The organism is Saccharothrix sp. NRRL B-16314, assembly GCF_000716595.1.
GTDB lineage: Bacteria > Actinomycetota > Actinomycetes > Mycobacteriales > Pseudonocardiaceae > Actinosynnema.
In genome coordinates, this window is sequence record NZ_JNXC01000006.1 from 1 (window position 1) to 57,671 (window position 57,671).

The following is a 57,671-nucleotide window of genomic DNA, read 5'->3' on the forward strand; positions in this document are numbered from 1 at the left end:
GCCTTGGGAAACGCTCCCGAGGAAACTCGGGTGGCGCGCCCAAGGTCGACCCATCTGTTCCCGACCGCCGAAATGGTGCGACGCGCACCACGTCACATTTTGGGCGGACGGCGGCACCACGGATCTGGACAACCTCGTACTGCTGTGCCGCACGCATCATTCCCTGGTGCACCACTCGCGCTGGCGCATCACCATGACCGGCGGAATTCCGGCCTTCATCCCGCCGCGTCACGTGGACCCCATCCAGAGGCCGCGACAGAACTTCCTCCACCGACCACCGATGCCCATCGCCGCCTGAATACCACGACCGGACCGGACCACTCACCTCCTGGTCGGCCGTTCGTGGGGGCACGCCCACGGATGAGCGCCACCGGAGGGGACGCCGAGAGCGTCCCCTCCGGTGGCAAGCGGTCACTCCCCCGTGCTGAAGGCGGCGTCGAAGGAAGCGGCCGGCGGGTCGAACAGGTGCCGCCGGATGAAACCGACCGCCTCCTCCGCGCCCCGCAACCGGTCCATGCCGGCGTCCTCCCACTCCACCGAGATCGGCCCGCGGTAGCCGATCGCGTTCAACGCCCGGAACGACTCCTCCCACGGCACGTCGCCGTGCCCGGTCGACACGAAGTCCCAGCCCCGCCGGGGATCGGCCCACGCCAGGTGCGAGCCGAGCCGCCCGTTGCGGCCGTCGAACCGCTTCTTCGTGTCCTTGCAGTCCACGTGGTAGATCCGGTCGGCGAAGTCGAGGATGAACCCGACCGGGTCGAGGTCCTGCCAGATGAAGTGCGACGGGTCCCAGTTCAGCCCGAACGCCGGCCGGTTGCCGACCGCGTCCAATGCCTTCCGAGTCGTCCAGTAGTCGTACGCGATCTCCGACGGGTGCACCTCGTGCGCGAACCGCACGCCGACCTCGTCGAACACGTCCAGGATCGGGTTCCAGCGCCGGGCGAAGTCCTCGTACCCGGCGTCGATCACGGCCTGCGAGACCGGCGGGAACATCGCCACGTACTTCCAGGTCGAGGACCCGGTGAAGCCGACGACGGTGTCCACGCCGAGCTTCGCCGCCGCGCGAGCCGTGTCGGCCATCTCCGCGGCGGCACGCCGGCGCACCGACTCGGGCTCGCCGTCACCCCAGATCCGGGACGGGAGGATGGCCTGGTGGCGGAAGTCGATCGGGTCGTCGCACACGGCCTGCCCGACGAGGTGGTTGGAGATGGCGAAGACCTCCAACCCGTACTGCTTGAGCATCGCGCGCTTCGCGGGCACGTACTCGTCGTCCGCCAACGCCTTGTCCACCTCGAAGTGGTCACCCGAGCAGGCGATCTCCAGGCCGTCGTAACCCCATCCCGACGCCAGCCGGCACACCTCCTCGAACGGCAGGTCGGCCCACTGGCCGGTGAACAAGGTGACCGGTCGGCTCATCGGGGTTCTCCAATCGTGGTCCACGCGGACTGCTGTCCGGCGCTCTCCTCCACGGCCGCCAGGACCCGCTGCACGCGCAGGCCGTCGGCGAAGCTGGGCGCGGGGTCCTGCCCGCCGCCGATGGCGGTCAGGAAGTCCGCCACCTCGTGCGTGAACGTGTGCTCGTAGCCGATCAGGTGACCGGGCGGCCACCAGGCGCCGAAGTACGGGTGGTCCGGCTCGGTGACCAGGATCCGCCGGAAGCCGGCCGCCTGCCCGTCGTCCTCGAAGTACACGGACAGCTCGTTCATCGCCTCGAAGTCGAACGCCAGGCTGCCGCGCGTGCCGTTGACCTCCAGCCGCATGGCGTTCTTGCGCCCCAACGCGTACCGGGTCGCCTCGAAGGTGCCCAGCGCGCCGGACGAGAAGCGGGCCATGAACACGGCCGCGTCGTCCACCGTCACCTCGCCACGCCCGTCGCCGTCGGGCCGCGAGCGCACGAACGTCTCGGTCGTGCCGCTGACCCCGGTGATCAGGTCGCCGGTGACGAACTGGGCGGCGTCCACGATGTGCGCGCCGAGGTCGCCCAACGCGCCGGAACCGGCGAGTTCACGCCGCAGCCGCCACGTCATCGGCGACTCCGGGTCGGACAGCCAGTCCTGGAGGTACACGGCACGGACGTGCCGGACGTCCCCGATCCTGCCTTCACCGACCAGCTTGCGGGCCAGCGCGATCGCGGGCACCCGGCGGTAGTTGAACGCGACCATCGACCGGACGCCCCGCGTCGCCGCCTCCTCGGCCGCGGCGGTCATCGCCTCGGCTTCGGCGACCGTGTTGGCCAGCGGCTTCTCGCACAGCACGTGCTTGCCGGCGGCGAGGGCGGCGAGGGCGATCTCGGCGTGGGTGTCGCCGGGCGTGCAGATGTCGACGAGCTGCACGTCGTCCCGGGCGACGAGCGCGCGCCAGTCGGTCTCGACGGCGGCCCAGCCGTACTTGGTCGCGGCTTGCCCGGTGCGCGCCGCGTCACGTCCACCGAGGACGGCCAACCGTGGCGTCAGCGGCACGTCGAAGAACCGGTGGACGTTGCGCCACGCGTGCGAGTGCACCGCGCCCATGAACGCGTGGCCGACCATGCCCACGCCGATCTCGTCTGTCATCAGCAACCTTTCACTGCAGCGGTGTCCGAACGGCCCGGTGATCCGGGTCAGGAGTCGAAGCCGACGTCGAGGTACTGGTCGACGTTCTCCTTGGTCACCACGGCGGAGTAGGTGGTGATGGACGCCGGTACGTCGTGCTCGGCCAGGTCGCCGATGCCCTTGGCCTGGCCCAGCAGCCTGGCCAGCGCGATCGCCGAGGACGCCATCGACGGGCTGTAGAGGACGGTCGCCTTGACCACGCCGCTGTCGGCCTTGATCAGGTCCATCATGTTGCGCGACCCGGCGCCGCCGACCATGACGAATTCCTTGCGGCCCGCGCTGTCGATGGCCGCCATCACGCCGATGCCCTGGTCGTCGTCGTGGTTCCACAGCGCGTCCAGCTTGGCTGCCGACTGGAGCAGGTTCGCGGTCTGCTGCTCGCCCGACTCGGACGTGAACGACGCCGAGACGCGCGGTCCGACGGAGAAGCCGGCGCGCGCCAACGCGTCCCGGAAGCCCTTGCTGCGCTCCTGGGTGAGCGGCAGCGAGTCGATGCCCGCGACCTCGCCGATGATCGGGTTGCCGATGTTCTTGGCCTTCATCTGCTCGACGATGTACTCGCCCGCGTTGACGCCCATCCGGTAGTTGTCGCCGCCGATCCACAGCCGGTAGGCGAGCGGGGTGTCGAAGACCCGGTCGACGTTGACGACGGGGATGCCCGCGTCCATGGCCTGCCGGCCGACCTCGGTCAGCGCCTTGCCGTCGAACGGCAGCACCACCAGCACGTCGACCTTGTCGTTGATCAGCGTCTCGACCTGGCCGATCTGCTGGTTGACGTCGTTGGTGCCCTCGGTGGCCTTGAACGTGACGTCGGAGAACCGGTCGGCCTGCGCCTTCGCGTTCTTGGTCATGGCCGCCATCCAGCCGTGGTCGGCGGCGGGCGCGGAGAAGCCGATGGTGACCTGCTTGCCCGGCTGGCTGTTCTGGCCCGAGCCGCCCGCGACGGCGTTCGGCGCGGTGTTCGCGGACTCGTTGGACGTGCAGCCGGCGAGGAGGGCGGCGGTGCCGACGGCGGTGGTTCCCCAGAGGAACCGGCGGCGGTCGAGTGAGGACATGGCTGACTCCCGGGCGTGGGTCGGAGTGGCGGTTGTGCCGTGCGTCAGGTGGTTCGTGCTCCGCGGTGGCGGGCTGTCGTGCGTTGGAGGAGCACCGCGGCGACGATGATCACGCCCTTCGCGATGTTCTGGATGTCGGTGTCGAGGTTGTTCTGGGTGAAGATGTTGCCCACCACGGTGAAGATCAGGACCCCGATCAGCGTGCCGATCAGCGAGCCGCGACCGCCGCTGAGCAGCGTGCCGCCGATGACGACTGCGGCGATCGCGTCCAGCTCGTAGAACATGCCGTTGGTGGACGCGCCCGAGGTGGTGCGGGCGACGACCATGAGCGCCGCGATGCCGCAGCACAGCCCGGCGATGCCGTAGACGAGGGCGGTGTGCCGCCGGACGTCGATACCGGCCAGGCGGGCGGCTTCGGCGTTGCCGCCGACGGCGAACGTGCGGCGGCCGAACGTGGTGCGGTTGAGCAGCACCCAGCCGACCGCGAACACCGCGGCCAGCATCCAGATCAGCACCGGGACGCCGAGGATGTCACCGCGGAAGAACGTGGTGAACCCGGTCTCGGTGACGACCTGCGTGCGGCGGCCGGACAGCCGTTCGGCCAGGCCCTTCGCCGACGCGTACATGGCGAGAGTGGCGATGAACGGCACTATCCGCCCGTACGAGATCAGCAGGCCGTTGACCAGGCCGCAGCCCAGGCCGACGAGCAAGGCGCACAGCACCATCACCACCGGCCCGTACGACTGGGTGGCGACCGTCGTCATCCACACGCCCGACAGCGCCACGATGGAGCCGACGGACAGGTCGATGCCGCCGCTGATGATCACGAACGTCATGCCGACGCTGACCACGCCGATGGCCGCGGCCAGGCGCAGCATCGTGGAGATGTTGGCCTCGGTGAGGAAGCTGTCCGGTCGGGTGGCGTAGCCGACCGCGCACAGCACCACCAGCACGCCCAGCAGGCCGGTGAGCCTCAGGTCGAGGTGGCGCCGGTGCTTCCGCGGCGCCTCGGGCGGCGCCGATTTCGGGTCGAGCACCCGGGCTTCGGTCACTGGACCTCCTCCTCCGTCACAGCCGCTGTGTTCTCGGTGATGGCGCTCTCGGTGATCGCGCTCTCGGTGATGGCGCTGCCGCTCATCACGATGTCCAGCACGGCGGCCTCGGTCAGCTCGTCGGCCCGCCGGTCCTCGACCACCTCGCCGTCGCGCAGCACCAGCACCCGGTCGGCCAGGCCCAGTACCTCGGCGACCTCGCTGGACACCAGCACCACGGCCACGCCGGCCGCCGCCAGTTCGTGGATCACCCGGTACAGCTCGGCCCGCGCGCCGACGTCCACCCCGCGCGTCGGCTCGTCCAGCAGGAGCACCTTGCAGCCCCGGACCAGCCAGCGCGCCACGACGGCCTTCTGCTGGTTGCCGCCGGAGAACTCGGCGACCAGCCGGCCGGGGTCGGCGGGGCGCAGGTCCAGCCGTTCCAGGGTGGCCTTCGAGTCCTTCAGCTCCCGGGCACGGTCCATGAAACCGGCGCGGCTGTACGCCGGAAGGCTGGACAGCGTCACGTTGTGCGCCACCGACAGGTCCAGCAGCAGGCCCTGCGCCTTGCGCTCTTCCGGCGCGAGGCCGATGCCCGCCTTGACGGCCGCGACGACGCTGCCCGGTCGGACCGGTCTGCCGTCGACCGCGACGTGCCCGGAGTCCGGCTTCCGTGCGCCGAACACCGTTTCCAGGATCTCGCTGCGCCCCGCGCCGACCAGGCCCGCGATGCCCAGCACCTCTCCCGCGTGCACGTGGAAGGTGACGTCCTTGAACTCGCCCTCGCGGGTGAGGTCCGTGACGGTCAGCACCTCGCGGCTGGTGTCGACGGTGGAGGTGTCGCGGTGCGGGAAGACGGTCTCGACCTTGCGGCCGGACATGAGGTCGACCAGGTCGGCCGTCGGGGTGTGCGCGGGGAGGTTCGCGGCGACCGTGCGGCCGTCCTTGAGCACGGTGACCCTGGTGCCGATGCGGCGGATCTCGTCCAGGCGGTGCGAGATGTAGAGGACGGAGACGCCGGCGCCGGTGAGCTCGCCGACGATGCGGAACAGGTTGTCGACCTCGTCGGCGGCCAAGGCGGCGGTCGGCTCGTCCATCACGATGAGCCGGGCGTCGTGGGCCAGCGCGCGGGCCATCGAGACCAGCTGCATGCCGGCCGCGGACAGCCTGCCCACTTCGCGGTCAGGGTCGATCTCCGGGTGGCCGAGACGGGTCATGAGCCTTTGGGTCCGGTCACGGGCCGCCGCGCGCCGGGTGAAGCCGAACCTGGTGGGCTCGTGGCCGAGGAAGACGTTCTCCGCGACGCTGATGTCCGGCACGAGGTCCAGTTCCTGGTACATCGTGGCGATGCCCAGCCGCAGTGCGGCCACCGGTGACGGGAGGGTGGTCGGGGCGCCACGCCAGGTGATCTCGCCGTCGTCCGGCTGGTGCGCGCCCGAGAGGACCTTGATCAGGGTGGACTTGCCCGCGCCGTTCTGGCCGAGCAGGCAGTGCACCTCGCCTTCGGCCACGTCCAGGTCGACCTGGTCCAGGGCGCGCACGCCGGGGAAGGTCTTGCCGATGCCCGCCATCCTGAGCAGGTTCGACTCGCGTCGGCCTTCCTTCTGCGCCTGCATCGTCTCTCCGGCTTCGTCGGGGGGCGTCGATCGTGGTCCAGCTCACGTTCCGGGTCGGGTTCTGCCCGATCCTGACAGTTCCCCGCGCAGAGTGACAACGTTTCGGCCCGACTTTTGCCACACCGTTGCGAAAGTCTGTTCGGTTTTGCCGGAAGGTCTGTGCTTTTGCGAATTCTGTGGCGACTCTGCTGTCACGGTGACGCCGCGGTGAGGTCGATCAGCCCGCCGGGGAGAACGCCCGGTCGGTCGCGGACCAGGCGGCGCCGGTCACGCCGGCCAGGTCGCCCAGCTCGGACAGCACGATGGGCAGGTTGCCGGTGGCCAACGGCAGGGACCGGCGGTAGACGGCGCTGCGCACCTCGGCCAGCAGGGAGTGGCCCAGCCGGGACACGCCGCCGCCGATGACGACCATGCCCGGGTTGAGGAAGCTGACCAGCGACGCGACGGCCTGCCCGAGTCGCCGCCCACCCTCGCGCACCAGGTTGGCCGCGGCGAAGTCGCCCGCCGCGGCAGCCGCGCCGACGTCCTCGGCGGTGAGGACGCCCTTGTCGCGCAGGGCGGTGGCGAGGGCGACGGAACGTCCGCTGCGGGCGAGGGCGGTGGCGTCACGGGCGAGCGCCGCACCGCCGAAGCACGCCTCCAGGCACCCGACCTCGCCGCACGCGCAGGCCGGGCCGTAGTCGTCCAGCCTGATGTGCCCGATGTCGCCGGCCGTCCCGGCCACGCCCCGGTAGACCCGTCCACCGAGGACGATCCCGCAGCCGATGCCGGTGCCGACCTTGACGAAGATCAGGTCTTCGAGCGACCGGGCGACACCCGCGTGGCGTTCGCCGAGCGCCATGACGTTCACGTCGTTGTCCACGGTGACCGGGCAGCCCCACCGGCCGGCGAGTTCGTCGCGCACGGGATAGCGGTCCCAGCCGGGCATGATCGGCGGCGCGACCGGCATGCCGTCGCGGAAGCTCACCGGACCCGGCAGCCCGATGCCGGCGCCGATCAGCCGGCCGGGCGCCTTGGCGTAGACGGTGTCGGCCAGCTCGACGACCCGGCCGAGCACCTGCGCGGGGCCGTTGCGGACGTCGCAGTCCTCGCTGTGGCTCTCCAGCACCTCGCAGCGGCCGTCCGTGACGGCGACCGTCACCGAGGTCGCGCCGACGTCGACACCGAGGACGCGCAGGTCGTCGGCCAGGTGGACGAGCGTGGAACGCCGCCCGCCCCGGCTCGCCGCCGGCCCGCCGACCTGCACGAGCCCGACGTCCACCAGCCTGGCCAGCTCGGCGGCCAGCTTGGCGCGCGGCAGTTCGAGCCGCTCACCCAGGGCCACCCGGGACATCGCACCCTCGTCGCGGAGCAGCCCGAGCAACTGCGACTGCCTGCCGGAGACGACATGCGGCTGCTGACCGCTGCCCTTCGCGCTGCCCATGACGTCAATTTACGGCGAGACGCGATCACCAGGTGATCGCGTCTCGCGGACGACAAGTCGAACGGGCGCGCGCGGACGTGACGGGACAGCGGAGGTTGCGTTGATGCCCCGACTCACTCGTTCGTGACCGTGTTGCCGCATCGGTGACGATTAAGACGACACAGAGTAGTCACAGTCGGCAGCAAACGTGACCCGTGTCACCCATTAATGCCGTTTGCTTGCCACTTCAAATCACCAACGGTTACGTTCTCGGCCGCAGATCACGGTTCCATCACCGAACGGACACGGGCCACTCATCCCCCGAAACGGCCCGCGACCACCTGGATCCCCCGCCGGGGTTCGGTGACGGAGTTCCCCGACCGCAGGAGGCTGCACCCTTGGCTCGGCATGTCCGTCACAAGAACAAACGCGAGCAGACCACGTTCCAGGTCCCAGCGCCACCACCCGGCTACAAGGGCGCGCACCGGGCCGAGTCCGAGCGGGTCCTCCCGCGCCGCATCGCGGGTGTGGCGGTGGCCGTCGGCATCGTCGGCGCCGCCGGAGCCGCGGCCCACGCGATGACCGGGACGTTCAGCCCCGTCGCCGGTGGCGCGGACTTCGGTGGCGTGCCGGACCAGTCGGCACCCATCGGCAAGGTCGAGACCGTGCACGCGGTCGACCTCGGCTCGGAGACCGCCCGGATCATCCGCCAGGAGCAGCTGGCCGCGATGCAGGCGTTCAACCAGGCCAGCGGCGTGGCGCAGGACGGCTACGCGGCGCGCAAGGCGGCCGAGGAGAAGGCCGCGCGTGAGGCGTGGGAGGCAGCGGAGGCGCGCAAGCCGCCGAAGCAGCGTCAGATCGAGGGCTGGATCCGCGAGGCGATCGCCGTCCTGGCGGCCAACGGCACCCCGATCACCGAAGCCAGCATGGACGAGATCTACACGATCATCATCAAGGAGTCGAACGGCAACCCCAACGCCGTCAACACCTGGGACTCCAACGCCGCCCGCGGCACACCGTCCAAGGGCCTGATGCAGTGCATCGACCCGACGTTCCGGACACACATGCTGCCCGGCTACGGCGACATCTACGCCCCGGTCGACAACATCATCGCCGGCGTCCGCTACACCTACGCCCGCTACGGCGGCTTCGACAACCACCCTGGCCTCGTGGGCATCAACCAGGGCAGCGGTTACGTCGGCTACTGAGCCGGAGATGATCCCCATCCCGCCGGGACGGGTCACGCTCTCCCACCGCGGTGCGCAGCGCACCTGGTCGGTCGACGTCGCGCCGTTCGGGATCGCCGCCCACCCCGTGACCCAGGCGCGGTACGCGCAGGTCACCGGTGAACGGCCGAGCACCGCCCACGGCGACCGGTTGCCCGTCGAGGGCGTGTCGTGGTTCGACGCGGTCCGGTTCTGCAACGCCCTGTCACGCCTTGAAGGCCTGACGCCCGCGTACGGCATCGATGCCGACGACGTCGAGTGGGACGTGTCCGCCGACGGGTACCGGCTGCCGACCGAGGCCGAGTGGGAGCACGCGTGCCGTGCCGGCACGACCGACCCGCGCTACGGCCCGTTGGACGACATCGGCTGGTACCGCGCCAACTCGGACGAGCGCGTCCACGAGGTCGGCGGGAAGCAGCCCAACGCGTGGGGCCTGCACGACATGCTCGGCAACGTCTGGGAGTGGTGCTGGGACATGCACGACTTCGAGGTCAAGGGCGTCTACCGGGTGCTGCGCGGCGGCGGCTGGTTCGACGAGCACTGGAGCTGCCGGGCGTCCGTCCGCCGCCGCAGCCACCCGACGTTCAGGATCGACGATGTGGGGTTCCGCATCGCGCGCACCGCATGAGCGGGGTGACCGTTCCGGCGGCGTTCGCCGAGGCGACGATCAGCCGTGAGGGTGCGGCGGGCCGGCAGTGGATCGAGTCGCTGCCCGCGTTGGCCGCGGAGTTCCTGGACCGCTGGTCGTGCACCGTGTCCGGGCCGACGATGCACGGGTTCGTCGGCGTGGTGATCCCGGTCGTCCGCGCGGACGGGTCCGAGGCGGTGCTGAAGCTCGGTTTCCCGCGGTCGCACAACGCGGCGGAACCGGTGGTGCTGGCGGCGTGGGACGGCAACGGCGCGGTGCGACTGCTGGAGCGTGACGACAGCCGGCCCGCGATGCTGCTGGAGCGGTTGCGCCCCTTGGCGAAGCCCGAGCCCGAGCCGTTCACCGCGGTCGGCCGGCTCGCCCGCCGACTGGCGATCGCCGCGCCGCCCGGTGTGCCGTCGCTGGCCGACAAGGCCCTCGGCTGGGTGGTGGACGTGCCCGCGCACGCCGCGCGCCTGGGGTCTCCGCTGCCGGCGCGAGTGGTCGACGCCGCCGTCGCCAACGCGCGGGACCTGGCCGGCGACCAGGGCGTCCTGGTGCACGGCGACCTGCACTTCGGCAACATCATGTGCGACGACGACGGGCTGCGCGCCGTCGACCCGACCGGGTTGGTCGGTGACCCGGCGTTCGAACTGCTCCCCGTGCTGCGCGGCGACTGGCTCGCCGTTTCGGGTGAGTCGGACCCGGGGAAGGCCGTGGAACGGCGGATCGCGGAGTTCGCCGAAGCCGCCGAGGTGGACCGCGAACGGGTGCGCCGGTGGACGCAGGCCAGGGCGGCGGAGTCCGCGCTGTGGTCGCGCAGCCTGGGCGAGCCGGCCCTGATCACCGAGGTGGTCGACACCCTGGCCGCGCTGCTGGCGTGAACCGGCGGGGCGGATCGCTAGGGTGACGCGATGCGCGTGCTGCTGACGTTCGCCGGTGGGCTGGGCCACTTCCAGCCGCTGATCCCGCTCGCGTCGGCCGTGGCCGCCGCCGGTCACGTGGTCGCGTTCGCGGCCGGTCCGGCTCAGCGGCAGGCGATCGAGGCGGCCGGGTTCACGGCGTTCGCGGTGGGCGGTGGAGGCGACGACGTCCCGGAACGCCGGCCGCTGCTCGTGCCCGACCGGGAGCGGGAGGAACGCGACCTGCGCGAGGGCTTCGTCCGGCACGGTGCGGCCCACCGACTGCCGCTCTACCTCGACCTGTTCGGCGAGTGGCGGCCGGACGTCGTGGTGTGCGAGGAAACGGACTTCGGCAGCGTGCTCGCCGCCGAGAAGCTGGGACTCCCCTACGCGAACGCGCAGGTGACCGCGTCCGGTTCGTTCGTGCGGCCGGCGGTGATCGGCGAGGCGATCGCCGAGTTGCGCGCCGAGCACGGACTGTCGCCCGATCCGAACCTCGTCATGCTGCACCGGCACCTGGTGCTCTCGCCGTTCCCGCCCAGCTTCCGCGACCCGGCCAGCCCGTTGCCGCACACCGCTTTCCCGATCCGTCCCCCGGTCGGACCGCAGGCCCGGTCGGACACGCCGACGGTCTACTTCACGCTGGGGACGGTGTTCAACACCGAGTCCGGCGACCTGTTCGCGCGCGTGCTGGCCGGGTTGAGCGACCTGCCGGTCGACGTGGTCGCCACGGTCGGCAGGCACGTCGACCCGGCCGAGTTCGGCGACCAGCGGGCCGGGGTGCGCATCGCCCGCTACCTCCCGCAGTCCGAGGTGCTGCCGCGCTGCGACCTGGTGATCTCGCACGGCGGGTCGGGCAGCGTCATCGGCGCGTTGGCGCACGGTCTGCCCACGGTGCTGCTGCCGATCGGTGCGGACCAGCCGCACAACGCCGAGCAGTGCGTGCGGCTCGGCGTGGGGAAGGAACTGGATCCGGTCACCGTCACGCCGCAGGGGCTGCGGGCGGCGGTGACGGAGGTGTTGGCCGATCCGGGTTACCGGCGTGCGGCCGAACGGGTTCGGGAGGAGATGCTCCGACTGCCCGAACCCACCGGGGCGGTGCCGCTGTTGGAGCGCCTCGTCGCGGACGAATTGTCGGACCCCGTCGGTAGGATCAAGAACAGGGGTCCCCTTGCGCGGGGACCCCTGTGAAGCATTCGCCGGGACGGTCGGTCGGGTGCCGAGGCAGGGCGAGGCGAGGCGCGCTGAGCACGCGGTGAGACCGGGACGCGGCGAAGCGGGCAGGCAGCCCAACCCGCACAGCGGACCGCGGACCGCACGACGCCCGCACACAGCGAGCCCCAACGGGCGGTAATGCCGGCACACGACGGGCCGTGCCGGCCGCACGACCGCACACACCAAGCCAAACGGGCAAGTGCGACCAGCACAGCGAGCCGCGCGGCGGTGGGCCAGGACAGAGCGAGCCGTGCGGACGGCACGGTGGGCTCAGTGCCGTGCACCGTCCAGCCGCCCGCCCCCAGCCCGTCAACCGAGGCGGAAGTCGGCTACTCGGATCGGTGACGGGGTGGTGCCGCTGGAGCGTTGTTGGTACTGCACCGACAACACCCCGTCCGCCGCCAACCTGGACACGTCGACGTTGACCTCGCCGAACGCGTTCATCGACGACCGGTCGAAGACCAGGCTCCAGTCGGTCCACCCGCTCGCCTTGCTCGCGGACACGATCCGACCGCGCGGCATCACCAGGTAGGCGTTGTCGGAGCGGTCGAAGACGAGTTTCGTACGTTGGGTGCTGCCGGGCGCCACGGGCACCTCGCGCTTGGTCCACGTGCCGTTCGAGTTCCGCACGACGTGGAACGTCCGGCCGTACTGCGTGCGCTGCTGCGAGTAGTTCGACACGCACTGCGTGAACCGGCCGGGCACGTAGCTGATCACCACGTGCGGCGTGCCGGTGGAGTCGGCGGCCTGCCCCTCCTGGTTCATCAGACCGTGGTTCGGGTCCAGCGGGTCCGCCACCAGTCCCGGCGAGTTCACCGACACCCTCGTGCCGCCGGTGTTGCCGACGACGCTGCCGGCCCCGTTCCGCCAGGTCCGCCCTCGATCATCGCTGTAGACGTAACCGGTGTCGTGGTTGGTCAGGCCACCGGAGTTGCACAGCACGCCCGCGTTGCCCTCCCGCCACGTGAACGCGGCGTGCAGCCGACCGCGCCGGTCGTAGGTGAGCCCGTGCAGGTACATGTTGCGTGTCGTCGACACGACCCCGTTCGGCCCCCGGTAGTCGCCCGTCGCGGACGACCACGCGCCCAGCCGCCGCCACGCGCCACCGGTGTACTCGGCCAGCTCGTTCACCCCGTTCCCCGACCCGCCGGTCCGGTAGCTGAACTGCAAGGCGCCCTCGGGCGTGACGACGAACTGCGGGTACGTCATGTTGCCCAGCTCGACCCCGCCCAGGGTCCGCTGCACGGACCCGAAAACCGACGACGACCAGCCGTGCGAACCCGGCTGCGACGCGAGCCCGGCAACGGACTTCGAGTAGTACAACCGGGTGTTGTGCGTGTCCATCGCGACGTGCAGGGTGCCGTCCTGCGGCGAGATCCCCAGCGAGATCACGTTGTGCGAGTCGTTCGCGCTCAACTGGTGCGGCAGGACGGCCTTCTCCCAGCTCCCGCCCAACGCCCGCCGGGCCACCACCGCGTTCCGGCTGGAGGTGTACCAGGCCGCGTACTGGTAACCGTTGTGCGTCACCATCGCGTCCTGGAACGCGTTGTTGTTGACCAGCCCGTCGTACGACACGAAGTACAGCGCCGACTGGTCCAGCGCCGTGTCGGACAGCAGCGTGACGCCCGGCCCGGCGCTCGCCACACCGGGCTGCACCAGGGACGCGGCGAGCACGACCACCGCCACCGCCCACGCCCTCATCGGACCACCCCGTCGACCTGGACGGTCTGCACCGCACCCGACGCGAACGGCACTCGAACCAGTTTTCCCGCCGTCCGCAGGTCCTGGCGCCGCGTGTACCGGTCCCCCGAACCGGACGTGAGGGTCGACCACCGGGTGACCACGCCGTCCGGCACCTGGCCGAACCGGGACAGGTCGAACGTCAGCGTCTGCGCCGCACCGGGGTTGGCCGCCACGATCACGAGCCGGCGGGCGGCGGGGTCGTGCGCCGCGACCGCGTAGTCGACACCGGTGTCGATGATCCGCATCCCGGGCCGGATGTGCCGGGTGAACTGTGCCAGCACGTACAGCTTCGTCTCAACTGCACCCGCCCGCAGGGTTCCGCCGTCGTACTGGACGAGGCCCCAGCCGGCGGTGGGGTCCATCACCTGCCAGTAGCACCACGCCGTCGGCTTGAGCCAGCGGAAGTCCATCAGCAGGCAGCGGGCCGTGTTCATACCGGAACCGTCGCCGTCGCCGTGCTCGGAGTTCCAGAGGATCTTGCCCGCCGCCCGGACGTCGTTGCCCAGCAGGTCGCGCCGCCCGCCGAGCCCCTGGTAGCCGTGCACGTTCACCTGGCGCACCAACGCCTTGGTGCCCGAGTCGAAGCTGTTCCAGGTGGTGCGGGCGAGGTCGTAGCTGGTCTCGTCGGACGCCGAGACCATGACGCCGCCCAGCCCCTGCCGGTCCAACTCGGTGCGCATGTGGGCGAGAACGCTGCGTTGCGTGGTCGCGTCGATGCCGCAGCCCTCCTGCCTGCCCTCGGCGTTCCAGTACGGCGAGGACGGCTCGTTGAACGGGTCGACGGTCCGGAAGTTCACGCCCCAGTGGTCACGGGCGCGGCGCGCGGTGGCGGCGAGGTGCAGGGCGTGCTGGCGGTGGTTCCACGGCTGGAGGTTGTTGCCCGCGTCCGCCGCGCCGGACGGGTTGTGGTTCAGGCACATCCACCACATCGGGGAGTTCGCGAACAGCTCGCTCATCGCACCGCGCTGGGTCGCCTTCACCAGCGCCGCGCGCTGCTTGACGTCGACGTTCCAGTTCCACGCCGAGGACGCCGGGTCCTCGTTGCGCCAGTCCAGCCAGAAGCCCTCGATCTGCTTGAACCGCGGGATGTTCGGCGAGGCGACCATGCGCGCGCCGTCCACGTCGTTCCAGCTGCACGCGCCCAGGTTGTAGCGGGCGATGTTCATGCCGAGGCCGGGCAGCGCGGCGCCGTTGTAGGTCACCGTCTTGGTGGTGAAGAACAGGTCGGCGAAGTCGTCCCGGTCCCCGAACACGTTGGCCCACCACGCGAGCGAGGTGCCCCAGCCCTCCCACGCGCCCTGGTCGGCGTTCGGGTCGACGCCCACCGTCGCGTCGGCCCCCGCGACACCGGTGCCGAGGGCGCCGGCCGCGACCACGACCCCGGCCGCGGTGAACAGCGATCTGCGGGTGACCGTTCCCTGTGGGTCCACGGAGTTCTCCTCGTCCGACTGCGGCCTCATCGCCTTGTCCCTCCACTGGAGTGGTGAAGACCACCCCAGTCCGTGGCATAGTTCCGGGTCAACGAAACAAACAGAATCGATCAAAGTCGATCGGAACCGAAAATGCGACTGGCGGCGCAACGACGTGAACTGATCCTGGCGGCGGTGAGGGCGCACGGGGTGGTCCGTTTGGCGGATCTCGTGGACCGGTTGGGCGTGACGGCGGTGACGGTCCGCCGGGACGTCACCGCCCTGGCCGAGCGCGGCCTGGTCTCCCGGGTGCACGGCGGCATCACCGTGCCGCACCACGGTGATCCGCCCTCGTCCCCGAGGTGGGCGCACACGCTGGTCGGCATGGTCGCGCCGTCCGAGGACTACTACTGGCCGGCCGTGATCCAGGGCGCGCAGGCCGCCGTCACGGCCGCGGGCGGGCGGCTGGCGCTGCACACGTCCTGCTACGACGCGGCCGAGGACCGTCGGCAGGTGGCGAAGCTGCTCGAACGCGGTGTGCAGGCGCTGCTGGTCGCGCCGAGCACCACCGGCGCCGCCGGGATCGACCTGTTGCACTGGCTGAGCGGGTTGAGCGCGCCGGTGGTGCTGATCGAACGCATGCCGCCGGCGGAGTTGCCGACGATCGGGCTGGACGCCGCCGTCACCGACCACGCCTTGGGCGCGGGGCTGGCGGTGCGGCACCTGGCCGCGTTGGGGCACCGCACCGTCGGCCTCGTGCTGTCGCACCTCAGCCCGCACCGGGCGGCGATCCGGGACGGGTGGTCGGCGGCGCTGTCGTCGCTGGACCTGTCGTCGGGCGGGGTGCCGGCGCTGGACGTTCCGCCGTACGGCCTACCGGGCTGGGCGGAGGCCTGCGACGACGTGCTGGCGCGGTGCGTGCGGGCGGGGGTGCGGGCGTTGCTGGTCCACGCCGACCGCGAGGCCATCGCCCTGCTCGAACGCGCCCGCGACCGGGGGTTGGACGTGCCGGGCGACTTGGCGGTGGTGTCGTACGACGACGAGGTGGCCGCCGCGTCCGACCCACCGCTGACCGCGGTCCGGCCGCAGAAGCACCGGCTCGGCGCGCTGGCCGCGCAGTTGGCCCTGGCCCGGGTCGCCGACCCGCTGGACCGGCCGGTGCACCGGGTCACCCTGTGGCCGAGCCTGACCGTGCGCGAGTCGTGCGGCACGCCGCGCGACCGGTCCGGACGGCCGGTGGGCACGGGGCGCAACCGCCTGTCGGCCGAACCGGCGCCATCGTCGAGCCCTTGAACGACTGATTGCCGGCCGCCCACCGGTCCGCCACGATGAGTAGGACGGAGGGGGGCCGTGGTGGGGCGATATCGGTTGCACGTCAACGGTGAGCGGCGCGAGGTCGATCTGCCCGCGGAGACGCCGCTGCTGTGGGCGTTGCGGGAACAACTGGGGCTGCTCGGGCCCAAGTACGGTTGCGGAGTTGGCGCGTGCGGCGCGTGCACGTCCCTTGTGGACGGTCGTGCGGCGCGGCCTTGCGTGACCACGGTGGCCGAGGCGCGTGGCAGTCACGTCACCACCATCGAGGGCCTGTCGGAGGACGGCGACCACCCGGTGCAGCGGGCTTGGCTGGAGCTGGACGTCGCGCAGTGCGGCTACTGCCAGCCTGGTCAGATCATGTCGACGGTCGCGCTGCTCGCGGTCGACCCCGATCCGGATGACGCGGCGATCGACGCGGCCTTGCGGGACAACGTGTGCCGGTGCGGGACGTACACGCGGGTGCGTGCGGCCGTGAAGCGCGCTGCCGAACTCAAGCGGGGTGAACGGTGAAGCGGCGGACGTTCCTGGGTGGTGTGCTGGTCGTGTCGGCGCCGATCGCACTGCCGGCTTCGGCCGAAGCGGCCGGGGAGTTCGCGCCGAACGTGTTCGTGCGGCTGGACGACCGCGGTCGGATCACCACGACCGTGCCGACACCGGACTGCGGGCAGGGCGTGCGGACGATCGTCGGCTTGCTGGTCGCCGAGGAGCTGGCGGTCGGGCCGGGCGACGTCCGGTTGGAGCAGGCACCCGGCGACGCGCAGCGGTTCGGCTGGCAGGGCGTCGGCAACTCGTACTCCGCCCGGCACCTCACCGGACCGATCCGCACGGCTGCCGCCACCGCGCGGTGCCTGTTGGTCGCGGCGGCGGCCGGGCGGTGGGGTGTGCCCGTCGCGGAGTGCACGGCGCGCGACGGCGTGGTCCGCCACGGGCGTCGGGCGGTGCGGTACCGGAACCTGGTGCGGGACGCGGCGGCGCTGGACCCGGCGACCGTGCCGGTGGCGCTGACCCCGCGCGAGAACTGGCGGCTACTTGGCCGTACCGGCGCCGGCCGGGTGGACGCGAAGGCGATCGTGACCGGCAAGGCCCGGTACGGCATCGATACCCGTCCGGCGGGCACGCTGGTCGCCGTCGTCTCCCGTCCACAGTGGATCGGCGCGGTGGTCGACTCGGTGGACGACAGCGCGGCGCGCGCGGTGCCCGGGGTGGTGGCGGTGACGACGCTGGACCCGGCGACGTCCGGCCAGGGCGGGGTCGCGGTGATCGCGCGGTCGATGCCGGAGGCGCTGCGCGGGCGTGAGGCGCTGCGCGTGACCTGGCGCGGCGGCACGCCGGACGCGGACAGCCGGGTGTGGTCGGCCGAGTTGGAGTCCGCGTTGCCCGCCGTTCCGGCGGCGCCCGGACCGGTGTCGTTCGAGGCCGTCTACCGGCTGCCGTTGCTGGCGCACGCGCCGATGGAACCCACGAACGCCACCGCGCACCTGACCGCCGACGGACTCACCGTGTGGGTGCCGACGCAGGACCCCGGCGGACTGCGGAACGTCCTGGCCGGGCAGCTCGGGTTGGACCCGGCGCGTGTGCGGGTCGAGGTGACGCTGGCCGGCGGCGCGTTCGGCGGGCGGGGCGACCCGGCCCCGGTGTTGGAGGCGGTCGCCTGTTCCAGGGTCGCGGGCGCACCCGTGAGCGTGATGTGGACCCGGGACGACGACATGCGGCACGACGCGTACCGGCCGATGTCCGTGCACCGGCTGTCCGCCGTGGTGGACGGCGCCGGTGTGCCGACGTGGCGGGCGCACGGGATCGCGACCTGGCCGCTGACCCTGCTGCCGTTCTTCGACAACCCGGAGGTCGTCAAGGCCAACGGCGACCACTTCCCGTACGCGGTGCCGGGCAAGGTGGACGTGGTCCTGCGGCCCGCGCCGGTGCGCACCGGCTTCTGGCGCGCGGTCTACGCGGGGCACTTCCAGTACGCCGAGGAGAACTTCCTCAGCGCCTTGGCCCGACGCGCCGGGCTCGACCAGGTGGACCTGCGGCGTCGACTGCTGCCCGCCGACTCGCGGCTGCGTCGGGTGCTGGACGCGGCGGCGGCGCGGGCCGGTGCGGTGCGGTCGGGCTTCACCCGCGGGGTGGCGTGCCACGACGACTACGGGTCCGTCATCGCGGTGATCGCGGACAGCTCCGAGGGCCGGGTTCGCAAGGTGACGGCCGCCGTGGACGTCGGTCCGCCGCTGCACCTGTCGGGGGTGCGGGCGCAGGTCGAGGGCGCCGTGATGGACGCGGTGTCGACGGTGTCGGGCGCGCAGATCACCGTGCGGGAGGGCCGGGTCGTGCAGTCGTCGTTCGCCGACTACGCGTGGGCGCGCATCGACCGCGCGCCGGACGTCGACGTGGTGATCGTGCCGTCGGACGCGCCGGTCGGCGGGCTGGGTGAACTGGCCTACCCGCCGGCGGCGGCAGCCATCGCGTCCGCCACCGGGCAGACCGTCACCGGGATGCCGGTGGGCGTCGAGGTGGGCTGACCGGAGATTGCACTGAGCCGAAATGCACTGACCCGAAGTGCGCTGAGCCGAGATGGGCCGCGCCGAAATGCGCTGACCTGTTCGGCGAGGCCCGAATACCCTGTCCGCCATGGACCTCGTTGACCTCTGGCGACCGACCGGGCGGGCGGAACTGGACCTGGTCGCGGCGTCGCAGTGGCGGTCGTGGCCGCCGCGACTGCCCGACCAGCCGATCTTCTACCCGGTGGCGAACCGCTGGTACGCCACCAAGATCGCGCGCGAGTGGAACGTGCCCGCCAAGGGCGTCGGGTTCGTCACCCGGTTCAGCGTGCGGCGGGACTTCCTCGCCCGGTACCCCGTGCAACAGGCCGGTGGGCGTGAGGTGTTGGAGCACTGGGTGCCGGCCGAGGACCTGGACGAGTTCAACGCGAACATCGTCGGCGCGATCGTGTGCGAAGCCGAGTACCGGGGTCCGGTGGCGGACATCGAGTTCGACCGCGCGGAGGCCGAGCTGGGTCGTCCGCTGCCGGCGGCGTGGCGGCGTTACCTCCAGGGCGAGTCGTGGTTCCGCAGCGGGTGGTTGGGCGACCTCTTCGTCACCCTCTACACGCCGCTGGAGACGGTCGAGGCGAACGTGGCGGCGGCCCACCCCGGCATCGCGATCATCGGTGACGACGGGTCCCGCGAACGCCTCGCCTTCGACCTGCGCCAGGACCCGACGCCGGTGTCGCTCGTGGACGTCACCAGCGCCGGGTGGTCCGACGCCCTGCCGTTGGCCCCGGACGCCGACGCGTTCGTCACGCGGTTGGAGTCCGGCGACATCTCCTGGTAGGGCAACGTGAACCGGGATGGTCAGACGTGCGTGGTCGTGGTCCGGCCGTCGAGCACGCCGCCCTCGGTCTCGGCGTCGGCTACCGCCGCTGCGGCTGCCGCGGCGGCGCGGGTCGCGTCCTCGGCCGCCTTCGCCGCAGCCTCCTCGGTGTCGGCGGAACCCCCGGTCGGCGCGATCTTCGGCAAGGCCTCGGTGAAGGCGCGGGAGACGCCTTGCAGCGCGGACGTGACCTCGCTCGGGATCACCCAGAACGTGTTGCCGGGGCCCTGCGCCAACTGCGGCAGCGTCTGGAGGTACTGGTAGGCCAGCAGCTTGGGGTCGGGGTCGTTGCGGTGGATCGCCTGGAACACCTGGTCGATCGCCCGCGACTGGCCCTCCGCCTTGAGGATCTCGGCCGCCCGCTGGCCTTCCGCGCGCAGCACGGCCGCCTGCTTGTCACCTTCGGCGGTGAGGATCTGCGACTGGCGCTGGCCTTCGGCGTTGAGGATCGCCGCGCGCTTGTCGCGTTCGGCCCGCATCTGCTTCTCCATCGCGTCCTTGATGGTGCGCGGCGGGTCGATCGCCTTGATCTCGACCCGGTTGACCCGCAGCCCCCACTTGCCGGTGGCGTCGTCGAGCACGCCGCGCAGCTGGCTGTTGATCGTGTCGCGGGAGGTGAGCGTGCGCTCCAGGTCCATGGAGCCGACCACGTTGCGCAGGGTGGTGACGGTCAGCTGCTCGACGGCTTGGAGGTAGCTGGCGATCTCGTAGAACGCCGCGCGCGGGTCGGTCACCTGGAAGTAGAGCACCGTGTCGATCTCCACCACGAGGTTGTCCTCGGTGATGACCGGCTGTGGCTGGAACGAAACGACCTGCTCGCGCAGGTCGATGGCGGGGTGCACGCGGTCGATGAACGGGATGACGACGTTCAGCCCCGGCTGGAGGGTGCGCTGGAACCGGCCCAGCCGTTCGACGTTGCGGGCACGGGCCTGCGGCACGATCCGCACCGCCATCAGCACGATGGCGACCACGAACAGCGCGATGACGAGACCGGCGATCAAGGATTCCACGAGTCACTCCCCGGGGTAGACGAACGCGGTGCTGCCGCTGATCCGCATGACATCGACGGTGGTGCCCTCGGGGATCACGAGGCTGTCGTCGAACGGCCGTGCCGTCCACTCCTCCCCCGCGATGCGCACCCGGCCCCCGTGCCGCGACACCTCGCTCACCACGTAGCCGGACTCGCCCACGATGGCGTCCACGCCGAACCGCACGGTCTGCGGCTTGCGCAGGTGGTCACGGGCGAGCGGGCGGAGGAGTACGAGACCGAGGACCGACGCGACGGTGAACACCACGACCTGGACCGGAGCGGGCAACCCGATCGCGGCCACCCCGGAGGTGATCAGCGCGGCCACGCCGAGGACGCCCAGCGCCGCCGTCAGCACGAGGAGTTCCGCCGCGCCCAGGAACAAGCCGAGCAGCAGCCACACCAGCCAACCGTCCACGGCGCACTCCCTCCGTGACACGTCGGCAGACCGACGTCACGCTTCGGGCCTACTGCCATGCTCCTCGGCTGGTGGTGGCGCGGCAACGTGCCCACCCGGCCGACCCGACGACGGCTTCCTTGCCGGACACCGGCAACCAGGCCGGTCGGCTCGTGCGGAGGAACAACCGGCGGGGGTCGGGGCGGATGTGCGCCTCCTCGCCGCGCGGCGCACGCCGCACGCCGCACGCCGACGCGGCGACGCGGCGACGCGGCGACGCGGCGACCGAGGTGAACCTGCGGGCGAGCGGCAAGGGGCCAGGATCGCGGCGTCCCCAGGGCAGTGCACGGGCTCGCGGGTTGTGGCTGACCGCCATCGGCGTCCAGCGCACGGGCACGCGGGTGTGACGGACCGCCATCGGCGTCCAGCGCACGGGCACGCCGGGTGTGGTGGAGCGCCGTCGGCGTGTTCGACCACGCCGGTGTCGATTACCCGGTCGGCAGGTCGGTCGTGGTCGAGGTGGTGTCGGGCCAGTGGACCGTGACGGCTTCCCGGGTCAGCAGGACGGTCGGGGCGGTGCTCGGCCGGCCGCCCGCGTCGAGGCCGATCGCCACGGCCGTCCACCTGCCCGGCGTCACCTCCCCGGCAGCCCACGGGGTGGCGGTGTTCGGGCCGAACGGGCTCGCGTCGCGCTCGGTGTGGACGCCGATCCGGTCAAGGCCGGGGCCGGTGCACAGGACCGAGCGGAGCGCTCCCGCCCGCGCCTCGGCCCGACCCGGTCCGGTGGTCACCGTGGGGTCACCGGCCAACGGCCAGCCGCCGACGCGGAGCGCGGTCGCCTCCCGCAAGGCGTCCGGGGAGTCGGGCAGGGCGTCCACGCGGACGCACCTCACTTCCCACGGCCCACGCAGGACCGACACGGTGGTGACGAGGGCGACGTCCCGTGCCACGCCCTGACGTCCCGAGCCGTGGTCGCGTTGGCCCGGTTCCGGTTCGAGCCAGTGGACGCGGGCGACGGAGGCGCCGACGACGGCGTCGCCCACCTGCTCCACCGACAGCGTCCGCATGCCCGCGCGGTGGGTGGCGGCGCCCGCCGCGTCCAGCAGGACCACCGACTGGTCCAACGGCGACGTCCACGCCCGTTCCGACAGCAGCGGCGCGGTGGCGGTCGAGTACGCCAGGCGGGTGTACAAGGGCGAGTCGCCGACCTGCGCCCCGACGACGGCGTGGTCGGTGCCGTGGTTGACGACCCGGACCAGACCGTCGGCGCGGGTGGACGAGATCAGCCAACCGGGTCGGGGCGCGATCCACGTCGAATCCGCCCGTTCCACCGGCAAGGGCTCCTCGGCAGCCGTCCACGCGGGATGGTCGGCGGGGAGCGCCAGGCCGAGCATCCCCTTCGCGGCCCAGTACGGCGACGACGGTCCGGAGTACGCCTGCGCCAGCGTGCGCCACTCGTCGTACCAGCCGATGGTCAGCAAGCCGCGTTCGTCGGGCGCGCCGCGGTCGGCGAAGTGCCCCACCATCCCGGACGCCGCCCGACGCAACAGGCCCGGCGAGGTCGACGTGACACCGGCCATCGCACCCACCCACAGGGGTGCCGCCGCCGCGAACCGGTAGATCAGGCTCCGGCCCTGCACCAGCGGTGCGCCGTCACCGCCGATCAGGCGCACGTAGTCCACCAGGAAGCGGTCGAGCCGGGACACGTCGAGCGGAGTCCGGTCCCCGGCGAGGTCCGCGGCACCGCGCATCCGCGCCCACAGCACCGGGTACAGGTGCAGCGCCCAACCGCCGTAGTGGTCGAACGACCGCTCGTCGCCGTCCGCGAACCACCCGTCGCCCCGGTAGAACGAGTCGTGCGCCGCCAGGTCGGACGCGATGTCGTCGGTCCGCCACGGCCCGCCGACCGACCTCAGGAACGTCTCCACCACGATGCGGAACCACACCCAGTTGCACCGCGGGTAGGTGTCGTCGCCGACCACGGCCGACAGGTAGTCGACCACCCGGTCGCGCACGGAGTCCGTCAGCCGGTCCCACAGCCAAGGCCGCGTCAGGTCCAGGACCAACGCGATCGACGCCGCCTCGACCTTGGCCTGCGCGTGCTCCTCGGGGCGCGGCCAGCGCTCGGGCGACGCCGGGTCCGTGCCCGTGTCCAAGCCCTTCGCGTACCACTCGGCCAAGCCCAGCGGGTCGCGGCCGTCCTCGCCCGCGAGCCGGAAACCCGCGACCAGGAACGTGCGGGCGAACCCCTCCAGGCCGTCGACCGCCGTGCCGTAACCACCGGGCGGGCCGGGCGGCGTGATCCGGGCGTGGCCCGGTGAGGCGTACGGGCGGACGGCGAGCAGCATCCGGTCGGCCAGCGAGGCCCACCTGTCCCGATCCCAGCCGGTGATCGACTCCGCCGTCAACGCCTCAGGTCGGGTCACGCGGAGTCCTTTGCGGCCGGAACGACAGGGACAATGGACCGATCATCTGCGATCGTCATTTACCCCGTCAAGCCCTCAGAGCCGGTCAGGTTCGATCAAATGCGATCAGACCTGTCACTCCGGGCTCTCGGCCTTCCCGCCGCGGACCATGAACGCACCGACCACCGCCACCACGGACAGGATCGCCGCCATCAGGAACGCGGTGCGCAACCCGCCCACCTCGGCGACCACCGCCGACTCACCGGACGCGGCCAGCCCCGCCGCACGCGCGCTCATCACGCTCACCAGCAACGCCACCCCGGCCGCCGCGGCGAGTTGCTGGGTCGTGCTGAAGATGGCGCTGCCGTGGGCGTACAGCCGCGCCGGCAACGCGCCCAGACCGGCGGTGAACAGCGGCGTGAACGAGAACGCCAGCCCCACGCTCAGCACCAGGTGGAACACGAGCACCAGCGCGGTGGGCGTCGAGGCGTCGAACGTGGTCGCGAACCACAGCGGCGCGCTGGTGGCGATCGTGCCGACGACGAGCAGGATGCGCGGCCCGACCCGGTCGTAGAGCCGGCCGACGACCGGCGACAGCAGGCCCATCAGCAGACCGCCGGGCAGCAGCAGGAGGCCCGTGGCGAGCGGGTCGAGGCGGAGGACGTTCTGGGTGTAGAGCGGCAGGATCGTGACGGCGCCCAGGAGCAGCGCCATCAGGACCACCATCAGCGCGCTGGCCAGCGTGAACGTGCGGAACGCGAACGTGCGGAGGTCCAGCAGCGCGCGCTCGTGGCGCTGGAGCGAGACCTGCCGCAGCACGAACGCAGTGATGCCCAGCACGCCCACCGCGAGCGCCGACCACATACCGGTACCGGCGCCGGCGTGCCCGATGTTCGACAGGCCGTAGACCAACCCGCCGAAACCGAACACCGACAGCACCACCGACAGCACGTCGATCGGCGCGCTGCTCGCCTCGCCGATGCGGGTCACCCAGCGCAGGCCGAGCACCAGCGCGGCCACCGAGATCGGCAGCACCACCCAGAACATGGCCCGCCAGCCGAACTGGTTCAGCACCACGCCGGACACCGTCGGCCCGATGGCGGGCGCCACGGAGATGACGATCGAGATGTTGCCCATCACGGCGCCGCGGCGGGCCGCCGGCACCAGCGTCATCACGGTCGTCATCAGCAGCGGGAGCATGATCGCGGTGCCGGTCGCCTGGATGACGCGGGCCGTGAGCAGCACCTCGAAGCCCGGTGCCAGCGCCGCGAGCAGGGTGCCCGCGCTGAACAGGCTCATCGCCAGGCCGTACAGCACCCGCGTCGGCACCCGCTGGATCAGGTAGCCGGTGATCGGGATGACCACCGACATCGTCAGCAGGAAGCCCGCGGTGAGCCACTGGCCCACGGCCGCCGTCACCTGGAGGTCCACCAGCAGCACGGGGAGCGCGACGCCCATGATCGTCTCGTTCAGGATGACCACGAAAGTCGCCACGAGCAGCACGCCGATCACGGCGCGGTCGCTGTGGCTGAGCCCGGGTGCCGACGTCTCGACGTCGGACTCGGACACACGTGCGGCAGTCACGCAATACCCCCAGGGCGAACAAGTACGGAATTGGGCAACGGCGCCCTGATCGCCGTCAACACTACCTGCGGGGATCCGCGGGCCCGTACTCATTTCCGCTTCGGGCGCACCCGGGAACAGGCTGCCCGAGTGCGGGGTCAGACGTTGGCCAGCGCCCGGCGTCGGAAGACGGTCAGCGCGATGCCCAGGACGACGACCGCCATGCCGGCCAGGACGGCGATCTCCGGCAGCACCGCGCCCAGGTTCGCGCCCGGACGGGCCAGCGCGAGCAGGGCGTCCATCGCCCAGGAGTGCGGGAACAGGTAGCCGATGGTGGTCAGCGGCTCCCCCGCCACCTCGCGGGGCCACAGGCAGCCGCCGAGCATCCCCAGCACGATGCCGACCGGAGGCCCGATCGCGGGCGCCTGCTGCGGCGAGTTGACCAGGGCGCCGACCAGCATCGCGGCGCCGGTCGCGATCAGGCAGAACAGGGCGACGACGACGGAGACGCCCACCGGGTCGCCCCAGTCGACGTCGAACAGGAACATGCTCACGAAGATGATCAGCAGGGACTGGGCGGCGGCGACCAGGAAGCGGCTCAGCGCCTCGCCGAGCAGGATCTGGCCGTGCCGGACGGGCGTCGCCAGGGAACGGCGGACCATGCCGATGCGGCGGCTCTCCACCAACGCCGCGGCGACGGCCATCGAGTTGACGAACGTGAACAGCAGGAGGTTCGCGGGGGCGGTGTAGGCGAAGCCGGTGGGTGCGCCGTCGTCCTCACCGCCGGACGAGCGGACGGAGACCTCGGCGGACTCGCGCTGGGCTGCGCGGACGTACTCGGCGGCCTGCTCGGGGGTGGCGCCGGCGGTCACGGCGGCACGGGTGGCCTCCAGGACGGCGGCGACCTTGCCGACGGCGACGTCGATCTCGCTGCGGGCGGCCATGCCGCTGCCGCTGGTCTGGCTCATCACCAGCTCGAACTCGTAGTCGCCGGGGTGCATCACCAGGCCGGCGGCCAGCGTGCCCTGGCGGACACCTTCGCGGACCTCCTCCTCGGTCTCCGCGCGCTGCACGACCAGGGCCTGGTCGGACCCCAGCTCGGCCAGCACGGCGGCGGCCACGGGGTCGGACGAGTCGGCGACGACGGCCACCGGCAGCTGGGCGTCCGCCGAGCTGCCGCCGAGGGCGAGCCCGACGAACACGATCGTCACGAACGGCATGACGACCATGAAGAACATGCCGACGCGGTCGCGGAGCTGGCGGCGCAGGTTGGCGACGACCAGGGCGGTGAGCGGGCGGGGCCTCACGCGAACATCCCCTTCCGGAAGCGCAGGAGCGCCAGGGCACCCGCGACGAGGCCGATGCCGGTGACCACGGCCACCGGGACGAGCACGGCGGCCGGGCCGGCGCCGGTGCCGGCCAGCTCCGAGATCCCCGACGACACCCAGCCGTTCGGGGTGACGAACGAGACCTGCTGGAGCCAGTCGGGCAGGTTGTAGACGGGGACGAGGCTGCCGCCGAGGAACGCGAACACGAACGCCACGCCGAGGGTGAAGCCGTCGACCTGGGCATCGGTGCGGGCGCCGCTGGCGACCAGCATGATGATCGTGGTCGCGGCGAAGGCGTGCGCCACGATGAGCATCAGCACGCCGACCGGGTCGCCCCAGCTCGCGCCGAAGATCAGCACCGAGGACAGCCAGGTGGCGCACATGCTGATCAGGGCCAGCAGGAACCCGACCGCGGCCTTGCCCACTGGCGGCGTCCAGCCGGGGATGGGCGCGGCGCGCATCCGGTCGAGGGTGCCGTTCTGGCGCTCGGTGAGCAGGCTGCGGGCCGAGCCGCCCACCACGAAGAACGCGAACAGCACGGCCATGCCCGCGCCGTAGTGGACGGCCAGGTCGACCTTGCCGCCCGCGATCGGGTCGCCGACCAGCGTCGGTGTCGGCCCGGCCGCGCCGTTCGCCTCGACGAACTCCTTCACCCGGCTGCTGGGCACGCCGGCGGCCACGGCGGCGCGCACGGCCAGCGTCCGCGCCTCGACCAGCGCGGAGATCCGGTCGACCATGCCGCGCGCGACGACACCGGCGAGCGGCGACTCGGCCGACTCCAGCACGGCCACCTCGCCGCCCTCGCCCGCGCCGACGCCCTGGCTGAACCCGGCCGGGAACACGATCGCCGCGCCGGCCGCGCCGGAGTCGACCGCCGTCCGGGCCGCGGCCTCGTCGGCGTACTCCTCGAAGGTGAGCACGTCGCGGAGCTCTTCGGTGGCCAGCGCCTCGCGCTGCACGCTGGCCGGGAACTCGCCGCCGTCGAGGTCGACGATGGCGATGGTGGCGCGCAGCGGCGGGTCGTCGTCGCCGCCGAGGGCCAGCCCGAAGAGGGTGGCCAGCAGGATCGGCGCGACGAGCGCGATCAGCGGCGCCGTGCCGTCACGCAGTCGCGACCACAGCTCGTGGCGGGCGACCACCAGCAGCGGTCGCACGGTGTTCTTCGCCAAGGTCTCGCCAATCCCTCGCTCGGTCTCGCGTCAGTCGCGCAGGGTGCTGCCGGTCAGGTGCAGGAAGGCGGCTTCCAGGTCGGGCTCGACCACCTCGACGCCGGTCACCGCGGCGGCCGTGTCGGCGACGGCGGCGAGCAGCGCGGGCAGCAGGTGCCTGCCGCCGGTGACGAGCAGCCGGATCGACGAGGTGCCGGTGACCACCGCCTCGGAGACGCCGTCGACGGTCCGCAGCTTCTCGGCCGCGGCCGACACGTCGCCGTCGAGGACCAGCTCGACGCGGTCGGTGCCGCCCAGCTCCGCCACGAGCTCCCGCTTGGTGCCGTCGGCCACGACCCGGCCCCGGTCGATGATCCCGACCCGGGTGCAGACCCGCTCGACCTCCTCCATGTAGTGCGAGGTGTAGAGCAGGCTCATGCCCTCGGCGACCAGCTGCTCGACCTGGTCGAGGATCGCCACGCGGCTCTGCGGGTCGACGCCGACCGTCGGCTCGTCGAGGATCAGCAGCGTGGGCCGGTGCAGCAGCGCGACCGCGATGTTGGTGCGCCGCTTCATGCCGCCGGAGTAGTTGGCCACCTTGTCGTCACCGCGGTCGGACAGCCCGACCGTCGCCAGCACCTCGCCGATGCGCCCGGACAGCTCGCGCCTCGGGATGCCGTAGAGCCTGCCGAAGTAGCGCAGGTTCTCCCGGGCGGTCAGCTCCGGGTAGAGCGCGATCTCCTGCGGCACGAACCCGATCAGCCGCTTGGCGGCCACCGGGTCCTCGGCGACGTCGATCCCGCCGACGCGCACCGAGCCGGCGTCCGCCCGGAGCAGGCCGACGAGCATGGAGATGGTGGTGGTCTTGCCCGCACCGTTGGGGCCGAGGAGTCCGTACGCCTCGCCCTCGTCGATGTGGAAGCCGACCTGGTCGACCACCGTCTTGTCGCCGTACCGCTTGACCAAGCCCTCGCACACCAGCGCAGGGGTCATGTCGTCCTCTCGGGTCCGCATCCCTCGATCGCCTCCGGCTGGGAGGTTCCGACCACGTTGTTCCGGAAGCGCTGGTTGGCCAGGTCCGTGCCGATCTGCACGTCGAACGGGCTGTTGCCGGTGATGGTGTTCCACTCGAAGGAGTTGTCCACCGAGTCCGAGCCGCCCCAGTCCGCCGACGTGCCCAGCACCAGCGCCGCGCCCATCACCGACGGGCCGCCGGGCTTGTTGCCGTGCAGGCGGTTGCCGACGACCGCGACCCGCTGCACGCCGACCGCGGCGATGCCGACGCCGGAGATCGGCGGGCCGGCGGAACCGAGGGCCTCCGGGTCCTCGCCGCCGCTGGCCAGGCAGTTGTCGGTGATGTCGTTGTCGACGATCAGCACGTCGGTGACGCCACCGGGCAGCTCGCCCTCGTAGGTCTGGTGCAGCAGCAGGATGCCGGCGGCGTTGCCGTGGCAGCGGTTGCGCGCGACGCGGGCGTGGCTGGAGTTGTCCACGAACACGCCGAACGCGCTGGCGGTGGTCTCGCTGTCGGCGATCAGCGCGTCCGCGGTGGAGCAGAACGCCAGCGCGATGCCCGCGTACTGGCTCGCCTCCGCGCGGCAGCGCACGATCTCGATGCCCGACGACTCGCGCATGTACAAGCCCCACACGCGGTTCGCGTCGGACTCGACGTCGACGAGCCGGATGCCGGTGGCGGTGTGGGCGTAGACGCCGGCGCCGGTGAACCCGCGCACGGTCAGGCCTTCGATCGTCACGCCGTCGACCTCGTGGACGACGATGCCGTTGACCACGCCCTCGGGCGCGTCGTGCAGCGGCGGGACGGAGGTGGGCGCGACGTCACCGGGGACGATGACCGTCCTGCCCCGGCCCGCCCCGATGATGGTGGTGCCGGGCTGGGTGACGGTCAGGCTGCCGGCGTGGACGCCCTCCGCGAGGCGCACCACCGCTCCCGGTCCGCACGTGTCCAGCGCGCTCTGGATCGACTCGCCGGGCTGGATGTGCACTTCGGCGGGTGCCTCGGTCACGGGCATCGCAGCGCTCCTTCCGAAATCGTGGTCAGTATGGCAAGGGCGACGATCAGGTCCCCGCTCCAGCCCCAGCGGGCCAGGCCCACCAGGGCCGTTCCCGCGCGTGGCTCGGCGGACGGCGGTGTCGCGGTGAAGCGGGCCAGCGCGGCCCGCCCGCTGGCGCCGCCGACGGCGTAGGTGCAGCACTCGGTCAGGGCGACCCGGGTGGACGCCTCGACCTCGGGCACGGCGGCGGCCAGCAGCCCGTCGGCCCACTCCCGGCCGGTGAACGGCGCGTCGCCGATCGCCTCGAAGTCGTGCCAGGAGAAGCCCGGCGGTCGCCCACCGACCGCTTTGACCAGGCACTCCTTCACCGCGACGGTGGCCGCGGTCGCCAGTCCGGGATCGGTGTGCAGGTTCAGCTCGGCGGGTGACGTGACGTGCTGCGCGTAGGCGGGGCCGCTGTAGGACATGGCACGGGTGACCCGGGCGACGTCCACGACGTCGACCCCGAACAGCACAGGCGGCGCGGTCACCCGATGGCCCGGTCCAGGAACCGCAGCAGCTCGGCGGTGTAGGTCTCGCCGCGTTCGATCATCGGGATGTGCCCGCAGTCCGCGACGGTGACGAGTTCGGTGCCCGCGTGCCGTGGCACGAGTTCCTGCCAGGGCTCGACCGGCGTCATGCGGTCGTGCTCGCCCCAGATGTACAGGGACGGGCAGGTGACCTTGTCCATGGCCGGGTCCACCTGGTACGTGCGGGTGGCGCGGATGCTGCGCGCCATCGCGACCATCGAGGAACCCTGGCGCAGCAGCTCCGCCGTCGACTCGATCTGCGCCTCGGTGAACAGCGGCTCGCCGTGGAACAGCGCCGCCAGCATCCGGTCGCGGAACTGCTCCCCCGCGAGCTGCACGCTGCCACGGCGGTCCATGTTCAGGCCGACGTCGGGGTCGTCGCCGAGGCCGGGGGCGCCGCTGACCGCGATGGCCTTGACCCGGTCCGGGAAGCGGCCGGCGAGGTCGATGGCGACGAGTCCGCCCAGGGAGTTCGCGCACACCACGATCTCCTGCGCGCCGGCGGCGTCGCACGCCTCGATGAGGGCGTCACCGAGGCGTTCGATCGAACCCGCGACCCTGGCGTCGACCGCGCAGATCGGCTCCTCGGTGCGCAGCACCGGCCACCCCGCCTCGGCGAGGGCGGCGAACGGGTGGTCCCAGATCCAGCCGCCGGCGAACAGCGCGGACATGAAGGCGACCATCGGGCGGCCGTCCGCGGCAGGCCGGTGGTCGGCGGTGAAGACCGTCATCGGGTGGCTCCTGGCATCAGAAGAGGGGTTCGGGGGTCGGTGTGGTTCCGCACTCGCAGGTGTTGCCCGCGCCCGCGTTGACGACCGCACCGCAGACGGGGCAACGCAGGAAGAAGCTCTCCCGCTCCAATGACCACACGCTCGTGTACGCGCCGGTGCACAGGCCGCTGCTGAAGAACCGGCGCATGGCCCGCTGGTGCGGCCGGCCGTGCACCGCGCGCACCGACTCGGGGCGGTCGAAGGCCGTGACGGTGTACTTGCGGGTGCCGAGCTCGAACGTGGCCGCGCCGAGGAAACCCTTGGACGCGCGCAGCGACTTGACCACCTCGGTGCTGAGCAGGTCCACGTCGGGGCTCTCGACGTCGTCGCGGACGTCCAGGTAGGTGAACGTGATCACGCCGGGGTAGGCGGGTTTGCCGGTGCCGGTCCGGGTGCAGACGCCGTAGTCCTGCACCTCGTCGTTCGCGGGCAGGAACCGGGCGGTGTAGCCCAGGGACTGCGCCAGCGCGAGGCGGTCGAAGTACCGCCGCACGTGCACCGCGCCGTCCACGGTGGTGAGCACGTCGGTCCCGACCGCGACGGCCGTGTCACCGGTGCCGGGCATGCCCAGGTAGGCGCCGCGGTGCGTGGCGGTGAGGGTCCAGGTGACCACCACCGTGTCGCCCGCGTCTGCCGGTGCGGCGAAGTCCAGCTCCAGGTCGTGGAACCGCTCCAGCACCGCCGTCACGTGCCCGGCCAGCGCGTCGCCGCCGACCGGCTCCGGGGTGTCCGGGTCGGCGAAGACGGCGACGGCGTCGGCGATCGCGGCGGTGTCGCCCGCGCGCCAGGCCGCGGTCCAGCGCCCGGCGGTCTCGATCAGGTCCATCCGCTCACCGCTTCCAGGTCGTGGTCCTCGGGCAGCCAGGCCGACACCAGCGCCACCGCGAAAGCGAGGTCCGCGGTGTGGCTGACCGACACCCGGATGCGGGTGTCGGGGGCCTCGTGCACGCTTAGATCACCCGACAGGCGCACGCCGGGCGGGTGTCCGTGCAGGCAGGCCGCGGTGCGGCTGCAAAGGGGGGTCGGTCGGGGCAGGATCTCCACCGCGCCGAGGGTTTCGGCGGTCTCGGGCACGTCCAGCAGGCGCAGCACCGCGTACTTGGCCGCGAGCCTGCCCGCCCAGTGCTGGAGGGTCCGGCCCGCTCCGGAGCGCAGCCGCTCGGCCCGGGTGAACACGGTCTCCAGCGGCATGGGCTCGACGAGCTGCCACGGAGCGGTCAGGTCCCGGAACGCCACCGCGGCGCTGCCCCACTGGCTCATGCCGCCGGCTCCGGGCGGAGCCTGCGCACGGCGGTCGGGTCGGCCATGCTGAGGCACTTCACGCCCACCGCGCGGAACAGGCCGGCGAGCACCTTGCTGTCACCGACCTCGATCAGGGTGTCGGCGCCGGACAGCGCGTGCATCGTCTCGGTCCAGCGCACCCGCGCGGTGAGCTGGACGATCAGCGCGTCCACGATGGTCGGCAGGTCGGTGGTGGCCTCGGCGGTGGCGTTGGGCACGACGGGGATGCGGGGCGGGCTCAGCGGTGCGGCCCGCACGGCCTCGGCCCAGCCGTCCAGCGCGCCCGCCATCAGCGGCGAGTGGAACGCGTTGCTGACCTTGAGCGCCACCACCTTGCGGGCGCCCGCCTCCGTCGCCAGCTTGGCCAGCCGTTCGACGGCGGTCGACGCGCCGGAGACCACCGTGTGGTCCGGCGCGTTCTCCAGACCGACCACCAGCGGCTCGTCCGGCCCGGCGACCTCGGCGACCAGGTTCTCGACCTCGTGCGGCGTCATGCCCATGACCGCGGTCATGGCGCCGGTGTCGGGCAGTGCCGCCATCAGCCGGGCGCGGGTCGCGACGAGGCTGATCGCGGTGTCGACGTCCAGGACGCCCGCCGCGCACAGCGCGCTGATCTCGCCGACGCTGTGCCCCGCCACGACGTCGGGCTCGTGGCCCTTCGCCCGCAGCACGGCCAGCGCGGCGAGGTTGCACACCGTGACGGCGGGCTGGGCGTGCGCGGTGTCGATCAGCCGCTCCAGCGGGCCGCGGGCGCACAGCTCGGAAACCGGTTCGGGCAGCAGCGCGTCGGCGCGCTCGACCACCGCCGCGCCCGCCTGGTCGCGGCGCAGCCAGCCGCCCATACCGACCCGGACGGTGCCCTGGCCGGGGAACACGAAGCCGATCACCTGCGTACCTCCCGAAACGCTCGCCGTCGTGCGTGGACGGTGTGCCGATGGGTCTAGAGCCGCCGCCTGCGGGTCGGCACGGCCGCCGCCTTCTCGGTGCCGAGGAAGCCGAGCAGCAGCTTGGTGACCTGCTCCGGCTGGTCCAGCGGGATCCAGTGGCTGGCGTCCTCGACGCGCTCGTACCGCCAGGAGCCCTTGACGAACTTCGCCGAGCCGGTCATGCCCTCCTCCAGCAGCGCCTTGTCACCGGAGGACCAGATGCCGAGGGTGGGCGCCAGCACGGGCGGGAAGTTGCCCTCCACCCGCAGCTCCGACTCGGGCGAGCGGTTGGCGCGGTAGTAGTTCAGGGCCGCCGTCAGCGCGCCGGGCTTGGCCAGCTCGCGCGGGTAGCGCTGGTGGTCGCCCTCGCCGCCCATGATCTCCTTGAACAGCCGCCACCCGTTGCGCCGCAACAACTGCTCGCTGACGCCGGGGAACTGGTAGAAGAGCATGTACCAGCTGGCGGCCCGCTGCTCGATCGACGGAGTGCTGAACACACCGGGGTGCCCGACGGACAGCACCGCGAGGTGGTCGACCCGGCGCGGCATCAGGAACGCGTACATCCAGGCGATCGCGGCGCCCCAGTCGTGGCCGACGATGTGCGCCTTGCTGATGCCCAGGTGCTGGGTCAGGGCGACCACGTCGTTGACGATCGTGCGCATGTCGTACGCCTCGACCTCCTGCGGCTTGCCGGAGCCGCCGAAGCCGCGCAGGTCGGGCGCGATCACCCGGAAGCCCGCCTCGACCAGGGGGTCGATCTGGTGGCGCCACAGGTAGTGCGAGTCGGGGAACCCGTGCAGCAGCACCACCGGGTCGCCCTCGCCCTTGTCGACGTAGGCGATGTCGACCCCGTTGACGTGCGCCGAGTCGGTGAGCAGAGTGTCCTTCGTGGTCATACCGTCTCCCTGAACAGCCTCTCGGCGAAGAACTCGCTGAAACCGAAGTCCGGAACGTCCTCCGGGGGGACCATGTTGAGCAGGCCCGTCACCGAGGCGGCGAAGTTGTCGGCCATCAGGGCGCGGACCCGGCGACGTCGCGCGGCGGCCTCGGGGCCGAACTCGCAGTGCAGCTTGGCGATGATGTCCGCGCCGAAGTGCAGGCGCTCCATCCGGAACTTGCGCTCGGCCAGGTAGGCGTCGAACGCGCCGGGCGACCAGTCGTCGCCGCCGGTCAGCACCTCGCACACGGCGCGGGTGTCGCGCAGGCTGCACGACAGGCCGGTCCCGAGCACGGTGTCCGCGTTGCCCGCCTCGTCACCTACGAGCACCACGCCGTCCATCACGATCGGCTGCTCGGGGAACATCGCCACCGAGGGCCACAGCTTCAACGGCCCGAGCGGTTCCGCCGCGGCGTAGACGGCCTTGCCCCGGTCGGGCAGGCAGGCCAGCTCGAAGTCGGCGATGAACCGGCTCATGCCCTCGGCGCCGCGGTAGCGCTCCCGGTTGGCGGTCGGGAAGTTGATGTAAAGCCGGGCCACGCCGTCGCCCTGCGGGAACACCATGAACATCTTGTCGTCTTCGGTGCCCATGGCCTGCACGTCCATCGGCCAGTCGTCGAGGCCGCTGACCCGCAGGCCGCCGCCCCAGTGGTGCACCGAGGTGGCCATGGAGACGCCGACCTGGCGGCCGACCGTGCAGCCGCGACCCGTCGCGCCGATGACCATGCGCGGCCGGATCAGGTGATCCTCGCCCTGGTGCGTGTAGCGCACTTCGGGGTGCAGGCCGGCGGTCACGGTGGCGCGCTGCGCGCCCATCACGACCGTCGCGCCGCTCTCCTCGGCCTGCTCGGCCATCAGCTCGCAGACGGTGTGGTGCGGGAACGACATCGGGCCGCCGACACCGGGCACGAACCGCGTCATGTCGACGGTCTCGGCCTCCGCGGGCGCCACGGTCTCGTCCCACTGGGTCCACTCGCGGATCTCCCAGGCGCCGCCGACGCCGAACGCGTCCTCGACGCCGAGGATCTGCGCCTCGCGCAGGCCCCACGGCGCGATCCACTCGCCGCGGACGATGTCCTGGTAGGTTTCCTGCTTCTCCAGCAGCACCACCGAGAGCCCGTTCGCGGCGAGGTTGGCCGCGCCCGACGCCCCGGCGATGCCGCCGCCCACGACGACGACGTCGACACCGGTGTGCTCGACACTCATGCCTGCCACCTCTCCCAAGACGTGCGTTCCTTGGCCGGATGCCGCCGGGCCGGACGGAAATCGGTGCCGACGGTGTAGGCCACCGGGACCAGGCAGATCTGCGTCACCCCGGCCGGGATGCCGAGCAGCTCGCCGACGTGCCGCTCGAACGGCAGGTGCATGCAGCTGATCGTGCTGCCGAGGCCCCGGCTGCGGAGGGCCAGCTGGAAGGACCAGATGGCCGGGAAGATCGAGCCGTAGAAGTTGCTGGCCCGCATCGCCCCGATGCGCACGCCCTCCTGCCAGGTGCCCAGGTTGCGGGTGCCGGTCTGGCCCAGCCACTCCGCGTCGATCGCGCCGATGTCCGGCGGCCTGCCCAGCACGCACGGGATGACGAGCACCGGCACCTTCGCGATGGTCTCCGCCAGGGCGGCGGCGGACTCGTTGTTGCGCCGCGCCTGCTCGCTGTTGCGCCTGCGCCCCGACCGGGTCCACACCTCCTTCTGGTGGAACTGCCAGGAGATGTCGAACAGCTCGGCCAGCTCGTCCTTGACCGCCTGCTCGGTGATCACCACGAAGCGCCAGTTCTGCTGGTCGTTCGCGGTGGGCGCCTGCACGGCGACCTCCAACGCCTCTTCGATCACCTCGCGGGGCACCGGGCGGTCGAGGTCGAGCCTGCGCCGCACCGACCGGGTGGTGGTGAGCAGCCGGTCGGTCTCCAGCACGTCGAACGGTGTGGTCATACCGCACCCAGCAGCGTGCCGCCGCGCACCGAGCCGGGCGCGGCGCTGAGCACGAGCGCCTTGGCGACCGGTCCGGCCATCTCGGGCTTGGTCACGTAGGACTCCGCCCCGCCGGCGTGCGGCCGGGACGGCGCCGGGATCGCCGGCGCGATGCCGTCGCGGACGGCCAGCGCGGCGAGCGCCAGGTTCAGCGCGCCGGTGGCGGACGCCGCGTCGCCGGTCAGGCCGGTGGTCGCGGTGAGCAGCGCGGACGGGACCGCGTCCAGCACGGCGACGGCTTCCGCCGCGTCACCCGGACCACCGGTGGCCGCGCCGACCACGAGGTCCACGCCGTCGGTGGCCAACGCGGCGAGGCTGCGGGCCACCAGGGACCGCTCGTCGTCGGTGCCCGACCCGGCGTGGGCGCTGCCGAGCACCCGGGCGTAGGGGGTCGCCCCACGGGCGGCGGCGTGCGCTGCGGACTCCACGACCAGTGCGACGGCCGCGGAGGCGGGGGACGCCTCGGCCGAGTCGCTGTCGTACGGGGAGACCTGCGTGCCGTCGCCGGGTCGGGAGGCTTCGTCGGCGGCGACCACCAGCACCACGTCCGCCTTGCCGGAGCGGATGGTCTCGACCGCGCAGTCGAGCGCGATGGACGCCGACGCGCCGCCGTTGCAGATGGTGGTGGTAGGTCCGCGCAGGCCGAGGGTCTGGCAGACCGCGCCGCCGGTGGCGTTGAGCACCACGTTCGAGAAGCTGAGCACGGCGGGCTTGTTCGGGTTCGCCAGCACGCTCTCGTCGAAGCCGTCGGTGCTCTCCACCGAGCCGGCGGCGGTGGCGAAGATGACGCCCACGTTGTCCTGCGCGGCGCGGGGCAGCTTCAGCCCGGCGTCCTCCCAGGCCAGCCGCGAGGCGGCGATGGCCATCCGGGACAGGTTGTTCATGTGCCGCCACAGCGAGCGCGGCGCGAACGTGCGGCCTTCCAGGGACGGCTCCGCGCCGACCGCCGTGCGGCCGTTGGCGACCGCCTCGGCGACCTCGGCGATGCCGGTGCCGAGCCCGGTGACCGGACCGAGGCCGCTGATGACGACCTCCGTGCGGGGCAACTCCTCGTACTCGCGCGGGCCGCCGGGGCGGCGCAGCACGAGCGAGGCGTTGTTGCCGCCGAAGGCGTAGTTGTTGGACACCACCACGTCCATGTCCAGCGGACGCGCGACGTTCGGCACGAAGTCCAAGGTGGACTCGGCGATCGCCTCCTCGGAGAACCCGATGGTCGGCGGCGCGGTCGCGGTGCGCAGGGCCAGCACGCTGGCCACCGCCTCGACCGCGCCCGCCGCACCCAGCGTGTGCCCGATGAAGCTCTTGATGCTGCTGGTCGGCACGCTCGGGGCACGCTCGCCGAACACGGCGCGCATGACCTTCTTCTCCATGGCGTCGTTGGCGGGCGTGCCGGTGCCGTGCCCGTTGACGTAGTCCACGGCGTCGGTGTCGAGCCCGGCGTCGGCCAGGGCGCGGCGCATCGCGCTGACCCCGCCGCGGCCCGTCGGGTCGGGCGCGGTGGCGTGGTAGGCGTCCGCGGACAACCCGTACCCGGCCACTTCGGCCAACGGCGTCGCGCCGCGCGCCAGCGCCCGGTCCAGCGCCTCGACCACGACGAACGCCGCGCCCTCACCGAGGTTCAGGCCGTCGGAGCGGCTGTAGGGGCCGCACTGGCGGGAGCTGAGCGCCTGGAGGCCCGCGAATCCGGCGTAGGTGCCGAAGAGCAGCGGGTCGACGCCGCCGGCGAGGACGACGTCGGCCTCGCCGGTCAGGATCTTGTCCTTGGCCAGGCCGACGGCGTTGCCGCCGGCCGCGCACGCGGTGGACACGAGGATGCGCGGGCCGAGCATCCCGAGCCGTGCGGCCACCACGTCGCCCGTGGCGTGCATGGGCTGGTAGCCGCCGTCGACCGTCGGGGTGGCCTGGCACTTGCCCAGGACCAGGCCGAAGCGATCACCGGGCACGTCGTCGCCGAGGCCGGCCTGCGCCACCGCCTGCCTGGCCGCGACCAGCGCGAGCCGTGCGGTGCGGTCGAGCCCGGTGTCCTCGGCGGGCAGCTGCCCGTCGATCCACTCCTCGGGCACCTGACCCGCGAACCGGGCCTCGAACGCGGCGAACCGCTCGTCGGCGACGGCGGTGATGCCACCGTCGCCCGCCGTGAGCCGCGCCCAGAACTCCTCCGGGTCACGGCCGACCGCGCAGATCACCCCGACGCCGGTGATGACCACTGGGCGCAGCGCCATGCTTTGCTCCTCCTCGCACAACTGGCCTTGGTCGAACGGAAAACAGACCCGGACCACGGCCCGGTACGCGCCCCGGATCAGATGATCGGGGTGCTCCAGCTCTTCGGCGTGACGTACGGGCTGGTCAGCGTGGTCACCTCGGTGTCGCCGACGGTGAGCTTCAGACCTGCCGCCGCGAGGTCCGGCGGCAGCCGCAGCAGGCCGAGCGCGGAACCGAGGCCGATGCTGTGCACCGCGTGCACGACCTCACCGATCTGCTCGCCGTCGACGGTGACAGGGGTGCCCGCCGCCGGCACGGTGTCGCCACCGGAGAACCCGACCGTGCGGCGCTCGGCGGCGGCCTCGAAGGCGGCCATCACGGCGTCACGGCCGATGAACTCCTCCTTGGTGATGTCCACCAGCCACCCGGCGCCCATCTCCAGCACGTCGACGCCTTCGCCGGCCTCGTGCCGCATCACCGGCTGGCGGACCTCCAGCATCGCCAGCTCGACGGCCTCCTGGCCCGCGGGCACGGCCTGCTCCATCGCCTTGGTCCACAGCTGCTCGGCCGACTCGGCCGGCACCAGCACCTTGTAGCCGTACTCGCCGGTCACGCCGGTGCGGGCGAAGACGATGTCGACGCCGTCCCACTGGGTGTCCACGACGGACTCGAACGGCAGCGCGGCGAGCTCGCCGTCGATCAGCCGGCCGACGACGCCCCACGCGTACGGGCCTTCCAGCCCGAACAGCGCGAACTCGGCGGTGCGGTCGGTGATCTCCACGCCGGCGTCGGCGTTCGCCTTCAGGTGCTCCAGCAGGCGGGTGCCGCCGCCGACCGAGCTCTCCAGCAGCAGGCCGGTCTCCCGGCCCCACACCACGACCTGGTCGACGGCGGTGCCGTCCTCGGCGAGCACGAGGCTCGTCATGCAGCGCTCGGCGGTCAGGTACTCCACGTCGCGGGCGAGCACCCGCTGCGCGAACGCACTGGCCGCGTCACCCGTGATCTCGATGATCCGCTCGCCGGACAGGTCGAGCAGGGCGGCGCGCTCGCGGATCGCCTCGTACTCGGCGTCGAGCGTGCTGAACCGCAGCGCGACATCGGCATCCAGGACGGTGCCGTACGCGGTGCCTTCGGGGTGCGCGGACTTCACCGGCGACGTGAGGGAATCCATTGTGGTGTCAGACCTTTCCGGTTGGACTGGTGGCGGCCGGGTCGGCGATGGTGATCGTCCCCTCGGCGGCGATCTGGCCGTCCACCCTGGCGCTCACCTTGAACTCGCTGAAACCGCGGCCACCCGCCGTCCGGTCAGCGTTGAGGATGATCTGGTCGCCCGGCACGATGGGGCGGCGGAACTTCATCGCCCGCACGCTCGCGAGGTAGCCGATCGGACCGGCGCCCGCGAGCGCGAACACCACGCCCGCGAGCTGGGCCATCGCCTCGATCACGATCACTCCCGGGAGCACCGCCGTGGAGGGGAAGTGCCCCTGGAACCACAGCTCGGTGGCCGCGACGTTCTTCACCGCGACCCCGCCGACGCCGGCTTCGACCCGGTCCACCCGGTCCAGCAGCAGGAAGGGCCAGCGGTGCGGCAGGATCTCGCGGATCTGGTCGTTCGTCAGCGAGGTCCCGGTGCGGACCACCGGCTCCCGGGTCGTGGTCATGCCGAGGGCGCCAGGGCCGGGTTGACGTGGTCGGCCAGGCGGGACACCGAGCCGAACACGGACATGTCGCTGTCGTAGAGCGCCACGCCGAACTCGGCCTCGATCGCCACGTACAGCTCCAGCACGTCGAGGCTGTCGAGTTCGAGGCCGCGGCCGAACAGCGGCTGGTCGTCGGTGATCCACGCCGGCTCGATCGGCAGATCGAGTCGCGAGACGATCATCTTCTTGATCTGGGCGCAGGTCTGCTGACGCAGGGCCGCCGCGGCGCGCAGGTCTTCGAGGGTCACGCTGTCCCCTTCCAGTGGTCCGGTGGTGTGTGAGCGGTCAGCCGAGTCCGCCGCCGTTGACGACGAACGTCTCGCTGGTGATGTACGAGGCCCGGTCGGACGCGAGGAACGTGACCAGGTTGGCGATCTCCTCCGGCCGTCCCATGCGGCCCAACCGGATGCGCGAGGCATAACCCTCGCGCAGCTTGGTGGGGATCACCTTGGTCATGTCGGTCTCCACGAAGCCCGGTGCGACCACGTTGACCCGCACGCCGTGCGGTGCGGCCTCGTAGGACAACGCCTTGGTGAACGCGATGATCGCGCCCTTGGAGGCGACGTAGTTGGTCTGGCCCGGGAACCCGCCGTCGAGTCCGCTGGCCGAGCTGAGCGTCACGATGGCGCCGCGCTTCTGGTGCTGCATGATGCGCATCGCTTCCCGGCACGCGAGGAACGTGCCGGTCATGTTGATGTCCATGGTCTCGCGGAACAGGTCGCTGCTCATCACGACCAGGTGCTTGTCGCGGGTCACGCCCGCGCTGGTGACCAGCACGTCGAGCCTGCCGTGCTCGGAGCGCACCGCGCGGAACATCTCCCGCACGGCGTCTTCGTCCGTCACGTCCGCGCGCAGCGCGCTCGCACTGCCACCGTCCGCCTCGATCTGGGCGACCAATTCCTTGGCGTGCTCCTCCGAACGTGAGTAGTTCACCACCACGTGGACACCGTGTGCCGCGAGGTCGACCGCGACAGCCCGGCCGATCCCGCGCGAACCACCGGTGACCAACGCGACCGATCCTTCGGCGAACATGGTGCCTCCCACTTGTCCGGATGCCTGCCCACACCGCTCGCCAGCGTGCGCCGCAAACCTACTGAACTGCGTTTTCACGGCTCTATCACTTCGATATCCGTCGGTTGACGGCCCCTCGCGCGGTGCCGCACGCTCGACCTCATGGCTGACTTCGAGGTCGACGTCCTCATCGTTGGCGGTGGCCCGGTCGGCCTCGCCGCGTCGATCGAATGCTCCCGGCACGGGCTCACCTCGTTGCTGGTCGAGCGGCACGCGGGCACGTCCCTGTTCCCCAAGGCGCGGTTGGTGTCCACCCGCACGATGGAGCTGGTGCGGTCGTGGGGGCTCCAGGCGGAGGTGGAGCGCGCCGGGCTGCCGCGCGAGGAGAGCCTGGCCGTCGGTGTCGGGTCGTCGCTCACGGCGGACGACTTCCACCGGGAGGTCGCGCCCATAGAGGAGGACGCGCCGCACAGCCCCACGTACACGTACATCTGCGCGCAGGACAAGTTCGAGGTGATCCTGCGCGGGCTGGCCTCCCGGCTGCCCGGCGGTGACGTCCGCTTCGCCACGACCATGACGTCGTTGGCGCAGGACGAGTCCGGCGTGGACGCGGTGATCGAGTCGTCGTCCGGCCGTTCCACGGTTCGGGCGCGCTACGCGATCGCGGCCGACGGTGGGCGCAGCGGCATCCGTTCGCAGCTCGGCATCGGGGTGCAGGGGCCGCCGCCGCTGGGTCACATGATCAGCATCATGTTCGACGCCGAGCTGGTGCCGCTGCTGACCGACCGCATGTGCGCGCTCTACTTCATCCGCAGCGCGTTGCCCTGCGCGGTGGAGGCGGTGGACAACAAGCGCCGGTGGATGATCCAGACCGGGTACGACCCGTCGGAGGGTGGCAGCGAGGCGGACTTCACGCCGGAGTTCTGCGTCGAGGTGGTGCGTGCCGCGGTGGGCGTGCCTGACCTGGACGTGTCGCTGGTCGGCGTGATGCCGTGGTTGCAGCAGGCCGTGACCGCCGAGCACTTCCGCTCGGGTCGCGTGTTCCTGGCGGGCGACGCGGCGCACGTGTCCACGCCGCAGGGCGGGTTCGGGATGAACTGCGGCATCCAGGACGCGCACAACCTGGTGTGGAAGCTGGCCGCCGTGCTGCACGGGGTCGCCGGTGAGGGGCTGCTGGACACCTACGAGGCGGAACGTCACCCGGTCGGTGAGCGGACCGTGGGCGAGAGCCTGGCCAACGCGTTCATCACGTTCCAGATGATGGAGGGCAAGCTGTCCATGGCGGAGGCCATCGGGCAGCAGGCCGGGCGTCGCCGTTCCGAAGGGCTGGTGCTGGGCTTCCACTACGACTCGACCGCCGTCGTCCCGGACGGCACGCCGGCTCCGTCGCCGGAGAACCCGTACCGGACGTACGTTCCCACGGCCCGTCCGGGCCACCGTGCGCCTCACGTTACCGTGACGCGTGGTGCCGAGACGGTGTCCACTTTGGACTTGTTGACCCCCGGCTTCACCCTGCTGACCCCCGCCGGCAGCGGCTGGGCCCAGGCCGCGAAGGAAGCCGCCGAGCAGACCGGCGTCGCCGTCACCGCCGTGGAGATCTCCACCGACGGGTCCACCGCCGTGTCGTCGTCCACCTGGGCCGACGCTTACGGCGTGACGCCCACGGGCGCCGTCCTGGTCCGCCCCGACGGCCACGTGGCCTGGCGCACCCCCACGTCCCCCACCCCCGTCCCCTCCCCCTCAACTCTGACCAACGTCCTGGCCAAGTCCCTGTCCACCAGTGAGTCCTACGTTCAGAACCCGTGAGTCGTACCTTCACGTCACGTGAGTCCTACGTTCGGAACCCCCGAATTCAACGCTCAGGACACGCGGCTCCGGTCGAGCCTGTTCTGAGCGTTGAATTCAGGGGTCCTGAACGTAGGACTCACGGGTTCGGAACGTAGGACTCACGCGGCTTGAACGTAGGACTCACGCGGGTTAGGCGGGGACGCGGAGGCGGGTGGTGGGGAGGTGGGTGGCGGGGAGGTGGGGTGCGGAGCGGAGTTCGGCGGCGGCTCTGCGGAGCGGGAGCGGGTAGCCGTCGCAGAGGCCGACGAGGCGGGTGGCCTCGTGGCGCTCCTCGGCCACCCAGTGCGGGCCGAGCAGCATGGACAGGAGCTGCCACGACTCCTCCGGGCGCAACGGCGTCAGGAACGACTGGTGCGCGCCCTGGCGTGCGACCAGCTCGGCCATCGGACCCCGGCTGGTGACCATCACCCGCGAGTGCGGCCCGCTCGGCAGCAACGGCCGCACCTGCGCGAAGTCCACCGCGTCGTCCAGCACGACCAGGATCCGCCGGCGGGACACGCTGCTGCGGTACAGCGCGACCTTCTCCCCCGGATCGTCCGGAATGGACTCCCCCGGCACGCCGAGCGCCCGCAGGAACCGGTCCAGCAGCACCATCGGCGACACCGGACGCCCGAAGTCGTCCACCAGGTCCGCGTACAGCTGCCCGTCGGGGAACCGGTCGACCCGCTGGTGCGCCCAGCGCAACGCCAGCGCCGTCTTGCCCACCTCACCCGGACCGGACAGCACCACGGTCCCGGGCACGTCCGCACCGCCACCCAGCGCCGCGTCCAGCTCGGCCAGCTCGGCGTCACGCCCCGCGAACGGCAGCGCCTGGCGCGGCAGCTGCGAAGGCGCCGCCACCGGCACGACCTCCACCCGTTGCTGCGGCAGCAGCGCCGGCGCGTCGCGCAGGATCTTCTCGTGCAGCTCACGCAGTTCGGGCCCCGGTTCCAGCCCCACCTGCTCGATCAACGTGCGCCGGGCGTCCTGGTACGTCCGCAACGCCTCCGCCCGCCGACCCGACCGGTACTGGGCCAGCATGAGCTGGGCACGGGCGCGCTCCCGCAACGGGTGTTCCGCGACGACCGCCGCGAGTTCCTTGCCCACCCGGTAGTGCAGCCCCAGCCGCAGTTCCAGCTCGGCGCACGTCTCCACCGCGTCGAGCCGCGCCGACTGGAGCCGGACCGCCTCGGCCCGCAGCCCCGGCAGGTCCTCGAACGGCACCCCGCGCCAGAGCCCCAACGCCTCCCGCAAGGACGCCACCGCGCCGGACAGGTCGTCGCGGGCGGCGCAAGTGCGAGCCCGGCTGATCAGGCCGTTGAACCGGGGCCAGTCCGCGCCGCCCTCGTCCACCCGCGCCACGTACCCGGGGCTGGCCGTGGCGATGATCCGCCCGGCACCCGTGTCGCCGAGCGCCCGCCGCAGCCGCGACACGCAGATCGCGATCTGACCGCGTGCGCTGGCGGGCGGGTCACCGTGCCAGACGGCCTCGATCAGCCGGTCGACGCTGACCACCCGGTTGGCGTCGAACACCAGCCTGGCCAGCACCGCGCGCTCACGCGGACCGCCGACCCGCAGGTCGTCGGCGCCGCGTGACGCCCGGATCGGCCCCAGGATGCCGAACTCCACCGGTTCCGCCATCAGCGCTGTCGGCGTCAACGCGACCGCGCCAGGTGCCGCTCGATCTCGTCCGCCGCGCGGGAGGCGCCACCCGAGTCCGCGACCGCCTTGCGCATCGCGTCCGATCGGGCCGCGACCTCCGGGTTGCCGAGCACCGACGTGACGGCCTCGACCAGCGCGTCGGCGGTGAGGGCGTCGGGGTCGAGCATGGTGCCCAGCCCCAGCTCACGCAGCCGCCACCCGGTCGGCCGGTCCAGCGCGGACCCCGGCACGCACACCATCGGCGCACCGGCGCGCAGCGCCTCCATCACCGTGCCCATGCCACCGTGCGTCACGCACAGCGAGGCGTGCTCCAGCACCGTCACGTGCGGCACCCAGCGGTGCACCTCGACGTTGGGCGGCAGTTCGCCGAGCGACGCCGGGTCCACGCCGTCGCCCATCGTCATCACCGCGTGCCACGGCCGGCCGCGGAACGCCTCGACGCACGTCCGGAAGAAGTCCTGGTGCTCGTTGAACACCGCGCCCAGCGACACCAGCACCACCGGCAGCCCACTGTCGGGAGGCGACCAGGACCCGAGGAACCCCCGGTCGCCGACGCACGGCCCGACGAACGCGAACCGCTCGTCGAACGTCTCACCGGCGTACTGGAACTCGCGCGGCACCGTGACCAGGCTCAGCGGCGGCACCTCGAACCACACCTCGTGCGGCGCGGCGGTCACCCCGTGCTCGGCGCAGAGCGCGGCGATCCGCGCCATCGTCGCGCCGACCCACTCCGGCATCTCCTTCGGCTTCTCGACGGCGGGCGTCGCGCCGGAGGACTCCGGGTTGTACATGGCGTTGAGGAACGAGAAGTGCTCGTTCGACGCGAACACCGGGATGACCTGAGCGGCCGGGACGCCCCAGCGCCGGGCGAGGACGCGGCCCGCGTAGAGGATCGAGGTGTCGTAGACGACCAGGTCCGGCCGGTCGCCGTCGAGGTCGGTGGTCGCGGTGGCCAGCATGGCGGCGCTCTCGTCGAGCAGCACGGACATCAGGTAACCGGGGTCGTTGGCGACCAGGGCGAAATCCGCGTCGCGGTAGCGGGAGTCATAGGCCACGGCGGTGGCGCCGGCCTCGGTCACGACATCGGCCATGCTCGGCGCGGTCAGGTAGGTGACCCGGTGGCCGCGGGCGACCAGCTCGGTGACCATCGCGAGGTTGGGAATGATGTGCCCGTGGTCGGGGTGGCACATGAACAGGAAATGCCGCGACATTCGTTGATCCCATCCCAGGACGTCGTGGAATCCGGCACCCGTGCCGGCAGCGCCGCCACCGTAAAGCGGCCGGTTCTGGCCTGGACACCCCTAACCGCCCTATTGAAACGCAGTCGCGGGCACCCGCGAACGGCCTAGTCGGCGCTGCTGCTTTGGCACCACAGTGACCGGCTTGACCTGCATGTTAGGGGTTACCCCCTATCCTGGGGCGCGCCTAGGCTTACCCTCGACCCCCGATTGTCGAAAGGGCAGCTATGACCACATTTGTCTGGGACTACTCGCGTGAATACGAATCGGAGCGGAAGGACATACTCGACGCGGTCGAGACGGTGTTCTCCTCCGGCAGGCTCGTCCTCGGTCCCAGCGTGTCGTCGTTCGAGGCGGAGTTCGCCGGCTACCACGGCGTGTCGCACTGCGTCGGCGTGGACAACGGCACGAACGCCATCCGCCTGGCGCTCCAGGCGCTCGGGGTCGGCGCGGGCGACGAGGTGATCACGGTGTCGAACACCGCCGCCCCGACCGTGCTGGCGATCGACGCGGTGGGCGCGACCCCGGTGTTCGTCGACGTGCACCCCGACACGTACCTGATGGACGTGGCCCAGGTCGCCGCCGCGATCACCCCGCGCACCAAGTGCCTGCTGCCGGTGCACCTCTACGGGCAGTGCGTCGACATGGCCCCGTTGCGCGCGATCGCCGACGAGCACGGCCTGGTGCTGCTGGAGGACTGCGCGCAGGCGCACGGCGCGCGCCACCACGGGCAGGTCGCCGGGTCGATGGGCGTGGCCGCCGCGTTCTCCTTCTACCCGACCAAGGTGCTCGGCGCGTACGGCGACGGGGGCGCGACGATCACGAACGACCCGGCGGTCGACGCGAACCTGCGCCGGCACCGCTACTACGGGATGGAGAAGACCTACTACGTGGTCGAGACCCCCGGCCACAACTGTCGGCTGGACGAGGTGCAGGCCGAGATCCTGCGCCGCAAGCTCGGCCGGCTCGACCAGTACGTCGCCGGACGGCAGGCCGTCGCCGCGCGCTACGTCGAGGGGTTGGGTGACACGGACCTCGTGCTGCCCGTGACAGCGCCCGGCAACACCCACGTCTACTACGTCTACGTGGTGCGCCACCCGCGCCGTGACGACATCCTGGAAGCGCTGAAGGCGTACGACATCCAGCTCAACATCAGCTACCCGTGGCCGGTGCACACGATGACCGGTTTCGCGCACCTCGGCTACGAGAAGGGCAGCCTGCCGGTCACCGAACGGCTGGCCGGCGAGATCTTCTCGCTGCCGATGTACCCGTCGCTGCCCCAGGAGACCCAGCAGCACGTCATCACGTCGCTGCGGGAAGTCCTCGCCGCCCTGTGACCGCCCCGTGAGGGCAGCCCCGGTCCACCGCGGACCGGGGCCGCACCGGGCCACCGTCAGCCGCGGGGGACGAGGCTGCGCAGGCAGAGCAGCAGGCTGCGGGCCTGGATGTTCACGTAGAAGCTGTGCCGCAGCAGCTCCTCGTACTGGTGCAGGGTGAGCCACCGGTACTCCGCGTCGTCCGCGGCCACGTCGGCGTCGGTCTCCACGATCATGTACCGGTTGCGGGCGCCCAGGAACCGGCCGCCCTCCTCCGACAGCACGGTGTCGAAGCGGACCCGCGAGGACGTCAGCACCTCGTCCAGGAACCGGGGCCGCGCGGGCAGGTGGTCGTACGTCTCCGGCACGCACTGCACGGTGGGGGCCAGCTCGGTCACGTCCGCGTAGCCGGGTTCGGTGCGGGCGTGGGTCAGCACGTGCAGGGTGCCGCCGATCTCCTTGACCAGGAACGCGATCACGCCCGTGCCGACCGGTTCGATCATCGGCTGGGACCACGCGGCGACCTCGCGCCCACCGGCTTCCACGTCGACGCCGACCACGGTGAAGAACCCGCCGCTGCGGTGCGCGATCCGCCCGTCGACGCGGGTCCAGTCGGGCAGCCCGGACAGCGGGCCGAGGGCGACGTGGAGGTCGGTGCGGGTGCGCACCTCGGTGATCCAGCTCAGCACGTCGCCGATCGTGTGCACGCCGGGCGTCGCCGGGTCGGCGGAGCGGACGAGCGCGGTGGTGAACGCGTCGGTGGCCGCGCCGGCCAGGTCGGCGCCGCCCGAGGGCAGGCAGGCCAGCACCGTGCGGGCGTCCATGTTGACCAGGTCCGGCACCGCCATCAGGTCGGCCACCTCGCCCAGGGTCAGCCAGCGGAACCCGTCGAGCACCTCGATCTCGCCGTCGACCTCGACGACCATGTTCCGGTTGCGCTTGCGGTAGAACCAGGCGCCCTGCTCGGACTGGCGGATGTCCACGACGACGCGGTGGCCGGAGGTGTCGCGGAAGTGCTCCAGGTACGGGATCGCCTTGCCCTGGTGCACGCGCGTGTAGTTGCTGCGGGTGGCCTGCACGGTCGGTGACAGCTGCAGCCCGTTGGGGTTGCCCGGTTCGTGCTTGGCCTGCATGAGGAAGTGCAGGACGCCGTCGATCTCGCGGGTGAGGATGCCGAGGATGCCGATCTCCGGCTGGTTGATGATCGGCTGGCGCCAGTGCGGCACCGCGGCGCCGGGCAGGTCGACGGCCAGCGACTCGACGCTGAAGAACCGGCCGGTGTGGTGCCGGAGGTTGCCGGTGTCCGGTTCGGTCCGCCAGCCCGCCACCTCGTCGAGCGGCACGCGGTCGACGCGCATCCAGCAGTGCTCGGCGGTCCGGGTGAGCCAGGCGTGCACGGCGTCGGTGCCGCCGCCGATGAGCATCGACTCGGCCAGGCGCGGCCCGGTCGGCGGGCGAGTGGGCGCTGACACCTGGTGGACTTCCTTTCCTCAGGCCGAGTACGCGGGCAGGAGCCCGGCGGCACGAGCCTTGTCGAGGGTCGGCGCGACGAGGTCGCGCTGGGACTGGACCGCGTCGGCGGGCATGGGCAGCGCAAGGTCCGGGTCCAACAGGGACACCGCCAGTTCGTCGTCCGGCTGGTAGCCGCGCGACATCAGGTAGCAGACGGTGGAATCGTCCTCCAGCGCCAGGAACGCGTGCCCGAGCCCGGCCGGGATGTGGACGGCGCGGAAGCTGTCCGCGGACAGCTCGACGGAGTCCCACGCGCCGAACGTCGGTGAGCCGACCCGCAGGTCGACCACGAAGTCCAGCACCCGACCACGTGAGCAGTGCACGTATTTCGCGCAGCCGGGCGAAGTGCGGGCGTAGTGCACGCCACGGGCGACACCGCGGCGGGAAACGCTGCTGCTGGCCTGCGCCACCGCGAACAGCGGCGCGCCGACCGCCTCCACGTACACCGATTCCTGGAACTGGGAGACGAACAGACCGCGGTCGTCGGTGAAGACCTCGGGCTCGAACTCCCAGGCACCGCCGACGGCGAGCTCACGCGCTTTCATCAGCACCTTCCGTCCGCCGGCCCGATTCCGCACCAGCTTGATGCGGTCCGGACTGCGTGGTCAACCACTAGGGGCACCCCTAGGCAGGGGTTAGGGGTGCGCCGGCTCGATCCGTCCACTGTGGAATTCGGCGGCGACGGCGGCGACCGTCCGGGCCACCGCGTCGGCCAACGGCACGCGAGCACGCCACCCGGTGACCCGGCTGAACGCCGTCGGATCGGCCACGAGGCTGCGGAAGTCGATCGGTGTGGCGTGTTCCGGCGGCGCCACCGACATCACCGACACCGCCGGCAGCCCGGTGTGCGCGGCAACGGCTTCGGACACCGCGGTGAACAGGTCCCGCACGGAGATCCCGGTGCCGGAGCCGACCAGCCAGGCGTGCCCGGCGAGGTCGTCGGCGTGCGCCACCGCGGCGACGAACGCCTCGGCCACGTCCTCGACGAACAGCAGGTCGCGTTCCATCTCCCCGGTGCCCCACACGGTCAACGGCTGACCGGCCAACGCGCGGCGCGCCATCGCGGCCACCACGCCCCGGTCCGGTGAACCCGACGAGGGACCGAACACCGTTGGCATCCGGAGACTGCAGCCGCCCGCGTCGAGCACGAGGCGTTCGGCCGCGCACTTCTGCCGGTCGTACTCGCTGTCCGGTCGGTCGGGTTCGGTGCCGTCGATCCGTTCCGGCGCACCGGGACCGACCTGCGAGGTTGAGCCGGGGAACACCACCGCCGCACCGGCCGCGGCGACCGCGTCGGCGATCACGCCCACGTTGACCTTCGCGGCGTCGTCCGCGCCGGCCGCCTCGACCCGCCACGTGCCGCTGCCGGTGAACAACACCAGTGGCAGCACGACGTCCGCCCCGGCGACGGCGGCGGCGACCCGTCCGGGTTCGGTCAGGTTGGCGGTGACGGCCTCGGCCGGGAACGGCGGCACGCCGGGGTCGCGGGCGACCACCCGCACCGCGGCACCGGCGGCGGCCAACCTCGCGGCCACCGCCGAGCCGACGAACCCCGAGCCGCCCAGCACCACGACCTTGGTGCCCGCGCGCAGAGCCCTCACCGTCAGACCACGTGCACTTCGGGGACGTACAGGATCCACTTGCCGCCCGCCTCCCGGAACGCCTGCTCCTTGGCCATGATCTCCTCGGCGTGGTTCCACGCGAAGAGCAGCGCGTAGTCCGGGTGCGGGTTGGCGAACTCCTCCGCGGGCCGCACCGGGATGTGCGAGCCGGGCGCGAGCCGGTGCTGCTTCGCGGGGGTGGTGTCGCCGATGAACTCGACCAGGTCCGGGCCGATGCCGCAGAGGTTGGTCACGGTGGCGCTCTTGGCGGTCGCGCCGTAGCCGACCACCCGCTTGCCCTCGTCCTTGAGCTTGCGCAGCAACGCGACTAGGTCGTCGCGGATCGCGCGGATGCGGTCCCCGAAGACGTCCAGCGTGGCGCGCTCCGCGAGCCCGCGGTCCTTCTCCTCGGCGAGCAGCGCGGCGACCGCCTCGGCCCGCGGTCGGGCACCGGGCCGGGCCAGCGTGTAGCGGACCTCGCCGCCGTGCACCTCAAGGCGTTCCACGTCGACCAGCTCCAGCCCGTGCCGGCGGGCCATCTCGTCCACCGAACTCGCGCTGAACAGGAAGAAGTGCTCGTCGTAGATCTGGTCGAACGACGTCCGCTCGATGATGTCGCCCAGGTACGGGTCCTCGAACACGAACACGCCGCTGGGTCCGAGCAGCGCCTCGACGCCCTTGAGGATCGAACCCATGTAAGGGATGTGGCACAACGTGTTCGCCGCGTAGATCACGTCGGCCGCGCCGTGCTCCTCGCGGATGGACAGCGCCGTGGACTCCTCGAAGAAGTCCTTGCGCACCCGCACGCCGGCCGCCGCCGCCATGTCGGCGACCGCGCCGGAGGGCTCGACACCGAGGTGCCGCACGCCCGCTTCGGCCACCGTGCGCAGCATCGTGCCGTCGTTGCAGCCCAGCTCCACCACGAACGGGTCGGCGCCGGCCAGTTCGGTGGCCAGGAACCGCTCGGCCAACGCCTGGAAGTGCTTGCGCATCACGGCGGAGCCCTGCGAGATGTACGGGTAGTCCTCGTGGAACATCTTCTCCCGCGGCACCTCCTCCATGAGCTGCACCATGCCGCAGGTGCCGCACACGCCCACGGCGAGGCGGTAGAAGAACTCCTCGGAGGTGTCCTCCGGCAGCCGGAAGGCGTCCGACAGCGGCTGCGTGCCGAGATCGACGAACTCGGCGACCGTCCCCGTGCAGATCCGGCAGGTGGAGTCGGGTGACATGGGCAGCTCTTTCCGCTCAGGTGCCGGTCGGTCCGGCGCAGGTGGTGCTGGTGGAGGGTGTCACCCGCGCGCTTCGTACGCCCGGGTGCTCGTCGTGCCGGTGAGGTGCGCGAGTCTGCGGGGCAGGTCCGCCCGGCTTTTGAGGCCGAGCTTGCGGTACACCCGGGTGAGGTGCTGCTCGACGGTGCTCACCGTGATGTAGAGCAGGCCGCTGATCTCCCGGTTCGTGTGGCCCTGCGCGGCGAGTTCGGCGACCCGGCGTTCGGAGTCGCTGAGCGCGGGCGGCTCGTCCGGCGGGTCCGCCGCCTCGCCGGCGGCCCAGTCGATCGGGATGGGCAGCGCGCCGGAGTAGGACGCCTTCGTCTCCTCCGCCGCGACCCTGGCCAGTTCCCTGGACTGCCCGTGCTCGCCGATGTCGGCCAGCGCCTCGCTGAGGTCCGACAGCGCGCGGGCCAACTCCACCCGGTCGCCGGCCTGGCGGAGGTGTTGCACGGCTTCGCGGAGCAGCGCGGGCCGCTCGTCCGGTTCACCGGCTGCGGCCATCACCCGCAGCGACGTCCCGCGCGTGCGCCGGTCGCCGGCGGGCAGCCGCATCTGTTCCCGGATCAGCTCGCGGGCCACCTCCGGGCGGCCGAGCAGGAGGTTCGCCTCCGCCAGGCCGCAGCGCCACGCCGCCAGCACCGGCAGGTCGATGCCCCAGTCGCGCATCCGCGTGCCGCAGTTCTGGAAGTCGCTGATGGCGGCCAGCACGCGGCCGGCGGTGAGGTTGGCGTGGCCGCGCGCGTTGAGGTAGCGCAGGCCGCACACGGTGGAGAACATGGCGTCCGGCACGCGCAGCCGCATGAGCTCGCCGACCACCCGGTGCCGGCCCAGGACGCTGTTGGCCTGCAACAGCACCGCGAGCGGGTAGCCGATCGACACGCCCCAACCCTGGTGCGGCAGCAGACCGAGCGCGGTCTCGGCGCGGGCGACGGCCACCACGACCTCGCCGCAGCGCAACGCGATGTCGGCCCTGATCACCTCGATGAGCGCCTGCCACGTCACCGCGCCGCTGCGGGCCGCTTCGGCGGCCAGCCGTTCGCACCAGCGCTCGGCCCGTTCGGTGTGCCCGCCGTGCACGAGGATCAGCAGTGCGGTGAGCACGACCTCCAAGGCCATGTCGCCGGGGTGGCAGCTCTGCAGGATGTGCTCGGCGCTGGCGGTGGCGTCCGCGCAGAACTCGGCGGTCCAGAACGTGCCCAGCGCCTGCGCCGCGGCGACCCACGGGTCCGCGTCGGACTCGGCGTTCGAGGCCATCGCGGTCGCCGCGCCCAAGCCGTGCACCCACTGGCAGATGATCCGCAGCTCGGCGGCGCTCTGCGCGTCCAACAGCTCCGGTCGGGCCTTGAGGATGTCGAGCGCGCGGATCGCGGTGGCCTCGTCGCCGTTCCACAGGGCGTGCTGCACGACGCTCATCGCGTCGCGACCGCGCAAACGCCCTTCCCACATGGCTTCGCGCAGCGGTGCGGCGTGCACCACGGCGGCGGCCGGGTTCACCCGCCACAGCGCGTGCACCAGCACGCACGTGATGCCGAGGCGTTCGTCCTCGTCGGCGGCGGGCAGCGCCGGTTCCAGGTAGCGCACGGCGGCGGCGACGTCGTCGCACATCAGCGCCTGCTCGGCGGCGATCCGCAGCACCGCCACCGGCCACCCGGCCGACACGCGGTCCGCCGCGACCAGGTGGTCGGCGACGACGGCGGTGGCCGCACCCCGTTGGTACAGCAGCTCGGCGGCGCGCGCGTGCAGCCGTGCGCGCTCCGCGCCCGGCATGCTGTCCAGGACGGCGGCCTCGGCGCCGGGGTGCCGGAAACGGCCGTCGACCAGCAGGCCGGCGGCGGTGAGGACGTCGGCCACCTGCTCGGCGGCCTCGGGCGTGGTGCCCGCCAGCCGCCCCACCAGGACGGGCGTGCGGTCCTCCCCCAGCACGGCGACCGCCCTGGCCACCTCCAGCAGGCCCGCTTCCCAGCGGTGCAGGCACTCCAGCACCGCGCGCCCGAACGCCGGGCCGACCCGCTCCGGTCCGGCCGGACGACCGGCGTCCATGTCCTCGATCATCGCCCGGACCAGCATCGGGTTGCCGCCGGTGATCCGGTGCAGCACCGCGGCCGGATCGTCGACGTCGGCCGCGTCGGCGTCACCCGCCCCCGCGTGCTCGCGCAGCAGGTCGGCGATGCCGGCTTCGGACAGCGGCGCGAGCCGGATGCGGTGGTGCGGCCGGCGCGTCATCTCGCCGTGGAACAGCGGCAGCGTCAGCCGGGGCTGTTCCCACTCGGTCAGCACCACGAGCACGCGCCCGGAGCCCATCCGCCGGCGGAGGTAGAGCAGGAATTGCAACGACGAGCTGTCGGCGAATTGCACGTCGTCCACGCAGATCACCACGGGACGCTCGCGCGTTAATTCGAGGACGATTCCGCACATCTCGTGCACCGCGCGGACGCTGCCGTGCCGAATAGCGCGGACATCCGAAGCGGATTCATCCACGGTCGCCGCAAACGGCGTGATCAGGTGCGAAATGCGGTCGGCGATCTCCGGCGGCAGGCCGGCGCCGTGGAACAACTGGTCGACGATCCCGGCCTGGAGGGTGCGCTCGGCCGGCGCGCCCGCAGCCGTGAGCAGCAGGGCGCCGGCATCGGCCGCATGGCGCTGGAACTGCTGCAACAGCTCGGTCTTTCCGCTGGCCAGGCCCCCGCTGACGAGCGCGAAGCGCCCCGCGCCCCGCGTGCATTCGGCGAGCAGGGCGGTCAACTCGGCGAGGGCACCTCGGTGGTCCGACAGCACCATCACCAGCTCCCTTCCAAGTTGGGCGACCGACGGCTTTTTCTCGACGGATGCGGTCTGGCGTTTTATAGCACGCGGAGCAACCCTTGCCGACCGACCAGGATTTAGCCACACCCGCACATAGGCGGTCCTGGGAGCGGTTGCGTCCATCCGGCCTTCGGAAGCACGAAACCAACAATTCATTTTGCCCTGCTGCCGGTAGCCTCAAACGGCGCAACGTGCGAAATGAGACATTGGCCCATCCGGCCCAACTGCGGTCAGGGGGCGTCCGACATACCATGATCAGGGCAACTACCCGCACGCGACCGGGAATTCGGTAGGCAGTCGTGTCGAAACCGTGGCCGGGAGAACACTTGCAGCCGGCACCATCCCCTGTCGACCTTGCCGCCAGAACCGAACTTCGTGCCGGAAGTCCTGACGAAGAGTGCGGGATTCCGCACGGTCCGTCACGGTTAACAGTACTGCACGGCCCCCTGCGACGGCGATACTCCGACCGCACGTGACGGACGGCCCGGCAGGTCGCCGCGCCGAGCGCCGCCCGCACCGACCCGCGAGCGCTCCAATTGACTAAACAGCCCTATAGTTGGTTAGACGTTCACAGGAATCGGACGTATCGCCCGGATTCGGAACAAAGTCCATCCAATTTGGACAGCCGCGCAGCGCGGCGATCGGCCGGCCGCGAATTCAGGCCCCGACCTCACCCCACACGGTCTTGTGCCCGGCACAGGGGTCCACACCCCACCCGCACGACAACCGGTTCACCAGCAGCAGACCGCGGTTGTGCAGCCCGCGCCCACCCGGTTTGCCCAGCACCGGCAGGAGTTCGGGGCTCGCGTCGTCCACTTCCACCCGGACCACCCGCCGGCCCCGCGGGCGCCGCAGCCGCAGCCGGCGCGGTGCGCTCGCGTGCTCGAAGGCGTTGGTCATCAGCGCGTCGGCGATCACCAGCAGGTCCAGCAACTGCGACTGGTCCAGGTCGGGCAGGCTGTCGGCGATCCACCTCCGCGCGCTGCGCATGGGTGGGACGGTGTCCTCCAAGTCGAAGTCGATGTGGTCGGGGGACCGTTCGACGACGTCCACACTCGTGCCTTCCAACAACTGTTACTCCCGGGACGGTCGCCGGGCGTATCGGACGGGTTTCCCTCACGCGACACCCGCAAACTGCGACCTGACGGGAACGATTCAGGCGAGGCGGACCTCGGCCCAGACGGTCTTGTGGTCGGGCCGCGGCCGGTGCCCCCAGTTCACCGACAGCCGGTTGACCATGAGCAGGCCACGGCCGTGCGCGGGGGTGTCCAGTCGACCCAGGACCGGTAGCCGGCTCGGGCTGGCGTCATCCACCTCGACGCGGACCACGTCACCGTCGTCCGGCCGCACCAGCCGCAGCCGGCGCGGCGCGCGGGCGTGCCGGTAGGCGTTGCCCACCAGTTGCCCGGCAACCACCAGGATGTCCACCAACCTGTCGTCGCCGATCTCCGGGAAAGTGCCCGCTACCAGTCCCGACAGCGATGCCGGGCTGGGAGGCGCATCGGGGAGGTCGAGGTCGACCCCGTCCCGAGGGACATCGACAGTGCTCACGGTCCGCCCTCCAGTGCCCTGTGTTCTCAAGGCAGAAACAACTCTCGTAGTACCCGGTGGCACGGCGGCGGAAACACCGGAACGACGGTCACGTCCGAAATTTCGCCGTCCGACCGAACCTCCAGGTCACGCGGGCGCGGGCCGAGCGACCACGCGGTGACGACCCGGTCACCGAGCGTCCGAAGTGGACGATCGTCGAGTGACACCGGTCACGTCACGACGAGCACGTACCGGTACAACTCCGGGTAGCGACCTGCCGTGCCGGACAACGGTTCCAGCACGGGCACCTCGCCTTGACCTGGACGCCCCTGACGCACCCGGCCGGGCATTCGGCGACGCAGCGCCCGCGACCGCCGGCGGTCAAGCGGTGGTTTCCCGGCGCATTGATTCCGCATTCACGCCGCTGACCAGCACTATTCCATAACAGCGTGATGTGACCTCTGCGCGCATTGTCGAACCGGACCCGGTACGACCCGCGCAGCCCTCCTGCCTGCGGAGTTGCCGCTCCGCGACCGTTCGGCCGATCGACTCACTCCAATGGAGAAGTCAATCCGCTCCCCTTTTCTGCAATGCTGGACGAACCCCCTGGCACCGCCGCCTAAAGCGGGCTCAACGGCATTGCTCCGGAGAGGGACCGATGACACGCAGCGGAACCGGCAAGATCGACCAGACGGTGTCGACGACGGCGACCACGGGCACGTCCTCGTTCGTCAACGGCCACTTCCCGAACCGGCGGTGGCTCGTCGTCGCGCTCAGCGCGCTGGCCGGCTTCATGCTGACCGTGGTCTGGTCGGCGCACTTCGTCGACTCCACGATCGGCGACAACGTCGCGAACGCGCTCCTCGGCCACGACGCCAAGGCGACCCCGGTCGAGGGCATCCTCTCGGGGATCGCGTTCGCGTTCGTCAGCGGCATCGCGGGCACGTTCACCGCGTGCAACATCGCCGCGTTCGGCGCGGTCGCCCCCATGCTCGGTGCGGCGGAAACCCGCTGGGCACGGCTGCGCGGCGCGCTGAAGCCGATCGGCTGGCTGGCGGTCGGCATCATCCCGGTGTCCGCGCTGTACGGGGTGCTGGTCGGGATCGTCGGCACGCGGATGCCGCAGTTCGCCACCGCGGCGTCGGCGCCGGGCACGCTGAACAGCCGCAGCATCCAGACGCTGGTCGTGTTCGGCGTGATCGGCCTCGTGATGATCTACCTGGGGCTCGCCGCGCTCGGCCTGGTGCGCGACCCGTTCCGCCGGATCGCCCGGAGGTTCCCGAACGCGCCGATGGTGTTCATGGGCGTGCTGATCGCCGGGTTCCTCATCGGCCGGCCGTTCGGCCTGTTCCGGCAGATGTTCCGGGACGCCGCCGAGAGCCACAACCCGCTGTACGGCGCCGCCGCGTTCACGCTCCAGTCGGTCGGCAACATCGTGATCATCGCCCTGGTCTTCCTCGCGCTGGCCTACTTCACCGGCGGCCGGTTGCAGCGGTGGCTCTCGGCCGATCCGGCGAGGGTCGCCACCATCACGGCCGCCGCGCTGATCGTCGCGGGCGTCTTCACCTTCCTGTACTGGGACATCAGGCTGCTGGCGCGCCGGGAGATCATCCCGTGGTACCCGATGGCGCCGTGGTCGTGACCGTGTCGAACACCGGTACCCGCCGTCACCAGCGGTTATCGTCACGGGATGGCCGATGACCGGAAAGAAGAGATCCAGCGCGCCTTCGACGCCGCCGCGGCGGATTTCACCGCGCTCGGGCGTCACCTGTGGGAGCCGATCGGTGCGGCGACCGCGGCAGCCGCCCGACTCCGCCCGGGTGACCGCGTCTTCGACGCCTGCTGCGGCACCGGTGCCTCCGCGATCCCCGCGGCGCGGCAGGTCGGCGCGGACGGCGTGGTGGACGCGGTAGACATGTCGGGCCCGATGGTCGCGGAGCTGCGCCGGTTGTCGGCCGGTCTGCCGCAGTTGCGCGCCCACGAGGCCGACGTGACGGAGTGGGAGGCGGAGGCCTACGACGCGGTCCTGTGCGGGCTCGGCATCTTCTTCTTCCCCGACATGACGGCCGGCACCGACCGGTTGATCCGCCTGGCCCGTCCCGGCGGCCGGGTCGCGCTCACCGTCTGGCGCGACGGGGCGATGCAACTCGCCGGCCGGTACCTCGGCCGCG

The 57,671-nt window shown here is 71.8% G+C and carries 52 protein-coding genes (1 of these 52 running past the window's edge); 14 read left to right on the top strand and 38 right to left on the bottom strand.

Annotated features, from left to right (window positions below; genetic code table 11):
* The coding region (locus OQ02_RS42325; protein WP_197043301.1) for an HNH endonuclease signature motif containing protein at positions 1–298 on the top strand (298 nt) is incomplete at its 5' end.
* Between the two features lie 113 nt (positions 299–411).
* Here the strand turns inward: OQ02_RS42325 and OQ02_RS12395 are convergent.
* The 6 genes from OQ02_RS12395 to OQ02_RS12420 form a co-directional block, all read right to left on the bottom strand.
* Entirely contained in the window at positions 412–1,416 is a 1,005-nt protein-coding gene (locus OQ02_RS12395) for a sugar phosphate isomerase/epimerase family protein (RefSeq protein ID WP_033438542.1), read from the bottom strand.
* Complete coding sequence (locus OQ02_RS12400) at positions 1,413–2,552, bottom strand: Gfo/Idh/MocA family protein (RefSeq protein ID WP_033438543.1); 1,140 nt, start codon at positions 2,550–2,552, stop codon at positions 1,413–1,415. The genes OQ02_RS12395 and OQ02_RS12400 overlap by 4 nt, the downstream gene beginning before the upstream one ends.
* Positions 2,553–2,599: 47 nt before the next feature.
* Positions 2,600–3,646: a substrate-binding domain-containing protein gene (locus OQ02_RS12405; protein ID WP_033438544.1), complete on the bottom strand. Its 1,047-nt coding sequence runs from the start codon at positions 3,644–3,646 to the stop codon at positions 2,600–2,602.
* Positions 3,647–3,690: 44 nt separating this feature from the next.
* Positions 3,691–4,683: an ABC transporter permease gene (locus OQ02_RS12410; RefSeq protein WP_231500001.1), complete on the bottom strand. Its 993-nt coding sequence runs from the start codon at positions 4,681–4,683 to the stop codon at positions 3,691–3,693.
* 11 nt (positions 4,684–4,694) lie between these two features.
* The gene (locus tag OQ02_RS12415; RefSeq protein WP_231499985.1) at positions 4,695–6,293 is read right to left on the bottom strand and encodes a sugar ABC transporter ATP-binding protein; all 1,599 of its coding nucleotides are present in this window, start codon (positions 6,291–6,293) and stop codon (positions 4,695–4,697) included.
* Between the two features lie 217 nt (positions 6,294–6,510).
* Positions 6,511–7,716 carry an ROK family transcriptional regulator gene (locus OQ02_RS12420; protein ID WP_033438546.1) on the bottom strand — a complete coding sequence of 402 codons (1,206 nt, stop codon included), beginning with the start codon at positions 7,714–7,716 and terminating at the stop codon, positions 6,511–6,513.
* 377 nt (positions 7,717–8,093) lie between these two features.
* Here OQ02_RS12420 and OQ02_RS43715 point away from each other — a divergent pair, with 377 nt between their 5' ends.
* The 4 genes from OQ02_RS43715 to OQ02_RS12440 are packed head-to-tail and all read left to right on the top strand — an operon-like array spanning position 8,094 to position 11,642.
* On the top strand, positions 8,094–8,903 hold the full coding sequence (locus OQ02_RS43715) for a transglycosylase SLT domain-containing protein (RefSeq protein ID WP_033438547.1): 810 nt from the start codon (positions 8,094–8,096) through the stop codon (positions 8,901–8,903).
* A 7-nt stretch (positions 8,904–8,910) separates the two neighbouring features.
* Positions 8,911–9,549, top strand: coding sequence for a formylglycine-generating enzyme family protein (locus OQ02_RS12430; protein WP_033438548.1), 639 nt, complete (start codon positions 8,911–8,913; stop codon positions 9,547–9,549).
* The gene (locus tag OQ02_RS12435; protein WP_033438549.1) at positions 9,546–10,433 is read left to right on the top strand and encodes an aminoglycoside phosphotransferase family protein; all 888 of its coding nucleotides are present in this window, start codon (positions 9,546–9,548) and stop codon (positions 10,431–10,433) included. The genes OQ02_RS12430 and OQ02_RS12435 overlap by 4 nt, the downstream gene beginning before the upstream one ends.
* Positions 10,434–10,463: 30 nt before the next feature.
* A complete protein-coding gene (locus OQ02_RS12440) occupies positions 10,464–11,642 on the top strand; it encodes a glycosyltransferase (protein WP_063747047.1) in 1,179 nt (392 codons plus the stop codon).
* Positions 11,643–11,975: 333 nt separating this feature from the next.
* Here the strand turns inward: OQ02_RS12440 and OQ02_RS12445 are convergent, their stop codons facing one another.
* Positions 11,976–13,367 carry a BNR repeat-containing protein gene (locus tag OQ02_RS12445; RefSeq protein WP_033438550.1) on the bottom strand — a complete coding sequence of 464 codons (1,392 nt, stop codon included), beginning with the start codon at positions 13,365–13,367 and terminating at the stop codon, positions 11,976–11,978.
* Positions 13,364–14,839, bottom strand: a complete 1,476-nt coding sequence (locus OQ02_RS12450; protein WP_033438694.1) for a beta-1,6-galactanase — start codon at positions 14,837–14,839, stop codon at positions 13,364–13,366. The genes OQ02_RS12445 and OQ02_RS12450 overlap by 4 nt, the downstream gene beginning before the upstream one ends.
* Positions 14,840–14,971: 132 nt before the next feature.
* On the opposite strand from OQ02_RS12450, the gene OQ02_RS12455 reads away from it, so the two are divergent.
* From OQ02_RS12455 to OQ02_RS45685, 4 genes are all read left to right on the top strand, one after another.
* Entirely contained in the window at positions 14,972–16,111 is a 1,140-nt protein-coding gene (locus OQ02_RS12455; protein ID WP_063747048.1) for a substrate-binding domain-containing protein, read from the top strand.
* Between the two features lie 60 nt (positions 16,112–16,171).
* A complete protein-coding gene (locus OQ02_RS12460; RefSeq protein WP_033438696.1) occupies positions 16,172–16,642 on the top strand; it encodes a (2Fe-2S)-binding protein in 471 nt (156 codons plus the stop codon).
* On the top strand, positions 16,639–18,648 hold the full coding sequence (locus tag OQ02_RS12465) for a xanthine dehydrogenase family protein molybdopterin-binding subunit (RefSeq protein WP_033438551.1): 2,010 nt from the start codon (positions 16,639–16,641) through the stop codon (positions 18,646–18,648). The genes OQ02_RS12460 and OQ02_RS12465 overlap by 4 nt, the downstream gene beginning before the upstream one ends.
* Before the next feature lie 109 nt (positions 18,649–18,757).
* Positions 18,758–19,459, top strand: coding sequence for a hypothetical protein (locus tag OQ02_RS45685; RefSeq protein WP_231499986.1), 702 nt, complete (start codon positions 18,758–18,760; stop codon positions 19,457–19,459).
* Positions 19,460–19,479: 20 nt separating this feature from the next.
* Here OQ02_RS45685 and OQ02_RS12475 read toward each other — a convergent pair whose 3' ends face one another.
* Positions 19,480–20,508 (bottom strand): SPFH domain-containing protein, encoded by a 1,029-nt coding sequence (locus OQ02_RS12475; RefSeq protein WP_033438552.1) that lies wholly within the window; start codon positions 20,506–20,508, stop codon positions 19,480–19,482.
* 3 nt (positions 20,509–20,511) lie between these two features.
* Positions 20,512–20,943, bottom strand: a complete 432-nt coding sequence (locus OQ02_RS12480) for an NfeD family protein (RefSeq protein WP_033438553.1) — start codon at positions 20,941–20,943, stop codon at positions 20,512–20,514.
* Between the two features lie 14 nt (positions 20,944–20,957).
* On the opposite strand from OQ02_RS12480, the gene OQ02_RS12485 reads away from it, so the two are divergent.
* Complete coding sequence (locus OQ02_RS12485) at positions 20,958–21,329, top strand: hypothetical protein (RefSeq protein ID WP_156077010.1); 372 nt, start codon at positions 20,958–20,960, stop codon at positions 21,327–21,329.
* 81 nt (positions 21,330–21,410) lie between these two features.
* Here the strand turns inward: OQ02_RS12485 and OQ02_RS12490 are convergent, their stop codons facing one another.
* The 19 genes from OQ02_RS12490 to fabG form a co-directional block, all read right to left on the bottom strand.
* Entirely contained in the window at positions 21,411–23,348 is a 1,938-nt protein-coding gene (locus tag OQ02_RS12490) for a DUF2264 domain-containing protein (protein WP_081915566.1), read from the bottom strand.
* A 114-nt stretch (positions 23,349–23,462) separates the two neighbouring features.
* Positions 23,463–24,911, bottom strand: a complete 1,449-nt coding sequence (locus OQ02_RS12495; protein WP_051772213.1) for a DHA2 family efflux MFS transporter permease subunit — start codon at positions 24,909–24,911, stop codon at positions 23,463–23,465.
* 137 nt (positions 24,912–25,048) lie between these two features.
* Positions 25,049–26,197: an ABC transporter permease gene (locus OQ02_RS12500; RefSeq protein WP_033438556.1), complete on the bottom strand. Its 1,149-nt coding sequence runs from the start codon at positions 26,195–26,197 to the stop codon at positions 25,049–25,051.
* Positions 26,194–27,387, bottom strand: a complete 1,194-nt coding sequence (locus OQ02_RS12505; RefSeq protein WP_033438557.1) for an ABC transporter permease — start codon at positions 27,385–27,387, stop codon at positions 26,194–26,196. Before OQ02_RS12505 ends, OQ02_RS12500 begins: the two co-directional genes overlap by 4 nt.
* A gap of 30 nt (positions 27,388–27,417) precedes the next feature.
* Positions 27,418–28,359, bottom strand: a complete 942-nt coding sequence (locus OQ02_RS12510; protein ID WP_033438558.1) for an ABC transporter ATP-binding protein — start codon at positions 28,357–28,359, stop codon at positions 27,418–27,420.
* Positions 28,356–29,396 (bottom strand): right-handed parallel beta-helix repeat-containing protein, encoded by a 1,041-nt coding sequence (locus tag OQ02_RS12515; RefSeq protein ID WP_033438559.1) that lies wholly within the window; start codon positions 29,394–29,396, stop codon positions 28,356–28,358. The genes OQ02_RS12510 and OQ02_RS12515 overlap by 4 nt, the downstream gene beginning before the upstream one ends.
* On the bottom strand, positions 29,387–29,908 hold the full coding sequence (locus tag OQ02_RS12520) for a 4'-phosphopantetheinyl transferase superfamily protein (RefSeq protein ID WP_033438560.1): 522 nt from the start codon (positions 29,906–29,908) through the stop codon (positions 29,387–29,389). Before OQ02_RS12520 ends, OQ02_RS12515 begins: the two co-directional genes overlap by 10 nt.
* Positions 29,905–30,678, bottom strand: a complete 774-nt coding sequence (locus OQ02_RS12525) for an alpha/beta fold hydrolase (RefSeq protein WP_033438561.1) — start codon at positions 30,676–30,678, stop codon at positions 29,905–29,907. Before OQ02_RS12525 ends, OQ02_RS12520 begins: the two co-directional genes overlap by 4 nt.
* A 16-nt stretch (positions 30,679–30,694) precedes the next feature.
* On the bottom strand, positions 30,695–31,543 hold the full coding sequence (locus OQ02_RS12530; protein ID WP_033438562.1) for an ester cyclase: 849 nt from the start codon (positions 31,541–31,543) through the stop codon (positions 30,695–30,697).
* The gene (locus OQ02_RS12535; RefSeq protein ID WP_033438563.1) at positions 31,534–31,977 is read right to left on the bottom strand and encodes a 4'-phosphopantetheinyl transferase; all 444 of its coding nucleotides are present in this window, start codon (positions 31,975–31,977) and stop codon (positions 31,534–31,536) included. The genes OQ02_RS12530 and OQ02_RS12535 overlap by 10 nt, the downstream gene beginning before the upstream one ends.
* Positions 31,974–32,885 (bottom strand): ACP S-malonyltransferase, encoded by a 912-nt coding sequence (locus OQ02_RS12540; RefSeq protein WP_033438564.1) that lies wholly within the window; start codon positions 32,883–32,885, stop codon positions 31,974–31,976. Before OQ02_RS12540 ends, OQ02_RS12535 begins: the two co-directional genes overlap by 4 nt.
* A gap of 53 nt (positions 32,886–32,938) precedes the next feature.
* Complete coding sequence (locus OQ02_RS12545) at positions 32,939–33,820, bottom strand: alpha/beta fold hydrolase (protein WP_033438565.1); 882 nt, start codon at positions 33,818–33,820, stop codon at positions 32,939–32,941.
* The gene (locus tag OQ02_RS12550; protein WP_033438566.1) at positions 33,817–35,067 is read right to left on the bottom strand and encodes an FAD-dependent oxidoreductase; all 1,251 of its coding nucleotides are present in this window, start codon (positions 35,065–35,067) and stop codon (positions 33,817–33,819) included. The genes OQ02_RS12545 and OQ02_RS12550 overlap by 4 nt, the downstream gene beginning before the upstream one ends.
* Positions 35,064–35,789: a nitroreductase family protein gene (locus OQ02_RS12555; protein ID WP_033438567.1), complete on the bottom strand. Its 726-nt coding sequence runs from the start codon at positions 35,787–35,789 to the stop codon at positions 35,064–35,066. The genes OQ02_RS12550 and OQ02_RS12555 overlap by 4 nt, the downstream gene beginning before the upstream one ends.
* The gene (locus tag OQ02_RS12560) at positions 35,786–38,050 is read right to left on the bottom strand and encodes a beta-ketoacyl-[acyl-carrier-protein] synthase family protein (RefSeq protein WP_033438568.1); all 2,265 of its coding nucleotides are present in this window, start codon (positions 38,048–38,050) and stop codon (positions 35,786–35,788) included. The genes OQ02_RS12555 and OQ02_RS12560 overlap by 4 nt, the downstream gene beginning before the upstream one ends.
* A 77-nt stretch (positions 38,051–38,127) precedes the next feature.
* The gene (locus OQ02_RS12565; protein WP_033438569.1) at positions 38,128–39,201 is read right to left on the bottom strand and encodes an aminomethyltransferase family protein; all 1,074 of its coding nucleotides are present in this window, start codon (positions 39,199–39,201) and stop codon (positions 38,128–38,130) included.
* 7 nt (positions 39,202–39,208) lie between these two features.
* On the bottom strand, positions 39,209–39,691 hold the full coding sequence (gene fabZ / locus OQ02_RS12570; RefSeq protein WP_033438570.1) for a 3-hydroxyacyl-ACP dehydratase FabZ: 483 nt from the start codon (positions 39,689–39,691) through the stop codon (positions 39,209–39,211).
* The gene (locus OQ02_RS12575; protein WP_051772214.1) at positions 39,688–39,978 is read right to left on the bottom strand and encodes an acyl carrier protein; all 291 of its coding nucleotides are present in this window, start codon (positions 39,976–39,978) and stop codon (positions 39,688–39,690) included. The genes fabZ and OQ02_RS12575 overlap by 4 nt, the downstream gene beginning before the upstream one ends.
* Positions 39,979–40,015: 37 nt before the next feature.
* Positions 40,016–40,762 carry a 3-oxoacyl-ACP reductase FabG gene (fabG, locus tag OQ02_RS12580; protein WP_033438571.1) on the bottom strand — a complete coding sequence of 249 codons (747 nt, stop codon included), beginning with the start codon at positions 40,760–40,762 and terminating at the stop codon, positions 40,016–40,018.
* Between the two features lie 141 nt (positions 40,763–40,903).
* Between fabG and OQ02_RS46655 the strand changes: the two genes are divergently transcribed.
* Positions 40,904–42,547 (top strand): FAD-dependent monooxygenase, encoded by a 1,644-nt coding sequence (locus tag OQ02_RS46655; protein ID WP_033438572.1) that lies wholly within the window; start codon positions 40,904–40,906, stop codon positions 42,545–42,547.
* Between the two features lie 171 nt (positions 42,548–42,718).
* Here OQ02_RS46655 and OQ02_RS12590 read toward each other — a convergent pair whose 3' ends face one another.
* Both OQ02_RS12590 and OQ02_RS12595 read right to left on the bottom strand, forming a co-directional pair.
* On the bottom strand, positions 42,719–44,209 hold the full coding sequence (locus OQ02_RS12590; RefSeq protein WP_051772215.1) for an AfsR/SARP family transcriptional regulator: 1,491 nt from the start codon (positions 44,207–44,209) through the stop codon (positions 42,719–42,721).
* 14 nt (positions 44,210–44,223) lie between these two features.
* The gene (locus tag OQ02_RS12595) at positions 44,224–45,441 is read right to left on the bottom strand and encodes a macrolide family glycosyltransferase (RefSeq protein WP_033438573.1); all 1,218 of its coding nucleotides are present in this window, start codon (positions 45,439–45,441) and stop codon (positions 44,224–44,226) included.
* Between the two features lie 254 nt (positions 45,442–45,695).
* Here OQ02_RS12595 and OQ02_RS12600 point away from each other — a divergent pair, with 254 nt between their 5' ends.
* Complete coding sequence (locus tag OQ02_RS12600; protein ID WP_033438574.1) at positions 45,696–46,805, top strand: DegT/DnrJ/EryC1/StrS family aminotransferase; 1,110 nt, start codon at positions 45,696–45,698, stop codon at positions 46,803–46,805.
* A gap of 56 nt (positions 46,806–46,861) precedes the next feature.
* Here OQ02_RS12600 and OQ02_RS12605 read toward each other — a convergent pair whose 3' ends face one another.
* The 7 genes from OQ02_RS12605 to OQ02_RS12635 form a co-directional block, all read right to left on the bottom strand.
* On the bottom strand, positions 46,862–48,256 hold the full coding sequence (locus tag OQ02_RS12605) for an NDP-hexose 2,3-dehydratase family protein (RefSeq protein ID WP_033438575.1): 1,395 nt from the start codon (positions 48,254–48,256) through the stop codon (positions 46,862–46,864).
* Between the two features lie 18 nt (positions 48,257–48,274).
* Entirely contained in the window at positions 48,275–48,841 is a 567-nt protein-coding gene (locus OQ02_RS12610; protein ID WP_033438701.1) for a dTDP-4-dehydrorhamnose 3,5-epimerase family protein, read from the bottom strand.
* 90 nt (positions 48,842–48,931) lie between these two features.
* Positions 48,932–49,897 carry an NAD-dependent epimerase/dehydratase family protein gene (locus tag OQ02_RS12615; RefSeq protein ID WP_051772216.1) on the bottom strand — a complete coding sequence of 322 codons (966 nt, stop codon included), beginning with the start codon at positions 49,895–49,897 and terminating at the stop codon, positions 48,932–48,934.
* Positions 49,898–49,899: 2 nt separating this feature from the next.
* Positions 49,900–51,126, bottom strand: a complete 1,227-nt coding sequence (locus OQ02_RS12620) for a class I SAM-dependent methyltransferase (protein ID WP_033438576.1) — start codon at positions 51,124–51,126, stop codon at positions 49,900–49,902.
* 60 nt (positions 51,127–51,186) lie between these two features.
* Positions 51,187–53,946 (bottom strand): AAA family ATPase, encoded by a 2,760-nt coding sequence (locus tag OQ02_RS12625; RefSeq protein WP_063747055.1) that lies wholly within the window; start codon positions 53,944–53,946, stop codon positions 51,187–51,189.
* Between the two features lie 681 nt (positions 53,947–54,627).
* Entirely contained in the window at positions 54,628–55,038 is a 411-nt protein-coding gene (locus OQ02_RS12630; protein WP_156077011.1) for a hypothetical protein, read from the bottom strand.
* Positions 55,039–55,125: 87 nt separating this feature from the next.
* The gene (locus tag OQ02_RS12635) at positions 55,126–55,521 is read right to left on the bottom strand and encodes an ATP-binding protein (protein ID WP_156077012.1); all 396 of its coding nucleotides are present in this window, start codon (positions 55,519–55,521) and stop codon (positions 55,126–55,128) included.
* Between the two features lie 637 nt (positions 55,522–56,158).
* Here OQ02_RS12635 and OQ02_RS12640 point away from each other — a divergent pair.
* Positions 56,159–57,142, top strand: coding sequence for a hypothetical protein (locus OQ02_RS12640; protein ID WP_033438577.1), 984 nt, complete (start codon positions 56,159–56,161; stop codon positions 57,140–57,142).
* 48 nt (positions 57,143–57,190) lie between these two features.
* Positions 57,191–57,671, top strand: the 5' portion of a protein-coding gene (locus OQ02_RS12645) for a class I SAM-dependent methyltransferase (RefSeq protein WP_033438578.1). It continues 341 nt past the right edge of the window; 481 of the gene's 822 nt are visible here — the first part of the coding sequence; its start codon is at positions 57,191–57,193; its stop codon lies beyond the right edge, outside the window.

Bases quoted from the DNA above. Each gene is read 5' to 3' on its own strand.
- OQ02_RS12395 (WP_033438542.1), bottom strand. From the start codon at position 1,416: ATGAGCCGACCGGTCACCTTGTTCACCGGCCAGTGGGCCGACCTGCCG.
- OQ02_RS12400 (WP_033438543.1), bottom strand. From the start codon at position 2,552: ATGACAGACGAGATCGGCGTGGGCATGGTCGGCCACGCGTTCATGGGC.
- OQ02_RS12405 (WP_033438544.1), bottom strand. From the start codon at position 3,646: ATGTCCTCACTCGACCGCCGCCGGTTCCTCTGGGGAACCACCGCCGTC.
- OQ02_RS12415 (WP_231499985.1), bottom strand. From the start codon at position 6,293: ATGCAGGCGCAGAAGGAAGGCCGACGCGAGTCGAACCTGCTCAGGATG.
- OQ02_RS12420 (WP_033438546.1), bottom strand. From the start codon at position 7,716: ATGGGCAGCGCGAAGGGCAGCGGTCAGCAGCCGCATGTCGTCTCCGGC.
- OQ02_RS12430 (WP_033438548.1), top strand. From the start codon at position 8,911: ATGATCCCCATCCCGCCGGGACGGGTCACGCTCTCCCACCGCGGTGCG.
- OQ02_RS12435 (WP_033438549.1), top strand. From the start codon at position 9,546: ATGAGCGGGGTGACCGTTCCGGCGGCGTTCGCCGAGGCGACGATCAGC.
- OQ02_RS12440 (WP_063747047.1), top strand. From the start codon at position 10,464: ATGCGCGTGCTGCTGACGTTCGCCGGTGGGCTGGGCCACTTCCAGCCG.
- OQ02_RS12445 (WP_033438550.1), bottom strand. From the start codon at position 13,367: ATGAGGGCGTGGGCGGTGGCGGTGGTCGTGCTCGCCGCGTCCCTGGTG.
- OQ02_RS12455 (WP_063747048.1), top strand. From the start codon at position 14,972: ATGCGACTGGCGGCGCAACGACGTGAACTGATCCTGGCGGCGGTGAGG.
- OQ02_RS45685 (WP_231499986.1), top strand. From the start codon at position 18,758: ATGGACCTCGTTGACCTCTGGCGACCGACCGGGCGGGCGGAACTGGAC.
- OQ02_RS12510 (WP_033438558.1), bottom strand. From the start codon at position 28,359: ATGACCCCTGCGCTGGTGTGCGAGGGCTTGGTCAAGCGGTACGGCGAC.
- OQ02_RS12515 (WP_033438559.1), bottom strand. From the start codon at position 29,396: ATGCCCGTGACCGAGGCACCCGCCGAAGTGCACATCCAGCCCGGCGAG.
- OQ02_RS12525 (WP_033438561.1), bottom strand. From the start codon at position 30,678: ATGACGGTCTTCACCGCCGACCACCGGCCTGCCGCGGACGGCCGCCCG.
- OQ02_RS12530 (WP_033438562.1), bottom strand. From the start codon at position 31,543: ATGGACCTGATCGAGACCGCCGGGCGCTGGACCGCGGCCTGGCGCGCG.
- OQ02_RS12535 (WP_033438563.1), bottom strand. From the start codon at position 31,977: ATGAGCCAGTGGGGCAGCGCCGCGGTGGCGTTCCGGGACCTGACCGCT.
- OQ02_RS12545 (WP_033438565.1), bottom strand. From the start codon at position 33,820: ATGACCACGAAGGACACTCTGCTCACCGACTCGGCGCACGTCAACGGG.
- OQ02_RS12550 (WP_033438566.1), bottom strand. From the start codon at position 35,067: ATGAGTGTCGAGCACACCGGTGTCGACGTCGTCGTCGTGGGCGGCGGC.
- OQ02_RS12555 (WP_033438567.1), bottom strand. From the start codon at position 35,789: ATGACCACACCGTTCGACGTGCTGGAGACCGACCGGCTGCTCACCACC.
- OQ02_RS12560 (WP_033438568.1), bottom strand. From the start codon at position 38,050: ATGGCGCTGCGCCCAGTGGTCATCACCGGCGTCGGGGTGATCTGCGCG.
- OQ02_RS12565 (WP_033438569.1), bottom strand. From the start codon at position 39,201: ATGGATTCCCTCACGTCGCCGGTGAAGTCCGCGCACCCCGAAGGCACC.
- fabZ (WP_033438570.1), bottom strand. From the start codon at position 39,691: ATGACCACGACCCGGGAGCCGGTGGTCCGCACCGGGACCTCGCTGACG.
- fabG (WP_033438571.1), bottom strand. From the start codon at position 40,762: ATGTTCGCCGAAGGATCGGTCGCGTTGGTCACCGGTGGTTCGCGCGGG.
- OQ02_RS46655 (WP_033438572.1), top strand. From the start codon at position 40,904: ATGGCTGACTTCGAGGTCGACGTCCTCATCGTTGGCGGTGGCCCGGTC.
- OQ02_RS12590 (WP_051772215.1), bottom strand. From the start codon at position 44,209: ATGGCGGAACCGGTGGAGTTCGGCATCCTGGGGCCGATCCGGGCGTCA.
- OQ02_RS12595 (WP_033438573.1), bottom strand. From the start codon at position 45,441: ATGTCGCGGCATTTCCTGTTCATGTGCCACCCCGACCACGGGCACATC.
- OQ02_RS12600 (WP_033438574.1), top strand. From the start codon at position 45,696: ATGACCACATTTGTCTGGGACTACTCGCGTGAATACGAATCGGAGCGG.
- OQ02_RS12610 (WP_033438701.1), bottom strand. From the start codon at position 48,841: ATGAAAGCGCGTGAGCTCGCCGTCGGCGGTGCCTGGGAGTTCGAGCCC.
- OQ02_RS12620 (WP_033438576.1), bottom strand. From the start codon at position 51,126: ATGTCACCCGACTCCACCTGCCGGATCTGCACGGGGACGGTCGCCGAG.
- OQ02_RS12625 (WP_063747055.1), bottom strand. From the start codon at position 53,946: ATGGTGCTGTCGGACCACCGAGGTGCCCTCGCCGAGTTGACCGCCCTG.
- OQ02_RS12640 (WP_033438577.1), top strand. From the start codon at position 56,159: ATGACACGCAGCGGAACCGGCAAGATCGACCAGACGGTGTCGACGACG.